The organism is Microcoleus sp. ARI1-B5 (genome assembly GCF_036705795.1).
Taxonomy (GTDB): Bacteria; Cyanobacteriota; Cyanobacteriia; order Cyanobacteriales; family Microcoleaceae; genus Microcoleus.
Genome location: NZ_JAUBVK010000041.1, coordinates 1 through 41,396 on the forward strand (window position 1 = coordinate 1; position 41,396 = coordinate 41,396).

Here is a 41,396-nt window from a genome sequence, read left to right on the forward strand (position 1 = left end):
AAATGCGAGATGATCTTAGCCTGGCTAATCAAAATTTAGAAAAATCTGAATGGTTGATAAGATGTGAATTATTTGCTCCTAATGCACCTGAACAAAACCCTGTAGAAGATATTTGGCTTCACAGCAAAAATTTCCTGAGAAAACATTGGTATCTCTGTAGAAGTTTTCCACTTATTAAAAAACTATTTATGCTGGTAACTCATTGTCAAATATTTAACTTTCCCAAGTTAAATATGTATGGCTTGTTTGATAAAAAGCCTAAATTAATACCAACTTAATCAGCATTGGTGAAGCCAGATATTTTACAATTGATTTAGGATTGCTATATTGTCGCAAGTAATGTTTTATTAGATTCAGATTTGTCAGGAGTTGATGTAATCGTAGGTGATGTTTTGTTGGGTTCTGTTGTGTCAGTCGTTGATACAGTTGCGGGTAAGGTTTTATTGAACTCAGATCGATCGGATGTTGACGCAGTTGTGGATGATGTTTGGTTCGGTTCAGATTGAGCCGAGTTTGATACAGTTATTGGATTGACTGGTAAATTATCGGGAGTTATTGTTGTCGCTGTTGTGGTTTTATTTAGTAGTTCTGAGGTGCTGATTGACGAGTTGATTGCAGGTACGTCAATGGCAGATTTATTAAAATTATCAGTCGAGTTATTTGAGGCAATTCGATTCGGGTTGGTTAGGGGGTCTCCTAAGTCGGAGTCGAGTTTACCAATCAGGGGGTCAACTTCTGAATTTGTTGCATCCCTGAGAGTGCTGTTAGTTATCAGAGGGCTGGTGTTGGCAGAAGGTATGCTGTTAATATCGTTCGTTTGGTTAATAATAAAAGCATCAGCCTCTGCTCGACTGAATTCGGATTTTAGTCCTTTTGACGTTTCTATTAAGTTAAGTTGTTCGGAGTTTTCAGATTCGCCCGGAATTGGGTATAATAAAGGTTTGTTAGTTTTAATTCCTGGCAGGAGCGAGTGCTTTGTCGGGGCAAGTTCGGGAATTAAGGATTCCACTTCTTCTATTAAAGGTTCTCCAATCGGGTCTGTTAAAGGCACTCGCTGGTACTCCTGATTTGAGGGTTAAATAGCAGTTTTGGTAAGTTTTGATGCCTCACTTCTTTTTGGGGAGAAGGCAATCGAAATTGCGTTCCCCGCGTGAGGGTAGCCGGCTCGCTCGATAGAGTTATTAAGGCTGTTCTTTACTCCTTAAACGATTGTCGCTTGCGGAGCTATTTATTATTAATTGTTTTGTTAAATGTTGGGTCGAAAAAACTGTCTGTTGGGGGATTGACAGTAAATCGAGCGGTAGCCAAATTTGTACTTTGGCAACTTTTTTGTGAGTTACTTGTTTCGACAAAAGGCAAGCAGAACGGTTTTGTTAAAGTCATTACTGCACCCGGTATTTTTTAGTGATTTGCTGTTAAGCGAGGTAAAAGGAATCTTTACTTGCGCTTAGTTTTACTCAAGCGCTCTACTTGTTCATAATGGTTATTATCAGGTTAGTTAGACCGATAGTCAATTCGGGAAACTACTGAGTTTTATAATTCCGCTCTTCATCTCAAAAGACTGAATCTTTGAGTTTTGCTGCTGCTCTTCAGGAGAGACTTCCGCATATTTACTGAGGATATTTCAACAATTAGTCAAGTATTCATGAAACTAACTTATATCGGGCGGGAAAATACTTAAATAACGGAGCGCACACACTCTCTCTTTGTTACCGCCTGCTTCAAGCATTATCATTTAACGGGATTGCTATTGTCCCTCTCCTCGGATGCGATCGCCCCTTCTTTCCCCTTGAGCCCGCTCGCTGCCTCATTAAGAAATACCCCAAACCAATGCAGTAATGCAGTAAATGCGGCCCGACGACGCGGTGTCGTCGGGTCGATCGCGCGCTGCGTTCGAGCGAGCTGAAGACGCAAGTGCGGACAAAAGGGCGATGTCTGGGCAGTTGCCATCACGCCCTCTCGACTTAAAGCAATTTCTGCCTCGTCCGACCAAACACTAAAGCTGTGGGATTTAACCAGTGGCATCGCACTGAATACCTTTACGGGTCATCCGATCGAGTTATCGCAGTAGCAGTTACCCCCCAGGGGCTCCTAACTATCTCTGGATCGGTGGATAACACGCTGAAGTTGTGGGATTTGACAACCGGTACAGAACTTAAAACCTTGACGGGTCATACCGACTGCATCAATGCGATCGCAATTACCTTGAACGGGAAAAGGGCTATTTTCGCGGCGTTACGACAACACGCTCAAAGTCTGGGATTTAGAAAGCGGCGATCGCGATCGCTATAGCCTTTCTCAGTAACATGAGGTACGAGCTCTAATCGGTAATAGATAATAGGTAATAGGTAATAGGTAATAAGTAATTGCAGGATTGGTAAGTGGAGATATCTTTAGCAATCAAAGCGCGATAATTTCTGACCCATTACCCATGCCCGATGCCCGATGCCCGACGCCCCATTACCATTACCCATTACCCATTACCCATTACCCATTACCCATTACCAAGTACCTACCTAACTGAGAAAGGCTATAGTTTCATCGGAGATGGTGCCTTATTCTGCTACCTCACTAAGGAGGCACGTTACGCGCTCGCATTTTGAATTTCTTTACCCGGGTAAAATAATAATTCATATTTATTTACTTAACATAAATACACTTTCTGTGACAGCCTCCTTTCAGGATGTTAGGTTAGTCGCGTCCGTTACCTAGTTCATCTTTCGACATTCATTCCATACCCCTTACTCGACAACTTTCCACATCAGGATTGATAGCTACCCAAAAGAGCTAAAAGTCTATAAACCTGACAAGCTTAGCGAAGAATAGTCTTTCGAGCGGTGGACATGTTTTGGCATAAGGCTTGAGGTGGAAGAGACGAAGAGTATCCCATTGTTAGCCCATTTCTGGTGAGATTGTTGCTGGCATGAGATACCGACGCTCGAAAAGAACAGAGATGGCAGCTTTTTTTTTAATCGATTCTATTAGGGTCAGCTACGAGTTGATAAATTTAGCTACCAGTTCATATATTATGTCAGATTTTTCAGCAGTAGCCTCATCTACTGCATCCTGTCTATGGAATTGCTCTTTTCAGACTACTAAAGTTTTTTGGCAGCAATGGCAGCAGTATCGAGATCATCTTTACCGTTGCTGCATCAAGTGGATGGGTGGAAACTCTGCCGATGCTGAAGATGCGCTCTCGCGGGCGATGCTCAAGGCTTGGGAAAAGGTGCAAAGGTACGGCGGGGAAATTGCTAATTTTAAGGCTTGGCTGACAAAACTAACTCGCAATCTCTGCGTAGATATTTATCGAGAACGCGCTCGCGGTGCGAATCGAGTTGAGAATATGGAAGTATACGCATCTCTTGAAGAGCAAGGACTGTTTACCCCGGAGCAAACACCATCCAAGGCTTTGGAAAACTCCGAGAAAAAGATTGTGATTCGCCGTGCGATTGATAGCTTACCGACCCGGCTGCGCGAGACGTTTCTCCTGCACTTTTATGAGGAACTGTCTTATACTGAAATTGCCCAACAGCAAGATATTTCCTACCAGAATGTCTGCAAGCGTATCTCCCAGGCAAGAGCAATTCTGCGGGTGGAGTTGAGGGAGTATTTTTTGGGGGAGGATGGGACTGAAATGGAATTCTCGTCTCCACCGACTGCAACGGAATTGGAAGGGGAAAAGTCTCAGGAAAATGCGGACGTTGAATCCATTGTGGGTGAGATGATGGCGTTATCCGTTGCGGTAGAGTCTGTAGAGATTGTTGTTGATGCCCAACAGGAGGAGGTAACGCTATCGGTGCAGCACTCCGAGTCGGCTTCTGTTATGACTACATCTGATGGGAAATTAGAAATAAAGAGAGATAGTTGCTATTGTATTGAGGCGGCGCTATGTGAATTGCCACCTGTACCTATTTGAGTATTGGCACAAAATTTGATGAACAAACTAAAAGTTGGGAGGCCGAATCCCTGGAGCGCTGCTGCTGGATAGAGGCACTCCATGCTGACCGGGGGAAAGTTGCGGGAGAATTGAGGCGGGTGTCGCGCTAATTTCTTTGGTATCGTCTTGCCTATTTTTAATCCTTTGGCATTGAGGTGGGTGCAAAATATTGGGGGTAATTGCCCCTATTTTTAGGGGAATTGAGACCAAGAAGAAGAAGTAGAACAAGCGATGCCACAAAGCAGCAGCTACACCCTCGCACGACCCCTATTACTCAATTGTTATTCGATGCTTCTTTTTTCTCCATAAATTCAGGATCGATCTCTGGTAATCGTCTTAAGGGTGTACTGCATCACGAAGGAAAATGAGCTATACCTATTCAATTTATCCATCGGTGGGAGTTGTTCGAGTTGGTAATAGTGATACTGACTTTTTTCTGGCTCCCGAACAAATTGGGGGATTGCCCATCGAGTGCGATAGTAATGGCAACGGGCTGCAAGAACCTTTTAGCAGTTTTAAAGATGCTGCCGGAAAGGTGAAACGGCAAGCTCAAAAATTTCGGATCTATCGTAAAAATCCTAATTTTCCAGATCGTTCTGGAGAAGAAGTTACCTTAGAAAACTCTGACGTGGAATCAATCGTATGGACGGTACACCTGGCTAATAAAAAAGCGGCTTGGTACAAGTTCTCAGAATATAAAGGCAACCTTTTGTTTGGAGAAAAGAATAGCTATCAAGCACAGGGAGTCGATCTCAGGAACAAGGAAACTCAAGATCGTCAGAGCCTGATTATCGATCCCGGTCCGCGGACTATATCTGGGACTCATGCAAGCATTGAAATTAGTCGTGACAATATTCCCTCTGATTATAAACACGGGCATTTCCCACCTCCAAGTCCCAAGTATGGTTATCCCATTAACAAGCTTGGCGACCTAAAAACAGATAGTGCAGGACGCCTGCTAGTGCTGGGAGGATTTGGCAAATCAGGAGGCGATTTACCACTTTCTAGTTACGGAGGGGCTGACACTTGGTATGACGATATCTCGGACGGGTCAGTCACTTGCACAATAACTGTAAAGAATGAAGAACCATTCACCCTGAAAGCCTGGGTTGTTGTTGGCCCACCGCATTTTGCCCCAGAAATCACGAACATCTCCACATGGGATGACACCATGTTTGATGTCGGCGTGCGTTATTTTAATCTTGTCCCAGAACTGTATAAAAATGGGGCATGGAGCGAGCATTTTCAAGCTAACTATCAACGCGATATCCTGCCGATTATTCAGCGGATTTCGGGTTATCATTGGGTGGCTAATGTGCAATCTATGATTGCCTTTTCTTCCAATATCTTTGACTTCTCAGATCCCTCTGAGGCCAACAAAGCAAATCGAAAACGATATTTTTCCTATTTCCGGCAACCAGAACCTCCCAACCCTTCAACCTTTCCACAGAGTCGTCAATACACCTTATTTAGCAACGACAATGTACCAATGATGCCGCTCAACTCTGGCAGCAATTCTGTCAGTAATGACAACATTGAAAAGTTTCTGGCGCTTACTCAAACGCAGTATTTTCTCCTCAAACAATGGGCAGATGGGAAGTTCAAAAACTATCCCGACTCTGAGCCTTTCCCTGGTGTTGATGAGAAAAATAGTGCCAGTGTTGGTAATGTGGTCGGACTTCCTCAGTGTCCGGGCATTGAGGTAACTTGGACGACACAAAATCCCGCGCTCTACGAAGATTCTTACATCATCGCGTCAAAAGATGTTGACTACCAAAACGGTCTTACACCTGGTCGTGATGAGTGTGAAGGCGGTGGTTGTGAGCCGGGTGATTTAACGAAACGGATGGCGATTCCCTGGCAGGCAGATTTCTTCAACTGTTCAATCCAATTAATCAATTTCACAGATCCTAATACCAATAAAACAGGCAGCCCTATGGTTCCTAAACCGCCTACTTATTACTCCTACTGGTGGCCGCCGCAAGCTCCCTGGGATGTGCTTGGTGGGGATGAAACGGAGGAAGCGCAAGCAGCATCAGGTATTCCGGCAGGTTTACAGGTGAATTTCATTCGGGGAGTCAACAGTTACAAACAAATGGTTAACCAAGGATGGTCGTACTTAGCGTTCATCCGTAACAAAAATACTGGCTCAAACGGACAGATGTTTCCTTATCTGGTGGAAACAGAACGGAACAATGAAATGTTTGATTACCAATCTGTGCCGATTAGTCAAATCACCACCCGCCCGGATGATGATGGTACAGATGTTCAAGTGTTTTATCTCAAGAGTCTTAGCGATCAAAGAGCTGTACGGTCTTCCCGACTGCGCTCGCTGAATCTGGCAGTTGAAGAGGAAATGTTTAACGAGATTGAAGTGGTCGAAGAAGAACGGCAAAGGATTCCTCGTGCTGGCACGCGGGTTCGCTTCTAATTGATGTTGATAGTCTCCTGTTATTTGTGACGACGATAACAGGAGATTCTTTACCTACGATCGTCTGTAAAACCATCACCAATCGAGAGAAGTTAGCAGGAAATTAAAGATGAAACGGATCGAAGGCGTTGATGTCGCTATTATTGGTGGGGGACCTGCGGGGACTGCTTTAGCGTTGACACTTTGTCTCTATTCGGAACTTACCGTAGCGGTTATTGAACGAACGGCTTACGAGGAAAATCGTGTCGGCGAAAATGTATCAGCAAGTTTGTTACCTTTGCTGGATTACCTGCAAGTTAAAGATTTTTTTTTAGCAGATAATCACAAACTTGTTTATAATATTTCTGCTGCTTGGGGAAATTCTTTACTGAATTCTAGACCTTCATTATTCAGCCAGTTCGGCGAAGGTTATCTTCTCGACCGCAGACAATTTGATTGTATGTTAGCAGAACAGGTTTTTAGCAAAGGGGGTAAGCTCTTCTTGCGAACCAAATGCCTTGAGGGTGAGCATTTGGAGGGAGGGGGCTGGCGTATGAAGCTCAGTCATGATTCCGGTGAGTCGTTCGAGTTCGACTCGCGTTATCTAGTTGACGCAACGGGCCGACAATCCAGAATTGCTAAGCGCTTGGGAGCAAAATCTGTTGTCTGCGACTCTCTAGTAGGAATCAGTGCTTTTCTTGATTTTGAAAATAATCAACCTAAAACTGAAGAAATTTTGATTGAGTCAGTTCCAGAAGGATGGTGGTACTCTGCGTGGCTACCAGATGGCAAGTTAAGCGTGGTGTTGATGACGGATGTAGATATTATGCGACAGCAGCAACTTCACAAACAGTATGAGTGGGGTCGCCTGTTATCCAAAGCTAAGCATACCAGCCAACGCGCTTGGGGAGGAACCTTTGTTTACCCCCTCGCTGTAAAACCTGCACACTCCCACATACTCGACCGTGCAGTCGGTGACGACTGGATAGCTGTAGGGGATGCCGCTGCTGCTTTCGATCCGCTTTCATCTATGGGTATAGGACATTCTCTGACTGCCGGAAGTCACGCTGCTGTTGCTCTGATTGAACATCACAGCAGTAATAAAAATGAATTACTCTTTGAGTATCAGAATGGACTAGAACGTAATTTTAATACTTATCTGAGAATGCGACATATGTACTACGAGATGGAAAAGCGGTGGCAAGAATCTTCATTCTGGCAACGTAGAACGTAAGGATTCAGGTCTGAAATTGGGGAATTAGAGAAGGCATAAATAAGTCACAAGAATGGGCAGATAGAGCATCACGGAAAAAAGCCATTGCGCTTTTACATTGAAAGCGACAAGTTTGAATCACAGATAGTAAATCAGCAGTTTGTTTAAACCGAGACATTGAACGGGAACCACCAGATACCTTACGTTTAGTCACGGCTAATCGCAGAGAACGTTCTGCCAAATTATTGTCTGGGGAAATTTCAGGATGGTCTAAAAAGTACCACCATTGGTGCGCTTTCTCACGCAACGAACGCAGTAAAAGTCCAGCAGCATAACCAACATGACCTTGCCAAGTATTTAACAATTCTGCCAGTCTGGTCTTAAAGTCGCTCGCCCAAGTGTGATAATCCAGCAGCTCTTCAGGGTTTTTGCGCCATTGTCGATGTTGTCGAAAAGCCTCATCAATTAATTCCAAGAACGCAGAGGCGACTATAGTATTGTTACCGTGACTAAAAAGAAGAACTTTCTTAAAATGTCGTCGCAGATGGGCCAGGCATTTCTGCTGCGCTCCCACAATCACACCGTTGTATACGCTAAAATCATCAGAACTCAACACTCCAGCAAACTCCGAACCGAGCATTGTTTCTAATTCGGCTCGGCTTCGAGTGTCCGCAGCATGAAACAAGCAAAAATCTTTACCTGTCGCTGTCCATAACCATTCTTTGACTCCCTTGACACACCACGGGGTTTCATCGACATGGACGTTAGCTTGTAAAGGTGCCCATTTCCATAAGTCTTCAACGGCAGACTTTACAACATCGGCTACCCGCGCATTTGTAGCTTGTAATGTGCCTATCCCAATTTCAATTCCACCTAATTCTCGCAGAAATTCTTGTTGCTTTTCATAGGATATATGCCCATAATTACCTAACCATACCAATAGTGCTTGTAGGTCGATGCTCAAGTCTTGCCCTGGCACTATCCCGGATGCTGGCGCTCCCATCACCATTGCTCCACATTCTAGGCACTGACACTTGACTCGTTGATATTCCACTACTTCAATTGGTTTGGCGACTAAACACGCTACTTGCTGCTTGTTATAACCAATAATCTCACTTAATTCTCTGCTGCCACAATCCTCACATTCGTCAGGAGTGCTGATTTCATATCTGTCTACTCGTCCAAATCCTTTTCGGGTTTTGCCGATATGTCCTCGCTGTCCTCCTGGTTTGCGCTTGGAGTCGGACTCTGACTCTTTTGAGTTCTCAGAAGAGGCTTTCTCTGATTTCTGTAGTAGATCGCTGGATGGGGGTTTCGATGATGTGAAAGCTATTGCTCGGCTGTTTCTCTTTGAGCTTTTCGAGTTCTTGCTGTAATTTTTCTATGAGCTTCTGTTGCGTCAGCACCAATTTGACCAGTTCCTCATGACTCCACTGCTCAACTATTTCGATTTTTAGTGCTGGTAACTCTGGTTTTTTGCTCATTTGACTATATTACCATATTTCTCGGTGTCTCTCAACTATTTTTGACCTGAATCCTTACCGTAGAACTAAATGGACGAACATCCCTGTTGCTGCAAAATAGATTCAATCTGTACAGAAATAATGTTGGTTCGCAGCATGATTTCTTTAAAACCGAATCCACGATCGCCCCTTCTTTTCCCTTGACCCCGCTCAACCACCGCATTAAGAAATACTCCCGACTGATGCAGTAATGCAGTAAGTGCGGCAAACTTTTGCTTTGTCGGGTCGAGTATACACGCCTGCATGAAAATAGAAGGCCACGGGCAAGCGAAAATCCTGACTCAAGAGGAAATCGAACTCTTATTTAACGATGGTTTGCAGGGATCGCGCGATCGCGCTTTGTTCGGCATTTGCCTCTACACCGCCTGCCGGGTAGCCGAAGCGTGCAGCCTGAAAGTCATCGATGTCTTCACCCCAGCCGGTGCCATCAGATCTGAAATGGTCATCCGCAAGGGCAACACCAAAGGCAAGCTCGGCACCCGCACCATCCCCATCATCCAAGATTTGAAACTGCTGTTGGAAACTTACTCACATCCCGAGCACCCCTACCTGTTCCCCAGCCGCCACCTCAACCACCGCTGGAAACACATGAACCCGGAAGCCGCTTCTCACCTATTCCAAGAAGCCTGCGAACGAGTCGGCATCATCGGCGCTTCCACTCACAGCCTGCGACGGTCGGCACTCACTCAAATGAGCAACGCCGGGATTCCGCTGCGGATTATTCAAGAAATCAGCGGCCACCGCAACTTAGAACAGTTGCAGAAATACTTAGAAGTGCGGCCCGACCAAGTAAGGGGTGCCGTCTCCGCCCTCTCCACCCTTGGATACGTCAGGAAAACTACTTATCCTGATTCAGCTTCCCCAACTCCAGAAAATCCGTTACCCCCCCACCAACTGTCACAAGCACGATCGGGCGAGCCGCCTGAAGAAATTCCCGAATGGTGACGGCTGCTTTTTCCCCCAACGGACGATCGATTTGCTACAGTTGTCGGTCGCTTTCTCCCCGCCCGGCAGAAGCCCCCACCTCGCTTATTTGTTACGATCCTTCAAACGCGGGTGCACCTACAAAAACCTGCTTAAAGGAGAATTATTTACAGATGTGGCTAAAATACGGCGTTGCTCCCAGCGGAGAGCTGGCGGGCATTGATGGAGTTGTGCGGGGAAAAACTCAGCTAACTTGTCTCTATTGTGGTGGCGGATTGACAGCAAAAAAGGGGAACGTGAAAGAACACCACGCAAGCGCACACCGGTGAAACTTGCAAGCCAGTCTCGCAGCGGATTAAAACCAAAGCTTTTCCAGCACTGCCGCTCTACGATAATTTCAACATCCAGCTTCCGGGTGAGGAACTCGAACAGTTGAAAGTGCTGTGGAAAGAGTACGGGGCCCAAGAGCGATCGATTCCCAAAGACTTGGTAAGCTTTCGGTGGGAGCTCAAAGGGTTGCTAGAGTCGGAGGGATCTCGCTCTTATCAGTTTACCGACTTGGGTAAAATCCCCGTCGGCGCTCTTCCCCTGGCGCTGTTCAACTCAGTCCAAGAACCCTTGCTGTTGGACCAGTTAGTGAAGTTGGAAGGCTCTGTAGAGATTGCCGAAACTGCGGGGTTATCTTGTTTAGAAGAACGGCGGGCTGATTTGCTGATTTATCGAGCACAGCTTCGCCGGATTCTGCTAAATTCGCTGTATTTCCTTGAAGTAAAAGCGGATGGCAACATTTTCTACAAGTGCGATTCGTTCAGTCGAAACCGAGAAATCGGGGGATGACTGGCTTCTACAGGGTAATCCATCAGGATTGAGTTCGCACTTTAATCCCTTGTAGATGACAACTTCATAACAAAAGCAGGTGAACATCAGTATCCTAGAAAGTGTCAAGCCCTGCCCCTCAAACGTAGAGGTGAAAGCATATCCCCCACTGTAGAGACTAGCCCTCAATCGGTGAAGCGGGGATAAAAGCGGAAAGAGCTACTAGCCTAAAAAGTGGTATCCCGTGAGCAAGTTCCTATGGATAACGAAAGTGAAGTCACTGCCTGAATCACCGTTAAGATGAACCAGCGAAATAAGGCTTTATACGCTGGGAGTCCCAAAAAGGGCATTAGTAGAGGGTGGTATGAGGATTTGTATCGGCATACCTACGTTACCCAAAAACTCGGTGAATAGGTGACATCCTAACGAAACAGACCAATGGTTATGAGGAACGAAGTAACCCACCTGATTACTCTCGGAGAGGTCGAATACTTCGAGCAGTCAAGCTTTGCACGAAATATCTGGATTTCCAGGTAACAGGTGGTAGAGATTGAGTCAGAAGCTAACGCCTCACTGTAATGGTGAAGGATATGCTAACGGACTCACGGTAATACGGATGATATAGCTACAAGTAGCAATGTAAATGTCATGAACACGGCAATAAAACCGATGTATGAATGGAGCGATATCAACTGGCGAAAGCTGGAACGTAACGTCTTTAAGTTGCAAAAACGGATATATCAAGCGTCTAATCGTGGTGAGGTCAAGCTAGTACGCAGACTCCAGAAACTGTTGATAAGTTCTTGGGCAGCAAAAGCATTATCGGTTCGTAGAGTTACCCAAGATAATCAGGGGAAAAAGACGGCTGGAGTAGATGGCGTTAAATCATTAACTCCAAAGCAACGTCTAGAACTCACTGAAAAATTAAATTTGGGGTCAAAGGTCAGTCCAACTAGGAGGGTATGGATTCCTAAGCCTGGAACAGAAGAAAAACGACCTTTGGGCATACCTACAATGGAAGACCGAGCGATGCCGCGCGTTAGTCAAGCTGGTGTTAGAACCAGAATGGGAAGCGCGATTTGAACCTAACTCATACGGGTTCAGACCAGGACGCTCATGCCACGATGCGATAGGAGCAATATTCTCGGCAATAAAGCAGAAAGCCAAATATGTGCTAGATGCCGACATCAGTAAATGCTTCGACCGTATTAATCACGATGCACTTCTCAACAAATTGAATACTTATCCTACCCTACGGAGACAAATCCGAGCTTGGTTAAAAGCTGGTGTTATGGATGGAAACAAGCTGTTCCCAACTGATGAAGGGACACCACAGGGCGGGGTGATTTCACCTCTACTTGCCAATGTCGCCTTACATGGGATTGAGGAATTGATTATGGGTTTAGCCCCAAAATTCGAGATGAGAGACTGTCGTGGTCATACTTATGGATTACGAGACAAAATCAAATCGATTTCATTGATAAGATATGCGGACGATTTCGTAGTCCTCCATGAGGATGTAGAAGTTGTAAAGCTGTGTCAGGTAGAGATAGAGAAGTGGTTAAGTGGCATTGGGTTAGAACTAAAACCGAGTAAGACAAGATTAGCCCACACCCTGAACAAGTTAGATGATGAACAACCTGGATTTAACTTCCTAGGATTCAATGTCAGGCAATTCCCCGTTGGGAAACACAATTCAGGCAGAGTCAAGGGTAAACTCCTCGGATTTAAGACTATTATCACCCCCAGTAAAGAAAGTCAGAAAAAGCACTACAGAAAAGTTGCAGAAGTAATAAATAAGTCGCGTGGCTTAAACCAGGCGACTTTAATTAAGAATCTCAATCCTATCATACGGGGTTGGTGTAACTACTTCTCAACAGTCGTCAGCCAGAAAATATTTACAAGGCTGTGGCACTTAGTGGTTTGGAAGCTCCTTAAATGGGGTCGCCATCGTCATAGGAATAAAGGCAAAAAGTGGATACGCCTGAAATACTTCAAAACTGTAGAAAGCAATAACTGGGTGTTCGCAACCAGAGAGGGTAATAATCCTCTAAAGCTAATACAACATAGCTCCACTGAAATAAAGCGCTATGTAAAAGTAAAAGGGATGGCATCACCCTATGACGGGGACTGGATATATTGGAGTTCAAGAATGGGAGTACACCCCGAAATACCCGTAAGAGTGGCTAAATTACTCAAGCGACAAAAAGGGAAATGCGCTCACTGCGATAACTACTTCAAAGATGGAGATTCGCTCTTAGGTTGACCACATCATCCCCAAATCAAAAGGTGGAAGGGAATCGTATGATAATTGGCAACTACTCCATCGACATTGCCATGACACAAAGACTGCCAATGATGGCAGTCTCGGTAACAAATCTAGCTGCAAAAGTGCTAAACCTAAGCCACCAGTGGAACCAAGCCTTTGGGTTTGGGAAAACGATATGTTGGTAATGACGTACTGATGACAACAGCCGTTTTATTGAGGAGCCCAATGATGGGAAACTATCACGTTCCGTTTTGGAGAGCAGTGGAGGAGGCGACTCCTTCACTGACTTTAATAATCGGCATTACTACCCGACCGATCGAGCAGCGCATTGCAGAAGTACAGCGGGATGTGCGATCGCATTACTCGGATGTCGCTGTCAACTTGCTGGGATTATGGGAACACCGGGGGAATGTCGAGCTGTACTTCAAACACCGATATCAACCTTTTAACTACCGGATTGGGAAACTGACGGAGTATTTTGTGTTTCCTGATGTCAAGGCGGTGCTGAATGATTTGTACGGGATGGAACCCAAGGTTCTGTCGGCTGTTGAGTTGGATGCGATCTGCAACTGGGGTAGGAAGTGAAGAAGTGCGATCGCTACACTGGTTACATCCCGGTTCTAATTCGGAACTAATAAAGTCGCGAGCGTTTAGAGAATTGCTATTGTTGTGACCTGCGATGTGCCGGCTTTGGAAACTCAGCAGCCTTTGACTTCCCCATGAATCGCTAAATATTGGCAATGCACAATCATCACTCCTTGCATGACGTGAGCGAGTTGTTAAGATGTGTAAAGTATCTTTGTTCTTAAGCCAAATTTAAATCGTTTGAATATGCTGACCGAAGCGCAAGTCTCAGTCAACCAGCCGAATGAACTTTTTGCCGGCGGCACTGACCCAACTCGATTTGACTGCAAGGAAGCCTGGTATCCTGTCCATTATGTTGAAGATTTAGACAAGACTAAGCCCAATAAATTTACCCTGCTAGGTCAAGACATGGTGTTGTGGTGGGACACTCAAGCTAACTGCTGGCGAGCTTTTGAGGATCGATGTCCCCATCGGTTAGCGCCCCTCTCTGAAGGGAGAATTGCTGAAGACGGATTGCTGGAATGTCCCTATCACGGCTGGGCATTTCAAGGCGATGGCGCGTGCGAGCGCATCCCGCAAGCAGTGGCTGGGACAACGCCACAACAATCAAAACGGGCTTGCGTTCAATCATTACCGACTGCGCTGCGCCAAGGATTGCTGTTTGTTTATCCGGGTCAACCAGACCAGGCGCCAAAAGTGGCTGTCCCAATTATTGAACCGCTTGAGGAATCGCCCGAGGAATGGATTTGCCTCAACACATTTCGCGATCTGCCCTATGATGCGCTGACACTACTGGAAAATGTGTTGGATGCCAGTCACGTGCCATTTACACACCATGAATCCGTCGGCAACCGCGCAAATGCTGCCCCGGTTGAGTTAGAAGTGTGCTCGTCAAACAAGCAAGGGTTTACCGGCTTGTGGGAAGAAGGCCCGCGCAAAGGCACGCTAGGGCAGCAACATACTCGCTTTATTGCTCCCAATTTAATGTGGCATGACCTGACCTCAAAGCAGTTTGGCAGAACAATGACTGTTGTTTATGCCACGCCCGTTCGTAAGGGTGAGTGTCGGGTGTTTGCTCGGTTTCCCTTCAAGTTTTCCTCGCCTCTTCCCGCCTTTTTTATCAAACTCACCCCGCGCTGGTATTCTCACATTGGGCAAAATAATATCTTAGAAGATGACCAAATCTTCTTGCATTACCAAGAGCGTTACTTAGAAGCCAAGGGGGGTAGTGAACGCTTTAGTAAGGCGTTTTATTTGCCTACTAAAGCAGATACGTTTGTCTCCCAATTACGTCAATGGGTGAATCAATTTGCCGCCGATCCTTTTCCTGGGAAATCACTGTCACCTCCCCTATCTACTGAAGTATTGCTAGATCGCTATCATTCGCATACAGTCAATTGTGGGAGTTGCCGGCGCGCGCTTGCCAACTTGAAACGAATTCGGTTGATTGTGACATTCTTGGGCATCATTTTATGGGCGGTTTTACCGTTAGCGAATCATGCTTCTGTGTTCCTAAATTTGCTACCGATTACTGCTGCATTGGCATGGTGGGGATTAGGTAACTTAGAGCGCCGGTTTTATGAAGGTCGTGCTGTCCCGCCTCGAAATGTACCCCAGAAGAAGTAAGTGTTAATTTTTTGTGGGGAGTTATGAAAATTTCACAAGCCAGTTTGATGCTCTTTAGGGGTGGCTGCTTCAAAACGCCCTCACGAACTTTTGCAATACCTCAAACATCTGAGGGGGTGACGCATCCCGGCTGTTCCCCCTATTTCTACTTACAATTCCCTAGAAATTGTTCCCTGCACCTACCGAATCCAAATTCCACAGAATCACTGTTTTATCAGCACTGGAAGAGGCGAGGGTTTTACCGTCAGGGCTGAAAGCTACGCTAGTTACAGCTTCCTGATGTCCTGTGAATGTTTTCACTAAGGTGCCATCGAGCTTCCATATTTTCACTTTGCTATGGACACCGCTGGAAGCAACCATCTGACCGTCGGGGCTAAATTTCACGTCCCCTGCCCCTGCACTGTGGTCTGAAATCGTGTTAATTAACGTACCATCTGCTGAATTCCAGAGCTTGACAGTCCCGTCATAACTTGCTGAGGCAATCGTCTTGCCGTCTGGACTAAAAGTTAAACCAGCGATCGCTAAAAGTTAAGTCCTCTATTGATAAGTGGATTGCACTGGCATTCTTGAGAAGCCAGTAAGCTTTTGCGATCGCCGGAGAGACAAAACAGATCTCCGGGTGGTATTTTTTAGACCATCCAGAGGTACCTCCAGACAATAACGCCCTCCGAGCGAACACTCCGGCTAGCAGTAACAAAAAGAAAGGTTAGTGGCGGTTCCCGTTCAATCGAGCGGTTTAAACATACTGCCAATTTATTAACGATTGTACAAACTTGTCGTCGTCAAGGACGTTCCGTAATTGATTTTTGTGAGCAAGCTATAAAAGCGATGGTTAATCCCGATATCCAAGAACCATCTTTAATTCCTCAAATTTCGACCTGAATCCTTACGTTGATCTAGCTTTACGGGAACCATTCAACGAACTGCTTGCCTACCTGTACTCCGTAGCCCAAAATCCCCAGGAGAAACATCGCCAGCGAAAGCTGGCTGGAGATTCTCCGGCAGGCAGACGACAATCCCGACAACGTTTCGCTCAAGAAAACAATCGCGGACAATTTCATGAGTGTTGTCGATCTGTTCGATGAGGTTCCCTCGGCAGAGATTACCCTCGCGGCTTTACTGGAGTTGCTACCCAAACAAAAGCCGCGCCTCTATTCGATTTCCTCCTCTCCCTTGCTCCATCCTCAGCACCTACAAATCAGCGTTGGTGTACTGCAAATCAAAACCGACGCAGGCAAAGTCCGCCAAGGACTCTGTTCAAACTACCTAGCTGGACTGGAAGTAGGAGCAAAGGTTCGCATCGGTGTCCGGACTTCTAGCTTCCGTCCACCTAACGAACTCGATGCACCGATGCTAATGGTGGGACCAGGTACAGGTGTCTCTCCCTTGATTGCTTTCCTCCAGTACCGCGATGCCTTGTTGCAGCAAGGGCAAGCCTTGGGCGATGCCACCCTATACTTTGGCTGTCGCAACCACAGTGACTTCCTCTATCAGGAGCAAATGCAGACGTGGCGGAATCAAGGGGTGCTTTCGGATCTGGAAGTCGCATTTTCCCGTCTTGGCGACCAAAAGCTGTACGTGCAAAACCTGATGCAGCAGAAGTCCCAGGATGTCTGGGAATTGCTCTCCCATCCTAAGTGTCACTACTACGTTTGTGGGGATGCGAAGATGGCGGATGATGTGTTTGACCAAAATTTTGGGTACAAGCCCCGTCATTTTATGACGGCTTTCTCTTGACACATTCTGGAATACTATGTTATTAGAAAAATGGCAACGCGATAAAACGCCTAGATAGCCAATATTGGGTTCTCCCCGTCTACAATGCTCAGCTACGTGCGACTAGCGTGTAGGAAAGAGGAACAAACAATTAAGTAAATCATTTCAAATGCGGTCGGGCCGGGAGTGTGCGCTTGTGGACGTATCCTTTCAGGGGATTAGCAATAATAAGCGCGAGAGGACGGATGAAGCAAGAATCCCCACACCTTGATAGTTGGGGAGTGTCAAGTAATGCTCTCTATTGCTAAAACCGAAGGTGGTTTATCTCACCCCGAAGCCGTCGGGTTCTTCGACAAAATGAAGCAAGAAAAGCGCTTCACGAGCGATGTTTGGGGCGTACAGTTGAACTTCAAACAAGCTATTAAACAAGTGCAAAAAGATAACTACTCCAAAGCCGAAGGGTGGCTAATTCGGGTGCAGCAGCCAGATGACAGTGAAGCACCTGTCAAGGAATTGGTGCAACCGTTAACAGTTTAACCCTCTTTTGTCACTTTCGGCATAAAATAATCTGGGATGGTTATAGCATAAGACTTTTACCAAAAACCTTGATTTAAGCCATTCTGTTAGAAAATAAATGCTCAAATCCTTACTCTATCTACAGTTGAAAATTTGGCTCGAATTTTTATTTTCCCAGAGTGACAAAAGAGGGTTAAAGTGAAGGATCTCACCAGTTAGTTAGGAGCAGCGAGAAGATGACCCAGAATTCTATCAATCAGCTTGGCGAAACTATCCCCCAAACACTAAATGGTTATGACCCTAATGTGTTTCCAGCTTTTCATCAAACGCTCTCTACTCACTTTCCAGGGGCATTACCCATGAGCAAGTACATGAGAAAGACGTTCCAAAGCTTGAGTGCCTACGGTTTTTGTGATGAAAATACGATGGGAATGATAGCAATTTGTCGGGATGAAATCGCCGAACCCCTATTCGCCGAAGTAATTCGATACTGGGGGAAAACCTTTAATTGTTGCAGTTTAGCTGGATTTGTGATGATGGGCAAAACTGGGTTAGCTTCTGCGACAGACCATACCCCTATAGTTGATGGCATCCGTCGTTTTACCTTTTATGCCATGCCCCACATCGCTATTTCTAGACATGGCGATATTGGCATGGTTTATCGAGATGGTATTCAAAACGCTTCCCATGCCTGTGGAGCATTAGAAGCGATTGTTGAAGAGTTGGCAGCGGGGCACCTGAAGCTAGAAATGGATATGCAGGATATTGAACAAACAATTATTCGGCAAAAAATTCTTTCAACCATTACCTATGGAGATAAACCCGATTTAATAGAAATTACAAAATTGGCATCTCGAATTATTTCTGAGGATGTCGAACATCTTTTAGATACCCTGGATCGATCTATTTTTACCTATGCCGTTATGACCGGCATTCAAATTCACGGTCCCCTGGGTACCCACTGGATTTATCCGCAAGATTTTTATGTTGTTAACAGTGATATTCCGAGAGGGAAAAGAACACTTCAAGTTGTTCGATAATCTCCACTCAAAGAAAGATTCAAGGATGTCAGCAGCAGTTAAAAAGGCAGCACAACCGCTGAGGATCTCAGCGGAAGTTCCCCCTTTGATTGATGCTAATTTATGGGCGGGTAAATTATCCATTACTACTACCGCTCCTTCCCATAATTGAGGAAATAAAAAATGCTGAATAAATATAGCAAATGCCTGTCCATCCATTGAATCATTCATTGTCATCAATGCCAACACTTTATTCATACTAATTGCGCCAATAGCTGTGACTTTGGCACCCCGATAGAATGCTTTTTTTTGGTATACTCTTGTCCCGTGCAGGGAGCGGGCATAAGTTCTACTCAAACGAGCGTAGAATACCAGTTTCATCCAAAAATACTAAGTTTTTCGGCTCGATATTTTTGATTTTTTCCCAATATTCCACCCTGAATTTTTGGACTCTTTCAGTCCCGCCTTGGCTACTGTGCCATGTTTTTTTTACGATTGAGTCCTAATTTCTGTAAGTAGCGACACATCGCCGTCCGACTCACCCAATTTCCCGTCTTAATAGCAAATAATTCACACAACTCTACCAAGGTAGCATCTTGATGCTCTGCCACCAGTGTTCTGATGAGTGCTTCCGCATTTGTCAGGTGACGCTCGTTGTGGTTTACCCCTCTGTTTAGGCTGTAAATCACCCTCGGGAAAGTTGTTGTTTCACCAATTTTTGGACGAGGCTTTTGCTCACAGCAAACCTGATGGCTACTTTCCTCGCTTGACATCTTTTGGGCCAGATGTGCTGCTACTATTTTTGATCGGAGATCGAGCGAATATGCTTTCATTAGCGTTGAATACAAAATGATATTTTATTGTTATCTATTGTACCACATTACAGCGGGAACCGCTGTATGTCCCGGCTGTCCTCCGGGTTTGCGATGCAGGCTCTGTTTCTGATTCTTTTGAGTTATCAACTTTGCCGAGTTCTGATTTCTGTATGAGATCGCTCGATGGGGGTTTCGATGATGTGAAAGCTATTGCTTGGCTGTCTCTCTTTGAGCTTTTCGAGTTCTTCTTGTAGTTTTTCAATCAGCTTCTGTTGAGTCAGCACAATTTTGACCAGTTCCTCACGCCTGGACTGCTCAACTATTCCTAATTGTAGTGCTGCCGATCACTCGGGTTTTTCGCTCATCTGACTACATTACCATATTTTTCGGCTCTCAATCAATTATTTTTCACCTGAATCCTTACGTCTCATCAAAGCTACCTGAAGCAATAGTCTTTCCATCAGGACTGAAGCTTATGCGTAAAACTTTATCTGTATGACCTACTAGGCGATGGCGAATGCTGTTGCTGGACTGTATGGGTTCAATGGTAGGATTTGCTTTAACTGAAACCACTGCCCCTAGAGAAACCGTAAGTAAAGCAGCAACCAGGATTTTCAACTGTTTTGGAATCCTATTCAAGCCGTCCCTGTTAAGCCATTTTAGAAAAGTTTTGAATTTAAGCAATGTTTTTTGCGGGCGATTGCTTTGAGTTTGTATTTTCCATTGCGATGCCGCACAACTTATTAGAATAACAGTACAATTTTAATGCCACCGCGACGGAATGGTGAGCCTAAATCTACTGCTTTTCGCGAACATCTTAGCCTTTTCTATGTTGAAGGAGCAAGGAAACTAATAGGAGCAGGAGCTGCGATCGCGCCATGCGCGATCGCCACCAACACCCTAATTGAGGCAAACTAAACCCAAACCCCAACACGCCCGCCATACCCCAAATCGAGCGAGTGCGAGCGCTACACTTTGTATGCACACAACCCTTCCATCACCGCCAGAGGCCTGCCTAACTGAGTATTGGGCATTTTCCCGCGTCAAGGCTGTGTTGCAAGATTTGTACAAGATGGAACCTGCTGGTGCTGGGTGATGTGGAGCTGGCTCTGCGAATACAGGATAAATGCGATTGTCAAGCAACAACTTACACGAACACTACCTCCGCCGATTTATAACCCACATTCCGCACCCTCAACTTTCGCATACTCGCTTCTGTAGTGGAATTGATGTTTAGGTTGGCTATATATAGTGCCTTGAGTATTTTGATTTACCCTAAATGCCCACCTAGTAATGGTTGTGAGACGCTATATATAGTGGAGGCGAAATGTGGGTTACAATACCGAATTCAGTTGGAGACGGTCTTATAAATTAGTAAGATATATGACTTTTATGAAATTAAGGTTATGACTTTTATGAATTGACTTATCATCTCGTTTGTGGAACGATGTTAATTAATTTCAAATCAAGCATTATTTCCCCAAAAGTTAAAAAATTGTTGGTGTGGAGTGATTATCTAAATGCGTAAAGTTAGCCTGATAGGAAATAAAAAATGTAAATATCTCTTCTACTAAAGTGGCGCGATGTATTTCCTAAAACAACGATTAACACGCTGGTTACACAATAATTTTGCCATCAGTAGAGAAGGGGCATCTAGCTGGATTATTAAACCCACATCTAGCCTGGGGTGCTTGCTTGTTTTGCTGCTATTTGCAGCGATTTGCTGGTACGCAGTTTTTCTACTTTTCAAAATTTATCCAATTGTGTTTTCAACCCTAATTGCTCGGTTGGGCATTGCCCCTGGGTTGGGTTTACCTCTCCTCATTGCAGCTTTTTTCGGGTGCTATATCAATTTACCGCTCTTCATATTGACACCGCACCGCCAGTCAAAACAGCGAGTTAGCGTTGAAATCTTTCCGCTTTGGTTGTTAAAGTGCTTGTGCTTACCTTCATACAAAACCCAATGCGAGTTTTATGGTTATATTGGTTTAAATGTATCAGGAGGGCTCATTCCCATTATTTTGGCGCTTTACCAATTTTCTCGCGTTCAACAAGAAGCAATTTTGATAGTAACAGCGGTCGTTGCGTCGTTTAGTTACTTCCTAGTGACCGTCATTCCAGGAATAGCAATTGTTACTAGAGTGTCGAGGTTTTGGCTAATCGTGATTGTTGCGGCTTTGTCAGCAATGGCATTGGTTGTTGGCGGAGTGAACCGCTATGATGTGTCAGTTGCTTTTGCGGGAGGAGTATTGGGAACGACGATCGGAGCTGATTTACTACACCAAACAAGATGTTCGCCCCGAAATTGCTGCAACTCCCCTTAGTATCGGAGGTGCTTTCCTTGGATGATGGGATCGCGCAATGCGGTTTGTGCGCTTTAATAATAGCTGAATGGCTTCCTGCGACAATGGCTTGGCTATCTGCTTGTTTTCGGTAGATTCTTCTAACATAATCGATCGTAATATAGTAATTCTTTAAGACCTAACCTTGTTTGGCTACACTTCCAACGCTTTAAGATTTTGTGCTCATAGCTGTTTCTAGCCTACCGCTTTCGGCAAACTGCGTCATCACCCGCACCCTGTTTTTGGTACGGTTGGCAACACCGGCGAGCCTTCCCTCCACGCTCGCGCCGTGATGAACGTTCGCTCGGCAGGCTCATCATGGTGTTCCCAAAGCCTTTTCGGTTTCTAGGAATAACTTTGTACGGTTTTCTTCACTGCCAATTAATTCTGATTCTTTCACGTTCATTCTGGCAAATACGACCAACTCAGTGGGGTTTTCCCGACTGTTGCTCCTACTTAGAAAGCGGCATCATGATAACTGTAAGCAACGAGCTTAAACCCAAACATTCCTTATAAAGCTTTACCAATCTTTGAGGTGACAGATTATGTTGATGCGCTACTGGCAACCCTTCACAGAAATTGAAACCATCCGCGAGCAACTCGATAAAGCTTTTGACCAACGGGCAACAGCGAGAGATAACTCAGAAGCCGCTTGGATGCCAGCTCTGGAATTGGTTGATGCTGGGGACAACTTCGTATTAAAAGCGCAACTGCCTGGAATTGACCCCAAAGACGTTGACGTTCAAGTCACCCGCGAAGCAATTTCTATCTCTGGCGAACGCCGCTGCGAAAACACAGAAGAAAAACCCCGCTACGTCCGCTCGGAATTCCGCTACGGCAAATTCCACCGGGTGCTTCCCTTGCCCGCACACATTCAAAACGACTCCGTGCAAGCTGAATACAAAGATGGCATTCTAACGCTAACCCTGCCCAAAGTAACTGAAGCTCGCAATAAAGTCGTCAAGATTAACTTAGCCGAAATTGCTGGATCTTCAACGAATCCCGCTTTGGAACAGGCTAACCAATAACGATGGGGCAAGCGTGTTTAGTGGTGAACTCAGTACGCAGAAAGACTGTGCTTAATCGAGTGAGGTCAATTTTCCTTTCATTGAGCCTGATTGGATTTACTTAACAACAGCGGAACTGGAAAAAGCTGATACCGGGAGCTACACTTGCTCTCGGTATTTTTTATTTGGGAAAGCCGAGCGAAAAGCGACCTATAGAACCCATTTGACATCTAAGAAGAGGGTGCAAGCCTTCTAATCATCAGCCTGATAAAAAAAGGTTGAGCTTGGCAGTCGCCGACGCCCGCATTTCTCTCAAATTCCTTGACTAAAATTTTACATCTTTCCATTCGAGAATTTGAGCGTTCAATTATTTCCGATTCTCAATCCGTTAAGCTGCTAGAATAAGGCATCGCTGTTCGGTAGTGCTTTGGCGGTCGCGCTACCGCAAGACCGTAAAAGATGTCAAACGGGTTCTATAGCAGAAACGAGGAGCACAGATGACTCTAAACCAACAAGGAATAGTCATGATGCCTCAAGAAGGCGATGTTGTGACGGTTGCCGGTGATGCTGTCACGTTCAAGGCATTGGGGCAGAACACTCAGGGGCAATATGCGCTGATTGAGATTTTATGTAATCCAGAGGTCGGTACGCCTCCCCATATTCATAGCCGTGAAGATGAAGCGTTTTACGTTCTTGAGGGTGAAGTCGAGTTTCGCTTAGACGACCAAACTATTTTGGCAACACCCGGTACGTTCTTACATTCTCCCAGGGGACAAAAACACAGTTTCAAAAATACTGGAACGGCGCGAGCGCGAATGTTGTGTTGGGTAACACCTGCTGGTTTGGAGATGTTCTTTGCTGAAGTTGGGAGACCTGTAGCCGATCCGCTCAATCCACCTGTGCCCGATCGGGCTGCGATCGATAAGCTGCTAGCGACTGCACCAAAATATGGGCTCACAATCTTACCCCCTGAAGCGTAACTCCTTATAAGCTACAGGTTGCAATCAAATAAAGGCTCGCTCGTTGGAGGTTCTAATTGGAACTTCACGAGAATTGCGGGTACGACCAATGCTTGGAGAGTGAAGTGTGACTGTTGGATTCACGGTTCGCAATCTAATTTCGCGATCGCATTCCATCCTTCAACTTAATCCTATAGAGAGAGGAAAGTTTTAGAACCCACATTCCGCACCCTGAACTGTCACACTACGAATTTTCGGAGTTTGGCTAAACTGAACTGGCGATCGCAAGTCCAATTTCCCACTTGTGTGTATAAAAACGACCATTTGGGTTCACAAAATTCCGCAAAAATCGATTGTGACAGTGGAGGCTGCGGAAAGTGGGCTCGAATGTAGCATAGGAGAGCGAGTACCAATAATTCGTATGCTGCTTGACGAAAGTCCTTTAATCGTTCACTGTTCATTAAGGGAGTGGATAGGTTTTATTTTTCACCCTCATTCTCTCCCTGCGCGGTGGCTCTAGTTCTTCTGAAAGCCACCATTCTCATCTTTAGCGAGTCTAAACTACAGTAATTTAGTGCTTGGGTTTAAGCATTTAAGTGGGGCAATAAATCAATTCCAAACTTTATATGGTTCTGCTCAATCTGGGCTTATTTCTTACTTTTTTAATCGGGAGAGTAACAGAAGAGGGTTAAGGCGCGATTAGTCTAAACTCCACTACCGAACAACTTCAAACAAATCATGAACTGGAGTTGGAGCTTGCTCGGTGGTGTTCTCAGTTTGCACAGTGACTCGATAAAGTCCCGGTTGCAAGTCAGCGATCGCGAGCATCCATTCTTTTTCCTGCTCGACAAAATCAAGGGTGAGAGCAGTTTGCTCGTGAGAAACTGCTTGAATATTAGCTTTTAGCTTTGTTGCTGAATCTGGTAATCCAATAAGTTTGGCACGCAAGGTAATAGCTTCATCTGCTAGATACAAGTCATCCAAGCTAAGACTGATGGCTGTTTGAGGTTCACTTCCCCTTACAGCTCCCAAATCAAATTGGCTATACCGTAGATTATTGAGTATATTTTCTAACACTTGACCCTGATTTTGTAAACCCCCATGCTGTTGGGCAATAAAGAAATTATCGAGGTTTTTGGATCGCTCAATTGGGATCGCAGAAATTTTTGGAACAGTTCCATCCCCATCACCAAAATCGCATCTATTTGTCAATACCTCTGGTAAATCCTCGCTGGCTATTAATTTTCCATCAATCAGTGCTGCCGATTGCAGGGTTGGCTGTTGTACGCCAGAAATGGGAACTGTGACAAAGGATTTGAGGTAATGTTCATCTTTGAGATGTTGTTCGACTGCGGCTTCAATTTCCCTGTGGAATGCTAAAGCATCTTGCGCCTTGAGCTTATCAATATTGGGAAGGTTGTCTGTTTCTGCAATGCGGTGATATTCACCATTGATGTTGATAACTTTGTAAATCGGCAGGAGTTGGTAGATAGAGGTAAGCGATCGCATCACCTCTGTCAAGTCTAGAAAAAGCTGCTTGTAACCATTGGCCAAAAAGTTGACAGCTTTGAGCGAACCCCGGTAGGGCGTGCCGAATGTGAACAAAGCTCGGCTATCCTGCCAACCTTCCAAGACTTCCAAATAGTAGCGAGACACTAACCCGCCCATGCTGTGTGCCATTAAAATCACTTTGGCATCAGAGGCTCCGCTTTTTTCTCGCCAGCATTTGAGTCGCTTGTCTATTAACTTTTTCAAAATTCGTGCATTTGCCCGGTTATCCCGTCGCCAATCGTAAGGAAACTGGTAAAAGTTTGCCTCTTTATCATCTGGAGCGTTGTAGATATCGCCGGGAGTCACGTCAAAGTTGTCGGTAATCAGACGTGCTGTTTTGGTATAGCCATCGATCTTCCAAAATCCTGGAATCAAATGAGTATCTTGAATCAGTGCTGTTGCGCGAACCCCATCTCCCAAGCTTTGTGCTTCCGGATCGTCCTGAGCTAATTTTAAATTCTGGAAGGTCTGTTCTGAGTTGGTGAATACCTGCCAGACTGCCTGACCTGACACTGCCCAGAGGTCTTTGCCATCCTTCTGCAAAACGCTTCCCAGGATGCCGGGAAGAATCACAACTAGATCTTTCAGAGGGGCTTTGTTAGCCATTATTCTCCTCCATCTTTCAACTTTAGGATTATGATTTTCTAGTGTCGGATAACAAATTACTTAGCGATACAAATGCGTTGACAACGACAAATAATTTATTATTCGACAGCCAATCTATCAAAAAATGAGTTTTGGTGTTTATAATCGCACTCCATTAATGTCTAATTATTTATCACCTTGACATGGCTAATGTCACCACTAACGTGCTGTAACCCGGCAGATCCACGATGAAGGAATTTTTGGCGACGGTGAGGAATTTTGATTCGATTGCCCCGTTTATCATCGCTTCCGCTTTCAGGAAAGATATGCTGGCATTGTTGACATTCACCGTAATGGTATCAGGGTCGGCAGTCCCGTTTGCGAATGCTGCTATAAACCGATCGCCTGTGGTAAAAGCAGCCGCATAAATCCCAGTTTTAGCCTGTGGCGGCGATTTCAGAACAAAAGCACCAGCCGGGACAACTGTAGAAAGGGTCTTCATTGCGTAATAAACAGGGCGCTTCGTTCCGTCCAGTTTTTCCATGCCCCAGAAAAACTGTGGGTTCCGGGATTCGTTGCAAGCCTCCCCCCAGCATTGGTCGCAAGCCTGCCAGACAATTATGCTATTCGCACCCATGTTGATGAAGGATAGCGCATTCTCAAAGACACGGACACCATAGTAATGAGTGTTGGAAGCGAAATTGTCTACTTTACCTTTTTCGTCATCGCTATCGTAGGTGCAACCGTCGAAAGTCGTGCATTTTGTAGCGTGTTCGGTCAGGAAGATTGGTTTTGAATGGCTCGGATCTTTCGCTTTAACCGAGTTCTGGAAACCATTCCAGTTGTCGCGGACATACTGGGGATTGTTAATGTCCTCTGGCTTCCCCCATTCATAGCTGTGAATAGACCATGCGTCGATGGCTCTGATGCCGTCGGCATCCAGTTCATCAACCCACTCGTCCTTTGCCCCTACATTGAAGTGGGCTCTTCCTGGACCAACAATTCGGGTGGCAGAACAGTCGCGTTCATCTAGGATGCGCCTTACAGCCTTCACGATGCTGTTGTAATCGCTCGGTTTTACGTAACCGTTCCCGTTCCCGTTTGTATCATTATAATCCGGCTCATTGAAAAGCTCAATGTATTTCGGGGTTATGCCGTTCTTCTTCATCCACACCACGTGGGCTGCCCAGTATTCCGCCAGTTCATTCACATAGCTTCCAACAAAATTCTTATCCTTGTCAAGCCATTTCGGATCTATACCAAACTGGACGTAAATGGGGGTGATCCCCTGAGAAGCCAGGAGCGTATGGAGGTTTTTCATCCTTTCGGTGTTGAACTGGTTCCAATAGGTGTCGTACTCTACACGTAAGTTGTTGGGCTTTGACAGTTTGGGCTGGGAACCGTCGGGCTTCGTGTCCTCTATAGACATACGAACCATTGACCAGCCCTGGTCTTCAGCTATTCGGAGGGTTCTACTGTCGCCCATCATATTTGCCCGCCGAAACCACTGATCGTATGGGATTTGTCGAGCGCATTATAAGTTAACATCGGAGTGTTTATCTTGTCTTTGCCAAATTGAAACTCTTTCATTTCGCTCCTTCCTATTATTTAACACATCGCCGATAAATATAAAGTGTTATGGCTCGATAGTAATTTGAATTTGTTTCGTGACCCATTCAGCCTTGGGATCTGGTTCATACACAGCAGCACGATTTAAGGATGGTGAAATATTGGGATCTTCACCAATTGCCTCCAGTAGTTTGCCAAATGCACTCTGACTGCCACGAGTTGCTTCGTGATGCCTTTCGATCTTCTTATCTAAGGACGGTAATCTTAACCAACGGAAGTTAGCAGGCCCGCGAGTAGCAAATAGTTTGAGGATTTCAGAGGCTTGCTCATCCTCTTTGCTCTCAGGCAATTTGAAGCGTAATCTAGTGTCTAATGTTTCCTCAGGTGCTAATTCATAGAAAGGCCCATCGATTCCTTGCAGGGGAATTTGGGAAATTGCCCAGGTTGGTTCAAGGTCAAGCACACCTACGTTAAGCGCTTGGCGAGAGTTATTTTTGAAGTTATTTTTGACTCGGAGATACGCTAGCGTACCCTGCTTTAACACAATATTGCTCTGGTCAGGCAAAGGTTGTTTTTTCTCGTCTAGCAACACGAATTCAAGATAATCGTTCAACTTAGATTCTGGGTTATCTAATTCTTGAATTGCTTGATACTTAGCCAAATGCACCAGCCGCTTTACAACCTCTTTCGGTGCTTCAGGACCGCCGATAGAGAGAGCAGGATTTAAGTTTTTAATCGGCATCCCACGGCAAATTTCATATTCACCCTGCCGACCGATCGCCACCTGATAATGGGCTTCTTCCTCTCCCTGAACTTCAACCACCCAACCATTCTCCGCTAAAGCTTGCCGAACCCGATCTAGAGCATCTTTTTGTCGCTCCACCAGATCCTGAGTCAGCAACTCTTCTTCTGCATCCCCAAGTTTTTTCCGATCGAACAGGCGAACTCGACGAATCAGAAAAGGTGGTGCAGATAATATGACCACAGGCGCACCTTGCTCGATTTGCCCCTTAACTCCAATGCCACCATCCGCTTCTTCCAAAACCTTGGCACGCACGCTAGATGCTTCAATATCCGTAACCTCAACAATCGCCAGTCGTTTCTGTTTGTCAGTCAGATCGGAGGCTGAGGTGTTTAGTGGATACATAGCAAATCGCGCCCCAATGCATAAGCTGTTTGCCAATTGTGCGTTCAGCTTCACCTGCTTTTGGCTGGCATCAACCTCAATGACGACCATAGTGTATGGATTAGCGATAAGATTGCTACCAAACACTGAAAGATCGCCCTTTCCCAACAACATTGGTAATTGGTCGCGAAACTTGCTTTGAATTTTGGCACTAACGCGATCGTGCAGGGTTTTATAAGTCAGCGTTCCAAAAATAGCAGCATTCAAGGTGTCAATCATCCAGTAGGTTAAAGCACCATGCCGCTCTTTTCCATTCTCTGCATACTCCCAAGCAGATTCGGTTGGACGACAAGCTGTCAGCACTACATAGTTTTCGGAGTCTGGAACCCAAGCAGTGCGGTTCGATCCTTCAACTAGCGATCGCCAGTTGTCGAACAACTCTTGACGAGAAGCTACCAAACTATCTTGGGGACGAGTTGCTGTATCTTCCTCCTGCGAACCGCGAATAGCACAATCACCGCGAGTTGCACCACCGGAGTGGCAGCTATCCAGAACAACAGTGACAATCAACCCTTTATCCGTCATGCGTTTTAGCAATGTAGCTAGCTCAATATCCCGCAGGTAGCGCCCATCTTGTTCGCCAATATCCATTGGGACAATTCCCTCATCATGCTGTCCATCCTCCTTCAGTTCCTTGTAGATGGTAGTTGCACGCCCACCATGACCGGAGTAGTGGATGTAAACTATTTCTTGCGGTTGAGCTTTCTCAGTTATTTCTTTAAATGCATTGACGATGTTTTCGTAGGTTGGCAAAACATCTGGTTCGTTTCCACCCCTGACCTGTGAAAGAGTTGAGTCTTCTCGATCTGGAGAAGTAAGTTTACGGACTCGTTCTGCTGGAATCTGTAACGTTCGTCTGAGGTAGTCATCTACTAAGTTAATGTCACGCACACACCCTTTAAGGTTTGGGTAAAAGCGGTTGGGTTTGTAGTAGTCAATCCCAATTAAGAGAGCATAAATGTTCAGTGTTTGCTTAGGTTGGTCAGCCATTTTATTTCATTCCTCCACTATTTATATTTTTTAACTCAAAAATTGTTCATTCCACTCTCCAGCTTCCAGATAAAGTGAGAGAAATTGCACTTAATTCAGTGAGTTAAACTCATATCTTTTAGTGGCTTAGAGTTTCCAAAGGCTCGCTCTGTAAGGCTTTAATCTATTGTTATCAACTCCTCAAATTTGGGAACAGCTTTGTACATGACGAAAGAACTCACCGAAGTCAATTCCTGCGTTGGAGACATATAAAAAAGATGGTAACTGCCCCTCCTTCGCTTTTCTAAAGAAATTGGGATCCTTACGACTCGCCCATTCCTTATTTCTCTCACCGCTCTGATTTTTCCAGCCGACGCGAACCATAAACTCATTCCAGTCGTGGTCATCCCATTTCGGGTTAACGCTTTTCCAAATGCTGTTCTGTTTGCCAAAACCAAAATCCTCATTGCTATAGCCTTCCCACAGTTTGTTTAATTCTATGAGTGCTGTACAGGAAATGTGTTTAATTTCTTCATCGCTGAGTTTGATATTTTCTGGATTGCTTCTCAATAGGTCACTTCTGCCAGCTTCTTTGAGTAGTTTTTTAGTAGTTAGTTGGTCAGCTTTCTCCCAATTTCTATGTATTAGATAAAACTGTATTGACCAATAATCAATTTTTCGATAGAAAATTAATCCGACTCCAGCTAATAGTAGTATACTGAGCGGGGTACTAATTATATATTTTTTAGATATTTGTGTCAGGGTAATAGGTAGAGTTTTTCGGTTCGATTCAGACGAATTACGTAATAAATAAAGCCCGAAAGCTGGGTTTATATTCTCTTGTAACTTTTGCTCTTCTTCCTGCAAAATTCGATTAGCATCTGCCTCAGAAACTCCCAAAACGTTTGCAAGTATTGCGAGCTGAAACTTTTCAATCGTAGATAAATTAAAGTCAGCCAGAAATTCTTGAACTCGTCCTCGATATATCTTAAGAGCATCTGAAAAGTTGATATCGTCCTTCGATCTCAGCTTTTCAGATAACGAATTAGCCTCAGAGGATGCAGGGGTAGGATTAGTTAAACTCCCAGTCGAACCTGTCTCCATTTTAAACAATACTGGAATGAGGTAGTCTGGTAGCGGTTCAACTTTCTCAAAATCAACAGGAATGGCTTTGCGCGATCGCGTTGTTCGATCGCATTCACATTGAACAGCACTACAACCTAGTTCAAACGCAACATCAATTGACTTACCATAGCCTAAACCATCATAAAAACCGGTGGCAAATGCGATCGCCGCATCATCCGGCATAGCTTGTTTCATGCCAATAACATAATCAATATGCTGAACAATTGCCTTTGCCTGCACCTCTGTATAACAGGCGTTAAGCAGCACACACTTTATGTTCGGAAACTGCTTGAACAGTCCACAGAGCGCCTCAGCAGTCGCTGGCTTAGATTTTCCATCCAGACTGTCGAGCAGTAATCCTTTCTGCCCTCCCCCATGCCCCGAATAATGTACAATGTCAAAGTTTTCTTCCAGTAAGGCTCGTCGTAGAGAGTTTGAATCGACTGCCAATTTTGGGACAAGCTGAAACTGGTCACGCAACTTCGAGCGCTGCAAACCATCCTCTATTTGGCTAAACTCTTTATCAAAACGTAATTTTGCAGTTCCCTCAGGATTGGCAGCGAAAAACAGAATTTTCATAAGGGTGAGCGAGTATCAATAAAAAGCGAGACCATCAAGCGTTGCAGCAGCAGCATTCTAAAGCCACAAGTTCCAGGTCTTGAGAAAATTTTGCTAGTTCAGTAACGCATCTTTCAATTTAAGACTTGGTTAACTAGCTTGCCAACAGCTCAAGCCATTAGTACGCGGGTTTTCGAGTCAACAATCCCGTCTGCGGTTAAACTTTTTTTTTGCTGGAATTCTTTGACTGCCTTATCTGTCCCCGCTCCGAATACACCGTCACTTGAAACAGCAAGACCTCCTTTTTTCAGCGCTTCCTGAAGTTTGAACACATCAGAACCTTCCATCATCGGTCGGCTGAGCCTTAGCACTCGGGGTTTTTCATCCCACGGCGCTATCTCAAAGCCCATCACTGGAGAGCGATTTAGGGCATCTTCTGTTTGAGATCCGTAATCACCATCTTCGCCAATCTTTTCATTTGGATGGTTCTTGTTCCAGAGCTTTTGGATAGCTAACATGGCTGTACTACCGATATCTTTGATACCCTCGCCTACATAGTCAAAATGGGGAGGATCGAAACTACCCAGTCGCCGCCAACCATACTTTTCTAGAAAAGGTTGCCAATGATCGGGCTCTTTGATATCTATCGCCAAACCACTTTGATGATTGCTTTTGCCTGGAGAAGCCACAACCGGATAACCACAGCCACTACCCCATCTATAGAGAAGAAGTTGTTGAGCGATCGTTCGATAGGCTGAATTTATATACATTTTGATGCCTCGCTCCTGAATGGCCTGCCCAAGCGCCTGTTTAGCTGGAGGTTGCAGGAAGGGAAAAGCTGCATCTTCAAGTTCCACATCCAGATCATCAAAGCTAACCAGAGCATCTGGCAGGATGACATTTATCTGGTGAATCAACTGCTGGGATAATCCATTCACAACTGAAGTCGAACAGCCAGGAGCGTCCTGAAGCAAGCCATCAAAACCAGCTCTAGTTGCTGTACGAGCTTCTCCTTCATTTATTTGAGCGCAGGCCTCAAAGTCATAATTTCCTGTTGGATTTGATCTATCTACGGTTGTATAACTCATGGCGCTCTCCAGATAGATTCCTGATATATACTCAATTGAGTATCGATTTTTCATCACTGCAAAGACAGAAACATAAAACCTCAACAATGAAAGCCTTTCTCCATCGGCTGTTTCGCAATCGCTTTCCTGATAAAAACTTATCTCATCAGCTCAAATGGTAAAGCTTTCTCTCTATGAGAGGAGCTGGTATTAAGTGTGGTTCTTCGCTTTGAGCTGATTGAGTTACTTTTGGTGTGATTAATTGTTTGAAGGGGTAAAGCCGGGAGCATTGGTTTCAACTTAAGGAATGTTGCGGGGGTGCGATCGCGATTCGTCATGGCGATCAGGCCTCAAAGGTGTGGGTTAAAATCAGAAAAAGTACGGGAGAATGTCGCATCAGAGCGTGATTCTATGAGCAAAAAACGTCCCGCGTTCTTAGGCACTCTCGATCTGCATTAGTGCCTCCGACCCGGCAAACAAAGCGGCTTAACCCAGAGCCAAAGGAAAGGGAGCCGACCCGGCTCATGCGCTAATTAGGTTCCCAATAAATCAAAAAGGTTGCTAGGATTTTCTTGGGCTTGTTCGGGGGCTTGGTCGGGTTTTGAGTCAGGTAAATAATATTCTGACTCAACAATTGCCTGATAAATTTCAGACAGGGTTTGAATCGCATCTGCCAAAACTAAATCGTTTGGAGTCGAGAAACCTTCACTACTTTCGATCGCCTGATATTCGGGCAAACCTTGTAGTAGTCGTAGAGTTTCTTCAGTGCCACCTATGATTGCTTTGATTTGTTCAATGTCCATGAGAAAACCTCCAAGAAATCAATACTCAACAGCGAAGCATTTTCTATTTGGGGTTCTCAACTTCAATTTGAATGCCGACGATCGGATAAGCTTCTTCTTCATATTCCCCCAAATACTCAGCAAGATATTTATCAATTTCTTTCGTTTCTTGGTCTAATTGATAAATAGCAACAGCAACTGTCAAAGCAACAGCAGTTAACCCTAGTACAACATGGGAGCGTTTTCATGGCATTAAAGCTGGGAGCGCTCCGGCAAAACGCCCTTGAATTACCGTTGAATTAATCGATCGAAATATCTCACCATTTTTGTGTCTTGCTGTGGTTCTTCACAATCAGCCCCGCCAAACCGTTTGAGCATGAGATTTGCCCAAATAAAATAAACAATGCCTGCTGCTGCACACAATTGATCTTCGCTTTTATCGCCACTCATCCAACATTCTGACCAGTCAATCGGATCAGCGTCAGAATGAATGCTTTCAATAGCCCGAAGAATCATTCCGTGTCCTGGTTTGCGACAGGAGATTGAGCTGCCACTGTTGCCGGTGGGTGCCCGAAAAGAATTGAGTTGACACCAACGGGAAACTTGAAAGCAATTTTCACCCCAGGACGGGCAAAAGTAAATCTCTGACAACTTGGGAAAAAGCTCTAAGCTAATTTTCTGTTCTGCGATCGCATCGTCCAAACTTTTCTGTGGTTTACCTGTTGCAGGGTCAATGACAGCACAGCCACCTTGATTGGTAATGCCAATGAGAGTGAATCCGATTGAAGAAAGATACTCGGTTGCTGCTAAAGCTCCGGGAATAGGTTGTTGGTCATCTGGTCGGTTGATGAAAGTTTCCCCGCTTTTTGTCTCTCGTATTGTACCGTCTAGGTCAAGGAAAAATATTTTCATGGTGAAAATAAATTGATTGAATTTGAAGTTTGCCGAAAATCGGCAGACCTACACATTCCGACTTTGAGGTGATGTGTAGGCATTTTGTTAAAACCACAAATCGTCCACTTGAACTAGACGATCTACTGCCATTTTTTGACGAAATGATTTTTGGTGATAACGATGATGAACTGATGCACTTGAACAAATCACCAACTTTTCTGGTGAGTTATTAGTTTTATCCTCCCTCATCTAAATGATGAACGACTTCACCATTTCTAAGTCGGCGACCAATAGTTTGTTCAGCGATGATTCGATGTAAGTAAACAGTTTTGTAACTAATCGTAGATAAATGGGGAAAAATTGCTTGAGATGGGTCTAAAGTTTGGGTATGGGTTGAGTCATGAATCTGCTCGAGCCAATCTTTATCAGCTTCAAAAATTGCTGCCAGTGCCGGAATTAACACTTGTCACTGTTGTTGCGGAATGTTCGCGTAATCGTTTTCGATTCGGCTCACCTCACAAAAACTTATATTTAACCCAGTTCGAGCGGTCAATTTATGGGCTAAAACAATCTGACTCATACAATAGTAAATTCTGGCATTTTTGATTAATCTGCCAAAGGTTATTTGACACTTCATACTTCCAGTTGCGAGGTACAATACTCTACAGCGAAGCTTATAATGAACTTTTAGAATCTGCAACATCAGCGTGTAACATCAGAAACGTTTCTATAAAAAAAACACGAAACCTTACTAGAAATTTAGTCAAAAACATTCCTTAGTAAAATCATATATTTACCCATTTTATAATGAATGAGCCTTAAAATATAAACTTCATTTTGATTGTTAGTATAGAGGAAATATGGGTGAAGCTAAACGCAGAATAGAGGCTTTATTTGGGTTCGATCAAAATCAAAAGTTGATTACTGGTTGCTATATCGCTCCGGCGATGATAAGCGATGGCTTCGCCCCGGCTTACGCCTACGTCACACAGTTTACTTAGGCATTAGAAGGAAAAAGGCTTACATAATTTCTAGTCAACCATTATCAATTCATACAAATATAACAGATGCTTGGAAAGTTCTTACAGGCTGTAAAGAAATCTTAAAGGATTGCTCTTTTTCTTTGAATCAATCAGATGACGAGGTTTTTAAGTTATTCAAAGGAATGCTACTGTCTACCTATGGAAACCAGAGTGAGGAAGGCGATCGCTATCAAGTATCTGGCAATATAGATGCTTTCAATGCTTGGATGAACCAAGGTAACTACCGGGACAAAGATAATCCACCTGTGGGAGTCAAAATTACCCATTTAACTTCGGTTGTCAGGAAACGCTACAAAGTTTTTAGCAGTCCCATAAAAAAGGAATCACCCAAATTCTATGGAAATCCTGAAGATAATTCGATTTTCCATGTAGGTGAAAGTTTTGACCGCCCCATTGCCGGAACCAGAAAGGAACTCTTTATCTGGCAAACTTATGTAAATGCAGCATTCGTTGCTGATTACGTGAATCTTCATAATAAAGATTCCCTGACCGCTGATGAAATGCAAAAACTAACTCACGAAGCACAGGATTTCTTCGGTCAAGAGCGATCGCCGGGAGTTACCATAGGACGTTCTTGAGTTTCATGGCGGTGCTCAATCAAGGTAAGGGATAGGCGATGGCATCCTACTCAGAATGCGATGCGCTACGCGCCCGCAAGCTACGTAATAATTCACTCACTGCGTTTGCAGACTTTGCCATCGCGGAAACCGAGTCCATGTCCGGGACATATCCTCTGGCATCCCTCTAAGAGACACAGTGGTAGAACCAGTCACGGTAAGATTTAGGTCGCGAGCCCAATACTCAATACCGAATACTTCAAAATTACCTACGAGCGATCGCCAAATAAATCTCGCCCATCGATCCAATTCATCTTAACAAGATTTAACTTTTAAAAGTATCGAAAGCCGGCAGATGTAGAAGACAATGGTTCAAATTGATTCTGGCGCTCATCTTCAGGTGCGATCGCGCGAAGGAGGAGTTTATGGACATTCAAAACCCATCGTTCAGACGGAACCTCAAATTTCTAGGTGGTTCGGTTGTTGGGTTGGCGGGACTGCTGGCAGTCTGGATTGTGGGTGGCAACTATATCGCCTCTGTGCAAGAAAAAGAAATCGAGCAGGATTTAGCAGCTTATGCCCAACGGTTTCCCAAAACTGAGCCGAATGATGCGGCGTTGAAACTGGCGGCGTCCCTCGCTAAAGTGGGGTTCGGTGGAGGCGGGGCAAGTTTCTATTCTGCCGATCGCTCCATCGGGTCTAGGGCAGATTTTAGGTCTTCAGAGGACGATCGAAAGGCATTTGAAGAAATCAGACAAGACTTAAAGCAGTACCTAAACGCTGAGATTGCCAAACCAAACGATACCGTAAATCCACCTTCAGAGAAATTACAGCGCTATCTCGCCTCCAAGCAAACGGCTTTAGCAGAACTTCGCCAGCAGGTTTTAAATAATGAAGTGCCGCACTGGGGAACCGATATTACCTGGATTCTGGAAGGAGATATGACGGCTGGCCTACCCTCTTATTTATGGCCGATTAATTTCCAACAAGTTTTAGCCCTAGACATTCTAGAAAAATACCGTAAAGGTCAGACCCAAGCAGCAGCAGAAATGCTGGAAGTATCCTGGAAAATCAACCAGTCTTTAACAGAAAGCCCCCTCCTCATCTCTCAACTTGTGGCTTTGATTGTGACTAAATATCCAGCAGGGGTGATGCGGAAAGCCGAGATCCTTCCGGCCCAGTGGCAGCAGCGCTTGCTGGAACACGATTACCGCGAATCGATATTGACATCCGTGCAGGGAGAATTTTTGTTTAAGTTCAAATTTTTGCAAGACTTCCTTTGGAAACACTCGTGGTCTTCGATACAACAACGATCGGGCGCTTCTAGTTTTTTGGGAATATTTACGGAAACGAACGATCCCCCAACTTTACAAGAGAAAATCTTAGACAGGACTTTATCTCATGTCCTGGTGTGGTTCAAGCCGGCGATCAAACCTTATGTTCGCTTTTGTGCGATCGATAGTTATCAAGTCTATAAACGATCGCTTGCACCATCTCGCCAGCAGAATGTTTGCGTTTCTGATTCAGCCCCGGCAAAGGACTTCGCGTGGTGGAATTATATAGGTAGGACATCTACAATTTTTCCCAGCCAAACCAGTAAAGCAGCCAAATCTATGCTGGATTTGGAACTGACTCAGAAAATTTTGCAAGTCAAAGCACTAACAGCCAAAACCGGAAAATGGCCGGCATCGGTTCCCGATATGAAGTCGTCTATTTGTCCGGGGGCAAAATGGGTGTATCGCGTTGCTCCCGACGGTACGATGTCGATCTCGTTTAGCGAGAAACCCAAATGGTTGGAGGAGAGATTAAAAGGCAACGGAGCGCTACCATTTACCTATAGCGACAAGACACCGCCGCAGCTCAAAAACCGAGCCTCTACCCGACCAAAGCGATGAGCGCACATCCCCAACGACAGTTTGCGACCTTCCTCACCGTTGCCTTTCTCAGCAGCACGTTTGCCCTGGCAACCGTTGGGGAAGCCTCGGGAAAAAAGATTGAAGCCCTGCGGGATAGAGATGAAGGGCGTTGCTTAATCAGGGTATGAAAAAAATAAGTTGAAAATCTCCGAGCTTTATTGATGCTAATTACTGACTATCGATATTTCCCAGCTTAGAGCTTGCAACTCTTACGACCGGGTTGCAGAGTGAAGTTAGGTATTGATAACTCTTTTATAAATACTTATTCCGCAACCCAACCACTGGAAGCGCTACAGCTTCAAGAGACTGGAACCGCCAAGGTTATTAAAACCTTCAAGCGCGTGACACACGAAGCTTGTGTTTTTGCCAATAGTTAGGAGGGTGGCGGCTATTTTTGCGACGGTCTTCTAAATCTTTTCACTTCGGCAAAGACTCAACAGACCATCGCAAAAATCCCGCTAGAAGTTTGGACGGGGAAACTCACATTTCCCAGCCACAATTTGAACCCATTACTGTATTGTTGATTAAAAAAATCAACTTATTGTTGAAGTGGGTATATAAATTTAGAGCGCTGAAAATCCTTATTCGCCAGCCTCAACGATTTACAAAATGAAAAATTCTCTATCTCAAACCCTAATTTTGGATACTGTCACCCTGATATTAGTTTTCGGTTTTCTGTAGCTAGCTGCGATCGACCCCAGTACACGATCGGCATTTGGCAACCTAAAGCCAGGGCTCACCCGCAACCGGAAGCACAGGGAGCTTGCGACCGAAGCTGTAGGTTGTCGGTGTGCAGCGACTTGTTAGCCCGTTGTTGACGGCTCTTAGCGTGATGGACAGCGAATGGAGCGAGTGAAGCCGTCACGCCCCTCAACATCAATTGTATTGTTGTTAACTACACGATAACTTCGGTCGCCGACTATGGGACTATTAGGCCGATAAGTACCTGGCACAAAGCACCCACCAGGGCCACAAAACGAAATTGAGTAGAGACCTTTCCCTGCAGGAGTAATTGCTAACCCAAAGCGATCGGAGCAATCGTCTTTCCAGAAACCAGCAAGTGGATGTGATCGCGAAGGAACAGCCAGTTTCTCCGCGATGTGATTTAGGTCATGGCGAGAAGTGAGGCGGGTTTGTGTGATAGGTGATGTCGGGGCTGGCGGTTTGATGTCGCTAATTTGATTCTTGTCGAGGTCGAGCGCAGTGAGGTTAGTCAAGGATGCTAGCGGTTTGATGTCGCTGATTTGATTGTTGTAGAGGGAGAGTACAGTCAGGTTAGTCAAGGATGCTAGCGGTTTGATGTCGCTGATTTGATTGTTGTAGAGAGAGAGCAGAGCCAGGTTAGTCAAGGATGCTAGCGGTTTGATGTCGCTGATTTGATTGTTTTCGAGGTAGAGCTCGGTCAGGTTAGTCAAAGATGCTAGCGGTTTGATGTCCTTGATTTGATTGCCATCGAGGGCGAGCCTATCCAGTTTAGTCAAGGATGCTAGCGGTTTGATGTCCTTGATTGGATTTTTGTCGAGGTTGAGCCAATACAGTTTAGTCAAGGATGCTAGCGGTTTGATGTCCCCGATCTGATTGCTGTCGAGGGAGAGGAAAGTCAGGTTAGTCAAGGATGCTAGCGGTTTGATGTCGCTGATTTGATTTTTGTCGATGGAGAGATCGGTCAGTTTAGTCAAGGATGCTAGCGGTTTGATGTCGCTGATTTGATTTTCGCCGAGGTAGAGATCGGTCAGTTTAGTCAAGGATGCTAGCGGTTTGATGTCGCTGATTTGATTGTTGCTGAGGTAGAGATCGGTCAGGTTAGTTAAGGATGCTAGCGGTTTGATGTCCCCGATCTGATTGTTGTAGAGGTTGAGTTCCGTGAGACTCGAAAGTTGTCGATCGGCCGCCTCGCACTCAGTAGTTCCCGCTTTCTCCAACAACACCTCAACAGTATGTTTAGTTTCAGGACTCAAAGAAGCCTTTTGGCGACACCAATCATCAAATGTCCGTCCACTATCGTCCCGTTGTTTCTGCACGACCCATGAGGAAGGTGCATTTCTACTATTTTCCGACTGACTCGATACCACCAACATGAAAACAAGGACTGATGAAATCATACGGAATAACCTCTGTGGATTTTTATAAATTTTCCCGCCTAAAGCTTCTAACCTTTGAAATCACATCAGGAAACGGTAATTTTCTGAACTCTCAAGTTTTAAGAGCTAGGTTCTTGTTACCAATTACAGATAGACTCTGGCTTGAGAGGACAAGTCTTGGGTGCGCTCGAATTTCTGCTGAGGTAAAGAGCGGTCAGTTTAGTCAAGGATGCTAGCGGTTTAATGTCCTTGATTTGATTGTTGTTGAGGTTGAGATCGGTCAGGTTAGTTAAAGATGCTAGCGGTTTGATGTCGCTGATTTGATTGTTTTGGAGATCGAGTACAGTCAGGTTAGTCAAGAGACATCTCCCAAAAAGCCTTTTAACGGGAGCCAGGATGTCTACCCCACAAGAATTATGGGAGACCCCTAAAGATGCTAGCGGTTTGATGTCCTTGATTTTATTGTTGTTAAGGTTGAGCCTAGTCAGGTTAGTCAAGGATGCTAGCGGTTTGATGTCACTGATTTTATTGTTGTTAAGGTTGAGCCTAGTCAGGTTAGTCAAGGATGCTAGCCGTTTGATGTCACTGATTTTATTGTTGTTAAGGTTGAGCGAAGTCAGTTTAGTCAAGGATGCTAGCCGTTTGATATCCCCGATCTGATTGCTGTCGAGGAAGAGCGAAGTCAGTTTAGTCAAGGATGCTAGCGGTTTGATATCCCCGATCTGATTACTGTCGAGGGAGAGGTAATTCAGTTTAGTCAAGGATGCTAGCGGTTTGATGTCACGGATTTGATTTTTGTCGAGCCAGAGGTAATTCAGTTTAGTCAAGGATGCTAGCGGTTTGATGTCGCTGATTTGATTGTTGTCGAGGGAGAGCCAATCCAGGTGAGTCAAAGATGCTAGCGGTTTGATGTCGCTGATTTGATTGTTGTCGAGGGAGAGCCAATCCAGGTGAGTCAAGGATGCTAGCGGTTTGAGGTCACGGATTTGATTTTTGTCGAGCTTTAGTTTCGTGAGACTCGAAAGTTGTCGAGCGGCCGCCTCGCACTCAGTAGTTCCCGCTTTCTTCAACAACACCTCAACAGTATGTTTAGTTTCAGGACTCAAAGAAGCTTTTTTGCGACACCAATTAGCAAATGTCCGTTCACTATCGCCCCGTTGTTTCTGCACGAGCCATAAGAAAGGTTCATTTCCACTAATTTGCGACTGACCCAATATTCCCAGTAACAGAATGCTGACCAATCCTATCAAAGTCAATCTCATCAATTGGAGCTGATTCATTAGCATCTCCTAAAATATGGTAGATGTCAAAAGTAAAGATATCGCCAACACTTTAGCTGACTTTAGCCCGACGTTCTTGAAACCGTGGTACAAACCCTTGGCATTGACAGAGAGTGTTTGGTTCATGGCTTTTATCTTAAATAGCTTATGGTGTAAGCTGTTCCAACATGAGCTCAGTATACCCATTTTCTCTACTCCAAATTACACCACTCAAGATTTGAAATAAATTGTTTGGTTCAGGGCTTTTATCTTAAATAGCTTATGGTGTAAGCTGTTCCAACATGAGCTCAGTATACCCATTTTCTTTACTCCAACTTACACCACTCAAGATTTGAAATAAATTGTTTGATTCAGGGCTTTTATCTTAAATAGCTTATGGTGTAAGCTGTTCCAACATGAGCTCAGTATACCCATTTTCTCCACTCCAAATTACACCACTCAAGATTTGAGAGAGATTGTTTGGTTTATGGCTTTTATCCTAAATAGCTTATGGTGTAAGCTGTTCCAACATGAGCTCAGTATACCCATTTTCTCCACTCCAAATTACACCACTCAA

General features: G+C 44.9%; 38 protein-coding genes and 4 pseudogenes. 23 read left to right on the top strand and 19 right to left on the bottom strand.

Annotated elements, in window-relative coordinates:
- Nucleotides 1–278 (top strand): annotated as a pseudogene (locus QUB63_RS31775) (IS630 family transposase); the annotation flags it as partial.
- Between the two features lie 44 nt (nucleotides 279–322).
- On the opposite strand, the gene QUB63_RS31780 reads toward QUB63_RS31775, so the two are convergent.
- Nucleotides 323–1,051: a hypothetical protein gene (locus QUB63_RS31780; RefSeq protein WP_332949365.1), complete on the bottom strand. Its 729-nt coding sequence runs from the start codon at nucleotides 1,049–1,051 to the stop codon at nucleotides 323–325.
- A gap of 953 nt (nucleotides 1,052–2,004) precedes the next feature.
- Between QUB63_RS31780 and QUB63_RS31785 the strand changes: the two genes are divergently transcribed.
- The 4 genes from QUB63_RS31785 to lodB all read left to right on the top strand — a co-directional run bounded on the left by QUB63_RS31785 (nucleotide 2,005) and on the right by lodB (nucleotide 7,581).
- Entirely contained in the window at nucleotides 2,005–2,292 is a 288-nt protein-coding gene (locus tag QUB63_RS31785) for a WD40 repeat domain-containing protein (protein ID WP_332949366.1), read from the top strand.
- 736 nt (nucleotides 2,293–3,028) lie between these two features.
- The gene (locus tag QUB63_RS31790; protein ID WP_332949367.1) at nucleotides 3,029–3,916 is read left to right on the top strand and encodes an RNA polymerase sigma factor; all 888 of its coding nucleotides are present in this window, start codon (nucleotides 3,029–3,031) and stop codon (nucleotides 3,914–3,916) included.
- A 385-nt stretch (nucleotides 3,917–4,301) separates the two neighbouring features.
- Nucleotides 4,302–6,368, top strand: a complete 2,067-nt coding sequence (lodA, locus tag QUB63_RS31795) for a CTQ-dependent lysine 6-oxidase LodA (RefSeq protein ID WP_332949368.1) — start codon at nucleotides 4,302–4,304, stop codon at nucleotides 6,366–6,368.
- A gap of 109 nt (nucleotides 6,369–6,477) precedes the next feature.
- A complete protein-coding gene (gene lodB, locus QUB63_RS31800; RefSeq protein WP_332949369.1) occupies nucleotides 6,478–7,581 on the top strand; it encodes a lysine-epsilon-oxidase maturase LodB in 1,104 nt (367 codons plus the stop codon).
- Nucleotides 7,582–7,585: 4 nt separating this feature from the next.
- On the opposite strand, the pseudogene tnpC reads toward lodB, so the two are convergent.
- Together tnpC and QUB63_RS31810 are read right to left on the bottom strand one after the other, a co-directional pair.
- Nucleotides 7,586–9,044, bottom strand: a pseudogene (gene tnpC, locus QUB63_RS31805) (IS66 family transposase).
- Between the two features lie 65 nt (nucleotides 9,045–9,109).
- Nucleotides 9,110–9,328, bottom strand: coding sequence for a hypothetical protein (locus QUB63_RS31810; protein WP_332949370.1), 219 nt, complete (start codon nucleotides 9,326–9,328; stop codon nucleotides 9,110–9,112).
- Here QUB63_RS31810 and QUB63_RS31815 point away from each other — a divergent pair.
- From QUB63_RS31815 to QUB63_RS31840, 8 genes are all read left to right on the top strand, one after another.
- Entirely contained in the window at nucleotides 9,327–10,028 is a 702-nt protein-coding gene (locus tag QUB63_RS31815; protein ID WP_332949371.1) for a tyrosine-type recombinase/integrase, read from the top strand. The two genes, QUB63_RS31810 and QUB63_RS31815, sit on opposite strands and share 2 nt — an antisense overlap.
- A 152-nt stretch (nucleotides 10,029–10,180) precedes the next feature.
- Nucleotides 10,181–10,336, top strand: a complete 156-nt coding sequence (locus QUB63_RS31820) for a hypothetical protein (protein ID WP_332949372.1) — start codon at nucleotides 10,181–10,183, stop codon at nucleotides 10,334–10,336.
- A gap of 103 nt (nucleotides 10,337–10,439) precedes the next feature.
- The gene (locus QUB63_RS31825; protein ID WP_332949373.1) at nucleotides 10,440–10,844 is read left to right on the top strand and encodes a hypothetical protein; all 405 of its coding nucleotides are present in this window, start codon (nucleotides 10,440–10,442) and stop codon (nucleotides 10,842–10,844) included.
- 627 nt (nucleotides 10,845–11,471) lie between these two features.
- Nucleotides 11,472–11,906, top strand: a complete 435-nt coding sequence (locus QUB63_RS35205) for a reverse transcriptase N-terminal domain-containing protein (RefSeq protein WP_442921891.1) — start codon at nucleotides 11,472–11,474, stop codon at nucleotides 11,904–11,906.
- Entirely contained in the window at nucleotides 11,875–13,089 is a 1,215-nt protein-coding gene (locus QUB63_RS31830) for a reverse transcriptase domain-containing protein (RefSeq protein WP_442921892.1), read from the top strand. The genes QUB63_RS35205 and QUB63_RS31830 overlap by 32 nt, the downstream gene beginning before the upstream one ends.
- A gap of 7 nt (nucleotides 13,090–13,096) precedes the next feature.
- A complete protein-coding gene (locus QUB63_RS35210; protein ID WP_442921895.1) occupies nucleotides 13,097–13,288 on the top strand; it encodes an HNH endonuclease signature motif containing protein in 192 nt (63 codons plus the stop codon).
- A 29-nt stretch (nucleotides 13,289–13,317) separates the two neighbouring features.
- Complete coding sequence (locus QUB63_RS31835) at nucleotides 13,318–13,677, top strand: GIY-YIG nuclease family protein (protein ID WP_332949374.1); 360 nt, start codon at nucleotides 13,318–13,320, stop codon at nucleotides 13,675–13,677.
- Nucleotides 13,678–13,923: 246 nt separating this feature from the next.
- Nucleotides 13,924–15,303 carry an aromatic ring-hydroxylating dioxygenase subunit alpha gene (locus QUB63_RS31840; RefSeq protein ID WP_332949375.1) on the top strand — a complete coding sequence of 460 codons (1,380 nt, stop codon included), beginning with the start codon at nucleotides 13,924–13,926 and terminating at the stop codon, nucleotides 15,301–15,303.
- Nucleotides 15,304–15,462: 159 nt separating this feature from the next.
- Here QUB63_RS31840 and QUB63_RS31845 read toward each other — a convergent pair whose 3' ends face one another.
- Nucleotides 15,463–15,822, bottom strand: a complete 360-nt coding sequence (locus QUB63_RS31845; protein ID WP_332949417.1) for a WD40 repeat domain-containing protein — start codon at nucleotides 15,820–15,822, stop codon at nucleotides 15,463–15,465.
- A 51-nt stretch (nucleotides 15,823–15,873) separates the two neighbouring features.
- On the opposite strand from QUB63_RS31845, the pseudogene QUB63_RS31850 reads away from it, so the two are divergent.
- The 4 genes and pseudogenes from QUB63_RS31850 to QUB63_RS31865 all read left to right on the top strand — a co-directional run.
- Nucleotides 15,874–16,185, top strand: a pseudogene (locus tag QUB63_RS31850) (IS66 family transposase); the annotation flags it as partial.
- A gap of 162 nt (nucleotides 16,186–16,347) precedes the next feature.
- Nucleotides 16,348–17,040, top strand: coding sequence for a hypothetical protein (locus tag QUB63_RS31855; RefSeq protein ID WP_332949418.1), 693 nt, complete (start codon nucleotides 16,348–16,350; stop codon nucleotides 17,038–17,040).
- A gap of 270 nt (nucleotides 17,041–17,310) precedes the next feature.
- Nucleotides 17,311–17,556, top strand: a complete 246-nt coding sequence (locus tag QUB63_RS31860) for a hypothetical protein (RefSeq protein ID WP_332949376.1) — start codon at nucleotides 17,311–17,313, stop codon at nucleotides 17,554–17,556.
- Between the two features lie 215 nt (nucleotides 17,557–17,771).
- Nucleotides 17,772–18,575 carry a hypothetical protein gene (locus tag QUB63_RS31865; protein WP_332949377.1) on the top strand — a complete coding sequence of 268 codons (804 nt, stop codon included), beginning with the start codon at nucleotides 17,772–17,774 and terminating at the stop codon, nucleotides 18,573–18,575.
- Between the two features lie 96 nt (nucleotides 18,576–18,671).
- Here QUB63_RS31865 and QUB63_RS35215 read toward each other — a convergent pair.
- The 4 genes and pseudogenes from QUB63_RS35215 to QUB63_RS35220 form a co-directional block, all read right to left on the bottom strand.
- A pseudogene (locus tag QUB63_RS35215) lies at nucleotides 18,672–18,935 on the bottom strand (transposase); the annotation flags it as partial.
- An 89-nt stretch (nucleotides 18,936–19,024) separates the two neighbouring features.
- Complete coding sequence (locus tag QUB63_RS31870; RefSeq protein ID WP_332949378.1) at nucleotides 19,025–19,387, bottom strand: hypothetical protein; 363 nt, start codon at nucleotides 19,385–19,387, stop codon at nucleotides 19,025–19,027.
- 125 nt (nucleotides 19,388–19,512) lie between these two features.
- Nucleotides 19,513–19,653 carry a hypothetical protein gene (locus tag QUB63_RS31875; protein WP_442921893.1) on the bottom strand — a complete coding sequence of 47 codons (141 nt, stop codon included), beginning with the start codon at nucleotides 19,651–19,653 and terminating at the stop codon, nucleotides 19,513–19,515.
- Nucleotides 19,654–19,789: 136 nt separating this feature from the next.
- A complete protein-coding gene (locus QUB63_RS35220) occupies nucleotides 19,790–19,942 on the bottom strand; it encodes a hypothetical protein (protein ID WP_442921896.1) in 153 nt (50 codons plus the stop codon).
- Nucleotides 19,943–20,134: 192 nt separating this feature from the next.
- On the opposite strand from QUB63_RS35220, the gene QUB63_RS31880 reads away from it, so the two are divergent.
- The 4 genes from QUB63_RS31880 to QUB63_RS31890 all read left to right on the top strand — a co-directional run bounded on the left by QUB63_RS31880 (nucleotide 20,135) and on the right by QUB63_RS31890 (nucleotide 23,698).
- Nucleotides 20,135–20,287, top strand: a complete 153-nt coding sequence (locus QUB63_RS31880) for a hypothetical protein (protein ID WP_332949379.1) — start codon at nucleotides 20,135–20,137, stop codon at nucleotides 20,285–20,287.
- Between the two features lie 665 nt (nucleotides 20,288–20,952).
- Nucleotides 20,953–21,693, top strand: a complete 741-nt coding sequence (locus QUB63_RS35225; protein WP_442921894.1) for a DUF1614 domain-containing protein — start codon at nucleotides 20,953–20,955, stop codon at nucleotides 21,691–21,693.
- A gap of 563 nt (nucleotides 21,694–22,256) precedes the next feature.
- Nucleotides 22,257–22,739, top strand: coding sequence for an Hsp20/alpha crystallin family protein (locus tag QUB63_RS31885; RefSeq protein WP_332949380.1), 483 nt, complete (start codon nucleotides 22,257–22,259; stop codon nucleotides 22,737–22,739).
- Nucleotides 22,740–23,215: 476 nt separating this feature from the next.
- A complete protein-coding gene (locus QUB63_RS31890; protein WP_332949382.1) occupies nucleotides 23,216–23,698 on the top strand; it encodes a quercetin 2,3-dioxygenase in 483 nt (160 codons plus the stop codon).
- Nucleotides 23,699–24,391: 693 nt separating this feature from the next.
- Here QUB63_RS31890 and QUB63_RS31895 read toward each other — a convergent pair.
- The 9 genes from QUB63_RS31895 to QUB63_RS31935 all read right to left on the bottom strand — a co-directional run bounded on the left by QUB63_RS31895 (nucleotide 24,392) and on the right by QUB63_RS31935 (nucleotide 34,426).
- Nucleotides 24,392–25,834, bottom strand: coding sequence for a lipase/acyltransferase domain-containing protein (locus QUB63_RS31895; RefSeq protein WP_332949383.1), 1,443 nt, complete (start codon nucleotides 25,832–25,834; stop codon nucleotides 24,392–24,394).
- A gap of 172 nt (nucleotides 25,835–26,006) precedes the next feature.
- Nucleotides 26,007–27,251 carry a hypothetical protein gene (locus tag QUB63_RS31900; RefSeq protein ID WP_332949384.1) on the bottom strand — a complete coding sequence of 415 codons (1,245 nt, stop codon included), beginning with the start codon at nucleotides 27,249–27,251 and terminating at the stop codon, nucleotides 26,007–26,009.
- A 198-nt stretch (nucleotides 27,252–27,449) separates the two neighbouring features.
- Entirely contained in the window at nucleotides 27,450–29,558 is a 2,109-nt protein-coding gene (locus QUB63_RS31905) for a caspase family protein (RefSeq protein ID WP_332949385.1), read from the bottom strand.
- A gap of 180 nt (nucleotides 29,559–29,738) precedes the next feature.
- On the bottom strand, nucleotides 29,739–31,241 hold the full coding sequence (locus tag QUB63_RS31910) for a GUN4 domain-containing protein (RefSeq protein WP_332949386.1): 1,503 nt from the start codon (nucleotides 31,239–31,241) through the stop codon (nucleotides 29,739–29,741).
- Nucleotides 31,242–31,390: 149 nt separating this feature from the next.
- Nucleotides 31,391–32,308 carry a peptidoglycan-binding protein gene (locus QUB63_RS31915; protein WP_332949387.1) on the bottom strand — a complete coding sequence of 306 codons (918 nt, stop codon included), beginning with the start codon at nucleotides 32,306–32,308 and terminating at the stop codon, nucleotides 31,391–31,393.
- A 512-nt stretch (nucleotides 32,309–32,820) separates the two neighbouring features.
- Nucleotides 32,821–33,090, bottom strand: coding sequence for a hypothetical protein (locus QUB63_RS31920; protein WP_332949388.1), 270 nt, complete (start codon nucleotides 33,088–33,090; stop codon nucleotides 32,821–32,823).
- A gap of 43 nt (nucleotides 33,091–33,133) precedes the next feature.
- The gene (locus tag QUB63_RS31925) at nucleotides 33,134–33,274 is read right to left on the bottom strand and encodes a hypothetical protein (RefSeq protein ID WP_332949389.1); all 141 of its coding nucleotides are present in this window, start codon (nucleotides 33,272–33,274) and stop codon (nucleotides 33,134–33,136) included.
- 83 nt (nucleotides 33,275–33,357) lie between these two features.
- Nucleotides 33,358–33,981 carry a hypothetical protein gene (locus QUB63_RS31930; RefSeq protein ID WP_332949390.1) on the bottom strand — a complete coding sequence of 208 codons (624 nt, stop codon included), beginning with the start codon at nucleotides 33,979–33,981 and terminating at the stop codon, nucleotides 33,358–33,360.
- A gap of 217 nt (nucleotides 33,982–34,198) precedes the next feature.
- Nucleotides 34,199–34,426 (bottom strand): hypothetical protein, encoded by a 228-nt coding sequence (locus tag QUB63_RS31935; protein WP_332949391.1) that lies wholly within the window; start codon nucleotides 34,424–34,426, stop codon nucleotides 34,199–34,201.
- A gap of 702 nt (nucleotides 34,427–35,128) precedes the next feature.
- Here QUB63_RS31935 and QUB63_RS31940 point away from each other — a divergent pair.
- Complete coding sequence (locus QUB63_RS31940; protein WP_332949392.1) at nucleotides 35,129–35,584, top strand: hypothetical protein; 456 nt, start codon at nucleotides 35,129–35,131, stop codon at nucleotides 35,582–35,584.
- A 404-nt stretch (nucleotides 35,585–35,988) separates the two neighbouring features.
- Nucleotides 35,989–37,458, top strand: a complete 1,470-nt coding sequence (locus QUB63_RS31945) for a hypothetical protein (protein ID WP_332949393.1) — start codon at nucleotides 35,989–35,991, stop codon at nucleotides 37,456–37,458.
- Between the two features lie 845 nt (nucleotides 37,459–38,303).
- On the opposite strand, the gene QUB63_RS31950 is transcribed toward QUB63_RS31945, so the two are convergent.
- Together QUB63_RS31950 and QUB63_RS31955 are read right to left on the bottom strand one after the other, a co-directional pair.
- A complete protein-coding gene (locus tag QUB63_RS31950; RefSeq protein WP_332949394.1) occupies nucleotides 38,304–39,581 on the bottom strand; it encodes a leucine-rich repeat domain-containing protein in 1,278 nt (425 codons plus the stop codon).
- Between the two features lie 116 nt (nucleotides 39,582–39,697).
- Nucleotides 39,698–40,840 (bottom strand): leucine-rich repeat domain-containing protein, encoded by a 1,143-nt coding sequence (locus QUB63_RS31955; protein ID WP_332949395.1) that lies wholly within the window; start codon nucleotides 40,838–40,840, stop codon nucleotides 39,698–39,700.
- Between the last annotated feature and the right edge of the window lie 556 nt (nucleotides 40,841–41,396).

Coding starts and splice junctions, on each gene's coding strand:
- QUB63_RS31945 (WP_332949393.1), top strand. CDS start 35,989: ATGGACATTCAAAACCCATCGTTCAGACGGAACCTCAAATTTCTAGGT.
- QUB63_RS35205 (WP_442921891.1), top strand. CDS start 11,472: ATGAACACGGCAATAAAACCGATGTATGAATGGAGCGATATCAACTGG.
- QUB63_RS31920 (WP_332949388.1), bottom strand. CDS start 33,090: ATGGACATTGAACAAATCAAAGCAATCATAGGTGGCACTGAAGAAACT.
- lodB (WP_332949369.1), top strand. CDS start 6,478: ATGAAACGGATCGAAGGCGTTGATGTCGCTATTATTGGTGGGGGACCT.
- QUB63_RS31840 (WP_332949375.1), top strand. CDS start 13,924: ATGCTGACCGAAGCGCAAGTCTCAGTCAACCAGCCGAATGAACTTTTT.
- QUB63_RS31860 (WP_332949376.1), top strand. CDS start 17,311: ATGCTCTCTATTGCTAAAACCGAAGGTGGTTTATCTCACCCCGAAGCC.
- QUB63_RS31890 (WP_332949382.1), top strand. CDS start 23,216: ATGACTCTAAACCAACAAGGAATAGTCATGATGCCTCAAGAAGGCGAT.
- QUB63_RS31865 (WP_332949377.1), top strand. CDS start 17,772: ATGACCCAGAATTCTATCAATCAGCTTGGCGAAACTATCCCCCAAACA.
- QUB63_RS31810 (WP_332949370.1), bottom strand. CDS start 9,328: ATGCAGGCGTGTATACTCGACCCGACAAAGCAAAAGTTTGCCGCACTT.
- QUB63_RS31885 (WP_332949380.1), top strand. CDS start 22,257: ATGTTGATGCGCTACTGGCAACCCTTCACAGAAATTGAAACCATCCGC.
- QUB63_RS31940 (WP_332949392.1), top strand. CDS start 35,129: ATGCTACTGTCTACCTATGGAAACCAGAGTGAGGAAGGCGATCGCTAT.
- QUB63_RS31870 (WP_332949378.1), bottom strand. CDS start 19,387: ATGAAAGCATATTCGCTCGATCTCCGATCAAAAATAGTAGCAGCACAT.
- QUB63_RS31950 (WP_332949394.1), bottom strand. CDS start 39,581: ATGATTTCATCAGTCCTTGTTTTCATGTTGGTGGTATCGAGTCAGTCG.
- QUB63_RS31895 (WP_332949383.1), bottom strand. CDS start 25,834: ATGGCTAACAAAGCCCCTCTGAAAGATCTAGTTGTGATTCTTCCCGGC.
- QUB63_RS31930 (WP_332949390.1), bottom strand. CDS start 33,981: ATGAAAATATTTTTCCTTGACCTAGACGGTACAATACGAGAGACAAAA.
- lodA (WP_332949368.1), top strand. CDS start 4,302: ATGAGCTATACCTATTCAATTTATCCATCGGTGGGAGTTGTTCGAGTT.
- QUB63_RS31905 (WP_332949385.1), bottom strand. CDS start 29,558: ATGGCTGACCAACCTAAGCAAACACTGAACATTTATGCTCTCTTAATT.
- QUB63_RS31815 (WP_332949371.1), top strand. CDS start 9,327: ATGAAAATAGAAGGCCACGGGCAAGCGAAAATCCTGACTCAAGAGGAA.
- QUB63_RS35225 (WP_442921894.1), top strand. CDS start 20,953: ATGTATTTCCTAAAACAACGATTAACACGCTGGTTACACAATAATTTT.
- QUB63_RS31955 (WP_332949395.1), bottom strand. CDS start 40,840: ATGAATCAGCTCCAATTGATGAGATTGACTTTGATAGGATTGGTCAGC.
- QUB63_RS31880 (WP_332949379.1), top strand. CDS start 20,135: ATGCCACCGCGACGGAATGGTGAGCCTAAATCTACTGCTTTTCGCGAA.
- QUB63_RS31835 (WP_332949374.1), top strand. CDS start 13,318: ATGATGGGAAACTATCACGTTCCGTTTTGGAGAGCAGTGGAGGAGGCG.
- QUB63_RS31790 (WP_332949367.1), top strand. CDS start 3,029: ATGTCAGATTTTTCAGCAGTAGCCTCATCTACTGCATCCTGTCTATGG.
- QUB63_RS31910 (WP_332949386.1), bottom strand. CDS start 31,241: ATGAAAATTCTGTTTTTCGCTGCCAATCCTGAGGGAACTGCAAAATTA.
- QUB63_RS31915 (WP_332949387.1), bottom strand. CDS start 32,308: ATGAGTTATACAACCGTAGATAGATCAAATCCAACAGGAAATTATGAC.
- QUB63_RS31900 (WP_332949384.1), bottom strand. CDS start 27,251: ATGGTTCGTATGTCTATAGAGGACACGAAGCCCGACGGTTCCCAGCCC.
- QUB63_RS31820 (WP_332949372.1), top strand. CDS start 10,181: ATGTGGCTAAAATACGGCGTTGCTCCCAGCGGAGAGCTGGCGGGCATT.